Below are 57,671 nucleotides of genomic sequence, written 5' to 3'. Positions count from 1 at the left end.
TCAGAGGCTAACTCATTGTTAGCCATATTTTTTAAGCTAGTAATTCAAACACTCCGGCAGCTCCCATACCGCCACCGATACACATTGTGACAACACCAAACTGTACATTACGACGTTTCATCTCATGCATCAATGTAAGCGTTAATTTTGCTCCTGAACATCCAAGTGGATGACCGAGTGCGATTGCTCCACCATTTACATTTACTTTTTCTTCATCAAGTCCTAATTCACGAATAACCTGAAGAGACTGAGAAGCAAATGCTTCATTCAACTCAAATAACCCGATATCTGATAGCTCAAGGCCTGCCATTTTAAGTGCCTTTGGAATCGCTGCAACTGGACCAATCCCCATAACTTCTGGTGGAACTCCAGCAACGGCAAACGATCTAAACTTCACGAATGGAGTCAAACCGAGGCTTGTTGCTTTTTCACGATCCATCACCATTACAGCTGCTGCACCATCACTTGTTTGTGAAGCATTTCCTGCTGTAACTGATCCAGTCACTGAGAATGCTGGTCTTAATTTTGCAAGCACTTCAAGATTTGTATCTTCTCGGACACCTTCATCCTGAGAGAAAAGGACATGTTTTTCTACTAATTTATTATTTGCATCCACATGACGAAGGGTTACGTCTACTGGGACGATCTCATCCACAAACTTACCCGCTTTAATCGCTGCTGCTGCCCTTTGATGACTTCTTACAGCAAAAGCGTCTTGATCTACACGACTTACACCGTATTTTACCGCTACCTGTTCTGCTGTATGGCCCATTCCCATATAGTATTCAGGTGCTGTTTCTGCAAGCCTTGCATTTGGACGGACCACATGGCCCATCATTGGTACTAGACTCATAGATTCTGCTCCACCTGCAATTGCTGTATCAGAATGTCCGATCATAATTTTTTCTGCTGCATAGGCAATTGATTGAAGACCAGATGAACAATAACGATTGATCGTAATTGCCGGAACTGTATGCGACAATCCTGCTAAAGCCCCAATATTTCTTGCCATATTTAAGCCCTGCTCTGCCTCAGGCATTGCACATCCGATGATTAAATCATCAATATTCCCTTCGTAATTACCTGCTCGTTTTAATGTTTCTTTAACAACTAGTGCTCCTAAATCATCTGGTCTAACATTTGCAAGTGTACCTTTTTTCGCTTTACCAACAGGGGTTCTCGCACCCGCTACGATGACTGCTTCTCTCAACACATTCCCTCCTAACTTTTTTAGGAAGGTAAAAGTACGGATAAAAATCTCTGTCGAATCTCTTCGTCACTCTGCTCCTACGGTCCTCACGTATTACTACATACGCTCCGGTCCTCGGCGCTATCGTTCCTCGACCTTTCGACGCACAGGATGTGCTAGTGTCGGCAATGCCACAGGACGTGGCGCTTTTGCCGACGCGGATCTTTTCATCCTCCCTTTTACCTTTTATCTATGCTTATTAGTTACGTAATGGTTTTCCTTTTACAAGCATGTGTTGCATTCTGGCTTGCGTCTTTGGCTCACCAACAAGGCTAAGGAATGCTTCACGTTCAAGGTCTAATAAGTATTGTTCATCTACCTCAGTACCATATGGAACATTTCCACCTGCAAGTACCCAAGCAAGCTTTTTCGCGATCTTAAGGTCATGATCTGAAATGTAACCAGAGTATTTCATTGCTTGTGCACCCAATAACAAGGTTGCGTATCCTGACTCACCAACAACAGGTACCTTCTTACGTACTGGAGCTTTATACCCTTGTGCGGACAATGCTAGCACTGATTGTTTCGCATCATGGATGAGGTGATCACCATTGAAGCTTATACCGTCTTCTTTTGTTAAAAAGTTATTCGTACGTGCTTCATCAGCTGATGTTGAAACCTTCGCCATGGCTATTGTTTCGAATACTTTGTTTGCGACATTTTGAAGATTTACCTCTACTCCTGCTGGCATTCCTTGAAGATGGTTAATGTAAAGCTCTTTATTTCCACCACCGCCAGGGATTACACCTACACCAACTTCTACTAGCCCCATATAGGTTTCACTTGAAGCTTGAACCTTAGCAGCAGGTAAACAGATTTCTGCTCCTCCACCAAGCGTCATGCCAAATGGTGCTACGACCACTGGTTTTTCACTGTATTTGATATTCATCATCGCTTGTTGGAACTGACGAACAACAAGTTCGATATCATAAAAATTGTCATCCTGTGCTTCCATTAAAATCATCGCAAGGTTAGCACCGACACAGAAATTTTTCGCCTGGTTACCAATCACTAACCCTTTATAGTTTTTTGCTACTTCATCTATTGAGTAATTAATCATCTGAATAATATCGAAACCGATTGCATTATTAGGTGATGTGAATTCTAAAAGGGCAACATCATCGCCTAAATCTATTAAACTAGCACCACTATTTTTCTTAATGACGCCATTTGTTTCTTTTAATGTATTGATATTTATATTCTTTGGGTTTACCTTAACTGCTTTGTATTCGCCGTTTTGATAATAAGAAACAGAACCATTCTCTTTTTTATAAAACGAAGTATGTCCGTTTGCTAGCATTTCTTTAATCCACGCTGGTACTTCGGCACCTTCTGCTTCCATCTTCTTCACAGATTTTTCAAGGCCGATTGCATCCCATGTTTCAAATGGACCTAATTGCCAGCCGAAGCCCCACTTCATTGCCTCATCAATAGCAACGATGTCATCTGCGATTTCATCTAAAAGAGTAGCTGAATAGATAAGTGCTGGGCTTGTAATATTCCATAAAAGCTTTCCTGCACGATCCTCCGCGAATAATAGAGTCTTTAACTTATTCGCTGTTCCTTTCACTTGTTTTATGGAAGCTGTAACTGGAGTTTGTAGCTTCTTTCTCTCTTGATATTGGAGATTTTCAGGGTTTAATTCCAAAATCTCCTTACCCTTTTTCAGGAAGAAGCCTTGCCCTGATTTACTCCCCAACCATCCTTTTTCCAGCATGGCTTTCATAAAGTCAGGAACATCGAAAACTTCTTTTTCTGCTCCCTCAACTTGTTCATAAACATTATTGGCCACGTGTATAAATGTATCTAGCCCAACAACATCGAGAGTACGGAATGTTGCGCTCTTCGGACGTCCAATCATTGGGCCTGTAACTGAGTCTACTTCCCCTATGCTATATCCGCCTTTTAGCATTTCACGAACGGTAACAAGCAACCCATATGTTCCAATCCGGTTTGCGATGAAGTTCGGTGTATCCTTCGCTTCAACGACTCCTTTTCCAAGTACATCCTCACCAAATGTTTTCATAAAAGAAAGTACTTCTGGGCTTGTGTTTTTTGTCGGAATCACTTCAAGCAATTTTAAATAACGAGGTGGGTTGAAGAAGTGCGTTCCTAAAAAGTGCTTCTGAAAATCCTCTGAACGTCCTTCAGCCATAGCCTCAACCGAAATACCAGATGTATTAGAACTCACAATGCTTCCTGGCTTTCTCACGTTATCGATTTGGCTAAAAACCTTTTTCTTAATTTCAAGGTTTTCAACAACCACTTCAATAATCCAGTCAACCTCTGAAAGCTTTGCCATATCATCTTCAAAGTTCCCAGTTGTGATTAGAGCGATGTTTTCCTTAGAAGTAAGTGGTGCTGGCTTTTGTTTCAACAACTTTTGGACTGCTGAATCACTTAGACGATTTCGAACTTGTTTATCCTCTAATGTAAACCCTTTCTTTTTTTCTACTTCTAAAAGTTCACGAGGAACAATATCTAATAGTAATGTGGGTATTCCGATATTAGCTAAGTGTGCAGCAATACCTGATCCCATAACTCCCGAACCAAGAACAGCAGCTCTTTTAATGCTTTGGATCATTCACAGTTTCCTCCTTTTATGCTTTTTGAACATTTGAATGAACACTCATTCATTTTTACTTCAAAAAAATATCCCCTATTTAATTCGCTAATGGGTTTTTGAGCATCCAAAGAATGAGTTCCTTTATATCTAAATATAAAGCAATGTTTTAATTTTCGCAATATATTCAACAAACAATTTTTGTATTTCTTTCGAATTCGCATTGAAAGTTGAGATTCAGGTGATTCTAATAACTGGAGGTGAATCAAATGGCTAAAGTTGATAAAAATCCATCAAAACGCGCAGTTGGTGCAGCAAGTGTAAAGGGAAATGCAGGTCCTGATACAAGAGCGAGAAGCGGAAAAACACAATCCACAAACCAACAATACGGAGCTCATAATACGGGCGGAGAAGGTTAATAAGTAGAGGTTTTTAGGGGGCTGGGTCTGGGGGATGAAGGACTTTACGAAGCAATTGCTGGTGTGGAAGTGCCTTCATCGCCTTGATGAAAGACTTTACGACGGCTCTTGCGTTGCGCGCGGGACTTCATCAGACCGATGAAGGACTTTACGACGGCTCTTGCGAGTCAAGTCCTTAATTTTGTGTAAAATTTGTCTACAGTGTTTCAACCATATTTAGTCGTTTATATATTTGTGGTATTTGGAAGGGGTACCCCTTCCAAATACCACAAATTTTCGCTCCGCGTGATTATCCTTGGTTAATGTATCTTTTTTTGTTCAGTTGTAGCTGTTCGTTTTCCATCAATAAAGCCCCAATAAGACGGAAGGCTGACTGTGTGTTAGGGAAAATTCGAATAACTCTCTCTCGTCTTCTAATTTCTTGGTTTAATCTTTCAAGCGAATTAGTACTAGAGATATGTAATTGAAACTTTTCCGGCTCATTTAAATATTGGATCGAATCTTCAAAGCCTTCTTCAAGTATAGAAATCGCATTTTTAATCTTGGGGTTCTCAATATGTCGTGAAACAAATTCATTTTTAAATACCCTAGCCTCGTCTGGCGAAATCGTTTGATAAATACGTCGAAGTTCATTTTTTAAGTTACTTACTCCTTTTTTAGGAAGTTTATCAATAATATTGCGTTTAAAATGAACCGTGCATCGTTGCCAAGAAGTCCCGATAAACTCTCGTTCTATGGCTTTCTTTAATCCAGCGTGTGCATCAGAAATAACGAGCTTAGGAGATTGAAGTCCCCGTGACTTTAGATCTTGGAAGAAGCCTTTCCAGGCTTCAAAACTTTCTACATGGTCTACCTTTAATCCAATAACTTCACGCTTTTTTTTCTCATTCATTCCCGTCATAAGATAAACTGCTTTTGAAACAACTTTATCGTGTTCACGGACCTTAATATACATCGCATCAGCATATAGGTATGGAAAATATTGAACATTAAGAGGTCGATTAGCCCACTTCTTAACAATTGGATCTAGTTTTACCGTTAAGGAGGAGACAAAAGACTTAGACACACTTTCCCCACACAGCTGTTCTACTATATTTGTAACTTTCCGTGTAGATACACCATTTACCACCATTTCAACCATAGAGAGTACAAAAGCCTGATCAACTCTAGAGAACTTCTCAAAAATCGAAGGAGAGAAGTGTCCTTCTCTTGTACGAGGAACCCGTAGTTTGATTCTTCCTATACTAAGTATCAGTTCTCGTTCATAATATCCATTACGATAATCAAGACGTTCTGAAGAACGTTCATAGGCAGCTGCACGTAAATAATTATCACGTTCCTTTTCCATGAATTCATTTAGCACCAATACAATGGATGACTTTACAACTGCATCAATATTAGAATTCATCACTGATTCTTTTAAAACATCAACATCTAGGTTAAACTGTATTTGAGTCATTTTAATTCCTCTTCTCTTTGTTTTTCTTGGTCGTTAAACATTGTAGACAAAAAGGAATAAAATGACTCTTTTCTTTTTACACAATTATATGGACTTAATCCTCTTGCGTTGCGTTCGGGACTTCATAAGACCGATGAAGGACTTTATGATGCGACCACTTGGGCTTAAGTGCCTTCATCACCTTGATGAAGGACTTTACGACGGCTCTTGCATTGCGTTCGGGACTTCATCAGACCGATGAAGGACTTTACGAGGCGAACTCTGGGGTTTAAGTGCCTTCATCGCCTCGATGAAGGACTTTACGATGCGAACTCTTGGGCTTAAGTGCCTTCATCACCTCGATGAAAGACTTTACGGCGGCTCTTGGCGTTGCGTTCGGGACTTCATAAGACCGATGAAGAACTTTACGAGGCAAACTCTTGGGCTTAAGTGACTTCATCACCTCGATGAAGGACTTTACGATGGCTCTTGTGTTGCGTTCGGGACTTCATAAGACCGATGAAGAACTTTACGAGGCGAACTCTTGAGCTTAAGTGACTTCATCACCTTGATGAAAGACTTTACGGCGGCTTTTGCGTTGCGTTCGGGACTTCATAAGACCGATGAAGGACTTTACGAGGCGATCACTTGGGCTTAAGTGACTTCATCACCTTGATGAAAGACTTTACGATGCGAACTCTTGAGCTTAAGTGCCTTCATCTCCTCAATGAAGAGGAATTCTTAGCAAAAACCTTAACCCAATCCCCTTCACCACCCTCAATGAAGAGGAATTCACAGCAAAAACCTCATCCCAATCCCCTTCATCGCCTCGATGAAGAGGAATTCACAACAAAGACTTCATCCCAATCCCCTTCATCGCCTCCATGAAGAGGAATTCACAGCAAAAACCTCATCCCAATCCCCTTCATCACCTCAATGAAGAGGAATTCGAAGCAAATACTTAAGCCCAATCCCCTTCATCACCTCAATGAAGAGGAATTCCTAGCAAAAACCTCATTCCAATCCCCTTCATCGCCTCGATGAAGAGGAATTCACAGCTAAAACCTCATCCCAATCCCCTTCATCACCCCAATGAAGAGGAATCCGCAGCAAATACTCAAGCCCAATCCACTTCATTGCCTCGATGAAGAGGAATTCGCAGCAAATTTATAAACCCAATCCCCTTCATCACCTCGATGAAGAGGAATTCACAGCAAAAACCTCATCCCAATCCCCTTCATCGCCTCCATGAAGAGGAATTCACAGCAAAAACCTTAACCCAATCCCCTTCATCACCTCAATGAAAAGGAATTCGCAGCAAATACTCATGCCCAATCCCCTTCATCACCTCGATGAAAAACAATTCACAGCAAATACTCCGCCCCAATCCCCTTCATCCCCTCTAACCCTGTCGCATCCTCATAATCTCGAAGCAAACAAAAAAGCAGCGCTAGAAAACTCATCTTGTTTTCCTCGCACTGCTTTATTATTTACCTACTTCCCAAAAACCCCTTTTAAAACAAATGCTACATTTGCTGGTCGTTCTGCAAGACGTCTCATGAAATAGCCGTACCAGTCCGTTCCATACGGTACATACACGCGCATTGTATATCCTTCTTTTACAAGCTCCTCATGGCGTTCTGATCGAATCCCGTAGAGCATTTGGAACTCAAATTGGTCATGACTGATATTATGTTCCTTTACTAATTCCTTCGTATATTGGATCATGGCCTCGTCATGTGAAGCAACTGCTGTATAGTTTCCATTCAGCAAATGCATTTTAATGATTTTCTTAAAGTTCTCATCGACGTCCTTCTTGTCAGGAAATGCTACTTCTGGTGATTCTTTATAAGCACCTTTTACAAGACGGAGATTTGGATGATATTCATTTAAGTCTTCTATATCTTGGACAGTACGATAAAGATAAGCTTGGATTACTGTTCCTACATTATCGTAGTCTTTTCGAAGTTCTTTAAAAATTTCAATTGTCTTTGCGCATCGTGAATAGTCTTCCATGTCAATCGTCACGAAGACATCGTTTTCTTTTGCGGCATCAAGGATACGTCGCATATTACGCATAACTACTTCATCTGAAATATCCAATCCCATTGAGGTCATTTTTAAGGATAGTTGTGCATCTAGCTTTTCTCTGCCAATTGCTTTAATTGCCTCAATTGAACCGTCAGCCATAAGATTTGCCTCTTCTATACTGTCAACGAATTCACCTAGATAATCGATAGTGACCGCGAGGCCTTTTGCATTTAGCTCTTTGATTTTTTTTACAGCTAAATTTATCGTTTCTCCTGCGACAAATCTAGCCGCACCAAAGCGCAAGCCATATTTTCTCGCTAATTTTGTAAACGCTTTATTTTTCGATAAAAATAAAAAGAAATTACGTAAAATTTGTTCCATTTCAATTTCCCCCTCGAAATGCAATCATAGCTGTAATCTAGCAATCTACCTAAATTCTCATTTATTTTATCACGATTAATTTGCTTTGGATATATACCCGGAAAAATTTTGTCGAACGCTTACATTTTGGAATACTTCCATATTTCATTGTATGCATTGCATACAAAAACGTTTTGTTGGAAACCTAATAATGAAAAATAGGATAAGGAGGGTTTTTATATGCAACAACAGCAATCACAACAGCAACAGCAACCTTTTTATACTCCAAAGAGTGGGCAAATGTCAGAAACTCCTGCAGTTATTACATCAAAGGACCTCTTATACTTAACAGATATGATGTCCTGGAACCTTTTAGCATTAAAAAAGGCACATTTCTTTGCAGGCCAATGTCAAATGCCTGAAATCTCTCAAGCGCTCGAAAAAGCATGTCAAATGCATGAGCGCCATTATCGACAAATTTTAGATCATATGCAAAAGCATACGGGGCAAGCACCACAGCAACCGAGCCAAAATCAACAAAGCCAGCAAATGCAATAGAAGGAGGACTACATAATGAATCAGCAAATGAACCAAAATCCAAATCAGGTAAGTAATCCAAAAACGAGCGTTCCAAAAACACCTGCAATGAATGATCGTGATTTTATCAATGACATGCTTGCAACGGAAAAATATATGACCGCTGCATACAGCACTGCCTTGAATGAGATGAGTCATGATGGGCTTTATGAAGATATCCGTTCCATTTTTAATGAAACACAGGATTGTCAAAGAGAGTTATACAATCTTATGTTCAAGAATGGCTGGTATAAGCTTGAGGAAGAAGAATCTCAAAAGGTGCAACAAAAGCTGCAACAATTTTATAACTATACAACAACGCAATTCCCAAACCATAATACAATGCAATAGAAAAAAAGAGATGAAGCCCCTTGTTGGTGCCTCATCTCTATTTATTTTTTGAACGATGTTCCTCATTTAATTTTTTAATTTCTGCAATGATTTCCTTGATGCCTTCCTTTGCATCTGGGTAGGTTTCGTTCCAGTGCTTTGCAAGAGGTGGCATTGATTTTGATATATGCATATACAAGGACCATAGCTTTACTTTTTCCTTTAATTCCGGGGAACTTTCGCCAAGTAAAAGCTCTGTATATTTTTCTAGTAATCCATCAACTTGTTCTTCTATTTTTTGATTCATTTTTATTAACTCCTATTTTGCAGTTTAGCGGACATGTTTTGCAACGGTCTCCGGTACTTTTGGTTTTATAGTAAAGACAACATGTTGTCCTTGTACGAATGTTTTGTTCATATTCTGGGCGATACACCTTTATACCGTAATAACGTGATAAAGGGTTAAAATCTATCGGACCAAAAAGTTCCCCTTCCGCGTTCTTTACAAGATACGTAAAATCATCCTGGATCATCTCGCGTTTTTCATCAAACTTCGGTTTTGCCAGTACAGATTCATAGAGCCAATACACATAAATTGCGATATTTTCCAAAAGGACTTTCTTCGAGAGGCCGGAATGCTCAGATAGAGCCATTAAGACTTTATGGATATTCTCATGAAAAATAGCCCGAATTGTTTCGTTTCGCCATTGCTCTCTCGATTCAGAAGAACAGGATACCGTATGAAGGTTGAAAAAGTAGAACTTCGGATTCCAATACCAGATTTCCTCTTCATCACTTGTTTCTAATGAAATATTAGTCAATGAAACATCTAATCGCTTATTTAAAACTGTCATTGCATACAAATTCAGGACAGCAAAAAATCCATAACGTTTCATGAACATAGATGCCGCTACTCGTTTATCTGGCGCAGATATCTTCTGTTGGATATCCTCCAAATATAGTTTAATCTTCTCTTCCTCTAAAAGCTCTATCACAGGACTTGATAGGTTTGATTGGAATTGTTGATTACTAAAACGAAATTCCTTTAATTGTTCGATTTCTGTTTCCAAAAGGAGGTTTGACATATTAAACTCCTACCTTATTTAGTATACGTCTTCCTTTGCCGTGAGGAATGCATAGAGGCGTTCCAAACAAGGGGTCAGTGGCAACGTCACAATCCATGCCAAACACATCTTTGACAAGACTCTTATTGACAACAAATTCAGGCTTGCCCTGTCCGTAAATTTGTTTGTTTTTAATGGCGACAATATGATGGGCATAGCGGCATGCTAAATTTAAATCATGCAGTACCATGATGATGGTTCGTTGTTCTGTTTCATTAAGTTCAAATAACAGGTCTAAAATTTCGATTTGGTGGGTCATATCAAGATATGTTGTTGGTTCATCAAGCAAGATAATATCGGTTTGCTGTGCAAGTGTCATTGCAATCCAAGCTCGCTGACGTTGACCACCGGAGAGGGAGTCCACGGTGCGTTCTGCGAAATCCTTCATATTGGTAGCTTCTAATGCGTGATTAACCATTTTTTCGTCTTCTTCTGTCCATTGCTTCAGCCAATTTTGGTATGGGTAACGCCCTTGTTTCACTAATTGGAGGACGGTTAACCCTTCTGGTGCCGTTGGTCCTTGGGGAAGGATGGCAAGCTTTCTTGCTATTTCTTTTGTCGGAAGTTTAGCGATTTTCTCCCCTTCAAGGAGAACAGCACCTTGTTTTGGCTTTAATAATCTTGCTAAAGAACGTAGCAAAGTTGATTTCCCACATCCATTTCCACCGATGAAGACGGTGATCTCCCCTTTTGGAATTTCAAGATGCAAGTCTTCAATGATGATGGAGTCTCCATACGATAATGTTAAGCTTTCGGTTTCCAATGCATTCATCCAATTCGCCCCCTTTTAACTTTTTCTAGCTGTTTCTAGTCTTATAAAGCAAGTAGATAAAATAAGGTGCTCCGATGGCAGCGGTGAACACGCCTGCTGGTACTTCAGTTGGAGAGAAAGCGGTTCTCCCTATTAAATCCGCCAGCATGACAAGGATTCCCCCTAAAAGGGCAGCTGTTGGGAGCAATGCTCCAAAGGCTGAACCGACTAATCTCCGTGCCATATGTGGTGCCATTAACCCAACGAAACCAATCCCGCCGGCAAATGCAACTGCACTACCTGTTAATGCAGTACTTACTAACAATAAAAGAAATCTATGTTTTTGTACGGCACTCCCTACTCCGGTTGCTAGCTCTTCTCCTAGTTCTTGAATGTTTAGATGTCGCGCTAGCACGAAGCAAACGATCAATAAAATAATGACAACAGGACTAAGTATTTGTACATTTGCCCAGGTAGACCCATTAACTGTACCTGTAATCCAAATATTTGCCTGACTAGCTTGATAAATCGGTCCCATTACCATAAATGTTGTTGTCAATGCTTGTGTGAGGGCTGAAACACCAATTCCGATGAGAACAAGGCGAATGGGCGAAACGCCATTTTTCCAAGCCAACACATAGACCAAAAAGGCGACAACAGTCGCACCAATAAATGCAGCGACAGGCATCCATTTTATACTTACAGTTAAAGCATTGCTAGAATTTGAAAAAGTGGCTAAAAAGGCAACAACAGCGACAGACGCACCACCCGTAATTCCTAGAATATCTGGCGAGGCTAGTGGGTTTCGAATAATACCTTGTAGAATACTCCCAGCAGCTGCAAGCGCCATTCCCACTAAAAATGCAATGATAATTCTTGGTAAACGAAATGATGTGACAACCAATTGTTCCATTCTTGAGCCATATCCAAACAATGTTTTTACAACAGTAACAGGGTCTATCTTCATTTCACCTAACCCTGTACTGATTAAAAATAAAATGATTGTTACTACTATTAGAACGAGAACCGTTATAAATGATTTATGATCAATTAAAAAAGAGATGTTTCCCTTTTTTCCAAATCGAATAGATCGATATTTATTCATGCTTTACGAAACCCCTTTCTTGCCACATAAATAAAGAAAGGTGTTCCAATTATAGCTGTCATAACACCGACTGGCACCTCTTCTGGCATGACAATATATCTGGCAGCTATGTCAGCTAATAGAAGTAATACGCCACCAAGAATCCCACAGAATGGCAGGATCCATCGATGATCAATTCCTACTAAGCTCCTCGCAAGGTGTGGAATGACGATCCCAATAAATCCAATTGGTCCGGCAACTGCCACTGCACCACCAGCTAGTAGAATAATCGTAAAGGCTGTTAATAGCTTAACCGTTCCAGTTCGCTGTCCTAAGCCTTTTGCCACATCCTCACCCATGGTAAGAACATTGATTTTATTGGCTAATAGAAGGGATGCAACCCATGCCACTGCTAAATAAGGAAGAACACTCGTAAGCATTTCAAGCTTTCGTCCTTGAATAGAGCCGGCAAGCCAAAATAATACTTGGTCTAATGCCATTTCATCAATAACTAGTAATCCTTGTGTAAAGGAAGAGAACATCGCGGCCATCGCCGCACCCGCTAATGTTAACTTCATCGGAGTAAGACCTTCTCGACCTAGTGAACCTATAAAATAAACGATAAACGCGGCAATCGCTGCTCCTAAAAAAGCAACCCAAGTAAAGGCTTGTAAGGAGTTGATCGAGAATATCGAGACACCTGCTACAATAAAAAATCCCGCTCCCGCATTTACGCCGAAGATACCTGGTGATGCCAATGGATTTTTCGTTAAAGCCTGCATAAGTGCTCCTGCAATTCCTAAACTTGCTCCTACAGCTGCAGCAATAAGTGCGCGAGGTAAACGAATTGTTTCAATAATAATATGTTCATTTGAACCATCAAAAGCCGTGAATGTTTGATAGGCCATTTTCCAAGATGTATCGGTATACCCATACACAATACTTGCACACATTGAAAAAAGTAATAATAAAATTCCGATAATAAGTCCAGCAAATTTAGCTTGATTTGATTTCAAAACCATTATAGTAAGACTCCTTGAATTATAAGAAAGACATGTATGACTTTAGTTAAACATGTTTATGTTATATATTAGGTCGTTTTTTGTTAGGCTTTACTATTCATATGCCTTCTTATTCATCTGAACAAGAAAGCGAAATTAGTAATTTAGTTCTCTTTTAGTCTATTGGAAGTGAGAATGATTGTCAACGGGATGAAAATCATTCTCAATTTTGTATTGACTAATGTTTCAATTCATTTTATCATCATAAGTAATTGAAAATCATTATCAATTAATAGGAGGATACATAATGAACGTTAGAAAGAAAGCTTATCTAGGATTCCTAACATTGGCTGTATTATCACTTCTTTTAGCTGCTTGTGGTGCAGCAGATAACACAGACAAAGGCAACAATGACACTGAAGGAGCTAATACATACACGGTTGAACATGCTATGGGTAAGACTCCAATCAGCAAAAATCCAGAAAGAATTGTCATTTTAACAAATGAAGGAACAGAAGCCTTATTAGCAATGGGAGTTAAACCAGTTGGCGCTGTTCGTTCTTGGATTGGCGACCCATGGTACGAACATATCGAGGATCAAATGGAAGGTGTCGAAGTTGTCGGTGAGGAAAGCAATGTAAATATCGAAGCCATTGCGGCACTTGAGCCAGATTTAATTATCGGTAATAAAATGCGCCAGGAAAATATTTATGAGCAACTAAAAGCGATTGCCCCAACTGTTTTTGCTGAGGATTTACGTGGTGATTGGCAAAAGAACTTTACCCTATATTCAAAAGCCATCAATAAAGAAGAAGAAGGGAAGAAAGTCCTTGCTGAATTTGAAGACCATTTAAATCAGGTTAAGGAAAAGATCAATACCGACGCTGAAGTGTCAGTCGTGCGCTTTATGGAAGGAAGAACTCGAATTTATTATACTGATTCGTTCTCTGGCGTGATTTTTGAACAATTGGGCTTGAAACGTCCACAGCATCAGGTTGATTTATTTGCTGAGAATCCTGAAGATCAGTTTACAAGAGAAGTGGACCAAGAAAAAATCCCATTAATGGATGCTGATGAAATTTTCTATTTCACATATGAAACCGGGAATGGAGAAGCTACAAAGGTCGAGGAAGACTGGATTAACAATCCGTTGTGGCAAGGTTTAAATGCCGTGAAAGCAGGAAAGGTGCACAAAGTAAGTGACCCTATTTGGAATACTGCAGGCGGCGTTCTAGCAGCAAACCTCATGCTAGATGACGTTGAAAAATACTTAGCGAAGTAAAAGTGAGCTCCCACCTTTTGGCGGGAGCTTTTCATTTAGTTATCTCTAAGCTTTTCTAAAATAACTTGTGCCTCATATCCATCCTTAAAGGTAAAGAGTCGGTTTTCTTTACCTGCAATAGCAGAAACGAGATTGTCAATGAGTGTGGCTGTTTCAGTCGTCTCTATCTCAATCGGTTGAATTTCTTCTCCTAGCTTGCCACCTTCAAGCTTCCCCCAATCGCCAAGCGATAGTGTTCCTTCTGTACCATATGCCGTATAAGCGATTCGTTCAGCTCCAGCAATTTGACTGATTCCATTTATTAAAAATGGGGTACCATCTTCTAGTTCTAATGAAGCAATGATTCCAGTTTCACACTTTGTCTCATCTTCTGGAAGCTCTAATGTGCTATTTTGAAAAGTAATTGAACCAAAGATTCGTTGGGTTAATTGAATAAAATGAACCCCTACTTCCAGCACAAATCCGCCTTGTTCTCGTCCCGCAACCCAATCATTCTGTTGCCATAAACGAGGCCAGTTTGGGAAATTCATTGAAAGTTCAAGCTTTCTTAATTTACCTATGTATCCTTCCTTAATCAACGAATCAAAGCTATTAGCAGGGTTACTATAATTTAGAGGGAAATTCATAGCATGAATGATTCCTGCTTGCTCTACTTTTTCTAACATTTCCTTTGCCTCTTCAACTGAATTCGCTAAAGGCTTCTCACATAAGATATGTACTCCTTTATCGATTACATCCATCGTTACAGCATGGTGATATTTTGGCGGGACCGCTACATAAACTAGGTCTAACTCCTCATTAGCTAGCATATCCTTGTGGTTATCATACCAATTGATACCGCCTAATTTTTCAGCCATATCTACAGCTCTTTCTTTTTCCTTATCAACGACTGCAGTTACTGTTGTATGATTGTTCGCATTAAAACCTTGGATTAACCTTTCTCCAATTGCACCAAGGCCAATTACTCCTACTCTTACATGTTTCATCTTCTCTCTCCTCCCCATTCCCCATTATAATTCCAGCTCGCAAAATCGTCTATCACGACAAAAAAATCCCCCCTGAAAATTCACTCAGGTAGGGAGGCTTTTATACGAATGATTTTATATCATAGATATGACCATTGATTAATTCTTTGTTAAAGATGAGGTCCAGGATAACACCCGCAACGAATTCTGGTGATCGTAGTATCCCTTTTTCATTGTATTCAATGAATTGCTCGACTTCAGTGAAATCCTCTTTATTTGTCTTTCTGATTATCTCTTGCATCTCTGTATCCATAACGCCTGGTGAAAAGGAAATCATGGTTACTGGGTTTTCAACTGTTTCCTGCTCAAAACCAACTGATTTTGTAAACATATCGATTCCTGCTTTAGACGAAGAGTATGCCGTCCATCCATGTCGAGCACGTTTTGCAGCACCTGATGATACATTGACAATCACCTTTTTAGTTGCAAACGTTCCCGTATGGCGAATGAAATATGAGCTTAACAACATTGGTGCCAATAAATTAACATGAATATTTTCAGCTAATTCTTTTGGACTCGCCTTTCCAATCGGCTTAATTGGATCAATTATTCCTGCATTATTTACTAAATAAATTCCTTCAGCATTTGAGAAATCGATGGATGAAAAAATTCGTTCCATCACTTTTTCGATTTCTTCACTCTTTTGGAGGTCACAAGAAAAATAATATAGATTGATTCCCTTTTCAAACGCTAATTCTTTTAATTCATTATTTTGCTTTCTAGAGATACAAAATAAGGTGTGATCCTTGTCCAAAATTTGCTTAACAATGGATTCTCCTAATCCCCTAGATGTCCCAGTAATAATAAAATATTTCAAATAAGACACTCCTACCAACTTTTATCTTTTTCCATTGAAATAAGTATATCATACCCTATTGAAAACTGACTTATAGTTTGGTCACAACTTATTGCGTTATTCCCGTCTCGGTTATCGTTACCTCTGAATGAACCTCTATTTTTATATTCGGATAATTAAGTTCCCATTTCTTAAAATCTAAACCACGGGTTGAGTGTCTAGCCATATACCCAATCCCAACTGGGTCAATATTTTTCTCTTGAAAATCCTTTAACATTGCTTCGGATTTCTCTTTTATTGTGTTCTCGAGTTCTTCATCGATCGTTTGAATAGTTTTGGGATTTGTTGTTTGCCCAGAAAATTCACTTAATACTCCTTCAAATTTAATCGTGATGTTTACTTTTGGCTCCCCATCTACTTCCTCGACCTTTATTTTTCTCTTTGATTTGATACGCCGGATAGAAGCGTACTCATCTGTCCCCTTTAATCGAATTGTATAGGACCCTTCCCCATAATCTTCGACCATTGCCTTAAAAAAGAACAAATCAGGCTCATCGATTTTAGCCACCATTTTCCCATGCTTAAACATTCCAAGCCCGGTGATTTCCATCTTATTAGAAAGCAGCTTCATCGTTGGGAGAAAGGGATCCATACCATCCATATAATGTCTATACATAAAAGTATGAAGATCAGACCTAGGCAAATCTCGTTTCTCGATATTATGTTGTAACATGATTGATAAGTATTCCCCAGTGCCCCTGTTACCTAAACTCTTTTCTAATACCTCATTTGTCTTTCCTTCTATAATGGCTAGATTAATTTTCGATCCGATGCTTGCATCACGTTGAAGGGCGTCAATATACCGAAGTATCCCGTTTTTTGCAAGCTCATCCTCATACAAAACAACACGGACAGCACCTGTCACTAATGGGTCCGCTGATTTTTTTTGCAAAACATTAATGATTTCCTTAGCTAACACGGATTCCCCAGTGAAGCTAGCATTGTCGATGCTTTTGTCTGCCTTAAAAACGGGGATAACAGCAGTACCTTTAATTTTTTGACCCTCAGCTCTATCAAACCCAACCGCTGCCACCATATTAATTTCATCTATTATTTCTTCAGAAATTCTTCCATATAGGATTGTTATTAATGTAATAGTACAGAGCGCAATTCCTGTTAGTACTTTTTTCATTTTTTCTCCCTCATTTTACGAACGACTAGTGTAATTATGAAGAGGATTGGAATATAACCAAAGATATAATAAAGTCCAAAATTTGACATATATCCACTGATCATGTCTATATGCTGCCGTGATTTAATGAGACTGCTTGCAACTAATACGGCTGGTAAAATCCAAAGTAACGATTTTCGTTGTTGCACTGAAAACACTTTTTTGATTCCTCTGCCTGCTCCCCATAGTGCAATACAAATATTGGGAAGGATAACAAGATACCATGATGCGATTCCAACATACTCAAATCTTTCTACAAACGGCATGTTGATACTTTTAAACATGGTAAGGGTTGCCCAAATTATTTTATCAAGTTGGTCAGCGCTAAAATACATGATTGCAGTAACACTAGCAATTAGGTACAAAATCGTTGTTGCCAAGACTCCTAGGTGAGCCCATTTTTGGGACTTTGGTGGATTTTTAATAAATGGATAAAATAGCAAAAGCGTTTCAAATCCTATGATACTTAGGGACATATCCTTTGTAGATTTTGCAATTTCCGTTACTGAATGATTCATAATTGGTAACAAATTGCGTACATGGCCGTAATCCAAAGGAAAGAAAACTAATAGAAGTATATATAACGGGAGCACAATACTAAAAAAACTAATACCCGTTACCGTTCTGAAACCACCTAAAATAATATAGTATGCTAGTACAATTGTGAAAAAACCAAAAACCCAACTATTGAATTCTGGGAACATCCATACCTGAATTACCTCGATATAAGAACGTAAAACGGTTACCGCTAATGCCAAAAGGTAGAGAACAAATAATAGGCTCAGAAAACCTCCTATCCACTTTCCAAAAATCTCTTTATGAACATCAACAATGTCCCCCCCTGAAGGATCTAAGATTTTATAGATGATCCATACAATGATGTGTACAGCTACTCCGGCTAGTATGACGGAAATCCAACTGTCATACCCTGCTGATTTGGCAATGATTCGTTGGAAACCAAGCATTCCTACCCCTACTTGCATGGAATGAATTAAGAAAAATACAAAAATAGGAGAAACTAAAAATGATTCTTTGATCCTTTCCATCGTTGCAACTCCTTGGAATCAAATACGCATGAATACTGTGACGCTATTCATCAATATCTTTTTTTGCTTCTGCTTTATTTTGATTAAAACGATTTTTATCTTCAGGACGTAAATAACCCGGACGTTTTGAAAGTTGTGAATAGGGTAGCCGAATAAATGCATCCTTTAAATCTCCTACACGTAGTGGGTAAATTGGTTCTAAGAATGGCCGACCTAAAGATGTTAATCGAATTAAATGCGCTAATAGAAAACAAAAACATACAACAATTCCGATTAATCCCCACAGCTGAGAAAAGATAAGAAATGGAAAACGAATGATACGGATTGTATTACCCATCGTATAAACGGGTGTTGTAAAAGACGCTAATGCAGCCAGTGCGACCATAATTAACAATACATTACTCGTAAGACCCGCTTCAACAGACGCTGTTCCAATAACGATACCACCCACGATACCGATTGTTTGACCAACTTTTGCAGGCAACCTTGCTCCTGCCTCACGAAGGAGTTCAATAACGATTTCTAAAAACAATGCCTCTAGTATCGGTGGCAATGGGACCTCACGCCTTGAGATAACTAAAGTTGCCAGCAGATCCCTCGGAATTAATTCATGATGATATGTTAGAACTGCAACATAGATCGGTGTGATTAATATTGAAAAGATGACCGAAAAAAGGCGAAGCAACCGAACAAAGGAAGCAATATACCAGTTCAAGAAATAGTCTTCAAATGATGAGAAAAACTCAACAAGTGTAGTTGGAGTAATAATGGCTTGCGGTGATCCTTCCGAAAACACCACTACCTTCCCTTCAACTAATACAGACGCAACCCTGTCAGGCCGTTCCGTTTCAAGCATTTGTGGGAAGGGTGAATTCGTATTATCAACAATCATTTGTGAAATATAAGAGCTATCACTTATTTGATCAAAGTCAATATCGCTAATCCGTTGTAATACAGTTTGTACATTTTCCTTCTCAACAATATCTTCAATATAAACCACTGCTACCTTAGTTTTTGATAATTTTCCGATGGTCAGTTCCTTCACCCGTAATTCAGGTACAGGAAGTCGCTTTCGGATTAGGTTTAAATTGGTATCAAGTGACTCAACAAATGCCTCTTTTGGACCAGTTACACTAAATTCTACTTCAGGAGAGTTAACTGATCTTTTTTCAAATTTCACAGCATCTACAAGCGCACAATAACCGTCATGCTTGTGAAATTGAATCATAATACTGCCTTGTAAAATCTTATCTTCAATTTCCCGAGGATTTTTTGAAATCACAATCTCCTTATTTGGAATAATTGCTTTTAGGTCCCGAATTGAATAGACCTTCGCATAAAGTAAATAAGGTAGTATTTGTTCGTTTAAGGTTTTTGTATCAATAATATTTCGTTGATAGCAAATCCAATACGGGCGAATTGCTTGTCTATTGAATTGGCAAATGAAATCTTCAGATTTGCGAAAGGTTTGATATGTTTCCTCCGTTAACCTAGGTTTCTTATCTTCCTTTTTGAACCAATTTGCCATTGCGATCACCCTTTTGCTTTTAACATGTTTCCTTAATTTCTACTTTTTTCCCTCCTGTTAGTTATTCCATGAAATGTATGGAAATTATGCATACTATTTCTTCTTACTTTCAATTTATTGGAATGAAAGTAAGGCATGAAAGAAGGTTGTAAACAAGATACTAAAAGAAAAGTGTGGTTGAGGTGATATGAATGTGGAATAAGAAGAGACTTGCTATAGTAGCATTAATAATTGCGGTTGGGTTATCGATTTTCGTTTCGTTTAGATTATTTGATAATAATGGGGGTCAAGCTAATTCAAAAACATCTTCTACTCGTAGCGCTCCCCTCCAACTGAAAAACGAATCGATTGATACTTCTCCTCAAGTAATGAATGTAGACTCGATTCAACTATACAACAATGTGCAAAGACAATTAGATAATCATGAAGAAATAGACGTAATTGACCATAATGGAAAAGACAAAAGTCATTACCATCATCACCAAGTTATTGTTGATTTTAAACACCACTTAAAGCCCGATGAAATTAAACAAATTGAAAAGGACATTGAAGGTAAGCTACTACGCAAACTAGATTCATCATACATTTTTGAATCAAATAACATGAAGACACCTGCGATGATTTCTTATTTCGATAAAAGGAAGGACGTCGAGTTTGCTGAACCTAACTATATTTTAATGCAAAATCAGCAATCACCAAATGACCTCCTCTATAACGATTTCCAATGGAATTTACGAATGATTGATTCCGAAAATGGCTGGGGTATAACACAGGGCTCAGATAAAGTTAAAATAGCCATAATTGATACGGGAGTAGATTTGGATCATCCTGACTTAGTGAACCGAATTACGGACGGCTATAACATCCTAAAGGACAATAATGTTCCAGATGATGACAATGGGCATGGTACACATGTTGCCGGAATCATTGCCTCACAAACAAATAATCATGAAGGGACTGCAGGAGTCACGTGGTTTAACCCAATTATGCCAATAAAAGTAATGGGCTCAGATGGATATGGGTCAACTTTTGATATTGCACGTGGAATCATTTGGGCAACTGATCATGGAGCTGATGTCATTAATCTTAGTCTTGGTAATTACCAAGGATCAAAGTTGCTGAAACAAGCAGTTGATTATGCATATAGACATGATGTTGTGATGGTGGCTGCTTCTGGTAACGATAATTCCAGCCAACCTAGCTTCCCATCTGCGTACCCGCAAGTATTAAGTGTCGCAGCCGTTGATTTAAACGGCGATAAAGCAGAATTTTCCAATTATGGAGATTATATCGATGTATCAGCACCAGGTGTGACAATACCGAGCACCTATATTGATGAGCAGTATGCTGCATTGTCTGGAACTTCAATGGCAGCACCACATGTTGCTGCGCTTGCTGCCTTAATGCGCTCAATTAATCCAAACCTATCTAATAAAGAAATCATGGAGATTATCAAGGGAACAAGCTTAGACCTCGGAAAAGCGGGGAAAGATATCTATTTTGGCGAGGGATTAATTGATATTGTCCAAGCCCTTGAAAAAGCAAAAGGAGGAACCGACTAATCGTTGAACAGCGGTCGGTACTCGTGTAAAACCATTCATAAAAGTGGGGTTTCCCCACTTTTTTCTTTTCACATTCATATTACATACGATTATGGATACGATAAAAAATGGAAATCCAATAATGGAAATTTTATTAATGGAGGGAGGACATTGTCGCAAACTAGGACTCAACAACGAGGTGAGTTTCGTCTCATCATAGCTGCCCTCCTACTCATCGTCATTTTTGTATCTCCTTATTTTATCCTTGGTGAGAATGCTCATCTACGAGTTCACGACAACTTAGATTCGAATCTTGCATGGTATAAGGTTCTTGCAGAAAGCAATCAAATGCTCGGTCCAGTTGATGCCTCAATCCCTCAAATTATTAACGGTCATCTTCAAAGAGGTGCATTTGGAACCGAACTTAGTGGGATTGTATGGCTACATACCGTTTTTCCGCCGATGATTGCCTATGGACTAAGCCAATTTATCACGAGAATCTTTGCGTTTTTAGGCATGTATTTATTATTAAAAAAACATATTCTCACCCGTAATGAATGGGCTTGGATTCGAGTTGGGGTTTCATTAGCCTTTGCCCTGACACCTTTTTGGCCTTCTGGAATGTTGAGTACACTCGGGATGCCACTTGCTTTATGGGCACTACTAAATATCCGCGATGGGGAGAAGTCATGGGTAAACTGGTTGACACTAACCTTACTTCCCTTCTATTCAAGCATAGTTCTTGGATTTTTCTTTTTTATAAGCGCGATGGGGATTTTTTGGTTGATCGATTGTTTCCGTGGCAAAGGTCTGAACCTTCGCTTTTTATGGGCACTCATTTATTTCACATTAATTTTTATGGTAGTTGAATATCGACTTGTTTACTCCTTTTTATTTATGGATGAACCAAATAGTCGGGATGAATATTTTCATGCACGATTATCATTTTTACGTGCTCTCCGTCTATCTTTAAAAAATTATGTACTTGGTCACACCCATGTAATGAGTGTTCATGGCTTGGTCATTTTGCCAGTTACCATACTGGCCTTGAATGTTGTTCTCATGAAGAAAAAGTGGAAACAAGAGAAAGTTTTTCTTTTCTTACATGTCCTAAACGCTGTTTTGTCCATTTGGTATGCCTTTTGGTTTTATAAAGGGTGGGTTCCCTTAACGGAACGATTTCATTTCTTAAACACCTTTAATTTTGCAAGATACCATTTTCTAAGGCCCATGGTTATTTATGTTTTGTTTGCTATATCGTTAAAAATCTTATGGGAATACCGGGTTGGATGGAAGCGTGCAAGTTTGTTATTCCTAGCAGCACAGCTAGTAATTGTGGCTTCTTTTAATGAAGAACTTGTTTATAAAAACAAGCCATCTTTTCAGCAATTTTTTGCGGAAAAACAATTCGAGGATATTAAGGACTACATTGGCTTGCCACAGGAGGATTATCGTGTAGCTAGCATCGGTCTTCATCCTGCCATCGCTCAGTTTAACGGGTTTTATACACTCGATACATACAATAATTTTTATCCCCTTTCTTATAAGCATCAGTTTCGAGAAATTATCGCCAAGGAATTGGAAAAGGACAAGAAACTGCGACAATATTTTGATGAATGGGGTGGCCGGTGCTACATCTTTTTAGATGAACTCGGCAAGCATTATATGTTTAAAAAAACGTCAAAAAAAGAAATTAAAAAAATGGAACTGAACATGCAAGCTTTTTACGACATGGGTGGCCGGTTTATCATTTCATCTCTGCCTATTCAAAATGCAGCCCAAAATCATTTAGTTCTTGAGGAGACTTTCGATTCTGCAGAATCTGCATGGAGGATTTATTTATATCGAGTTTCGATTGATTAAGGTATGGAAAGACTTATGGCCAATAGAATAGGTTGGGCATTTCAAGGAAAGCATTGGGACACCGTGTTATGGAGATAGAAGTTTGTGTCGGAATTATGGGCTTATTTGGACTTATTTTGACCGGCTGGCTATTGTCTGTGTCGCAATCAGGGGTTCATTCCGACACATTGGGGACTGAATGGCATGTTCTGTGTCGCAATCAGAGGGTTTTTCCGACACATTGGAACGGTGTGATTTACCCTGTGTCGCAATCAGGGGTTCATTCCGACACATTGGGGACGGAATGGCATGTTCTGTGTCGCAATCAAGGGCTTTTTCCGACACATTGGAACGGCGTGAGGTGCTCTGTGTCGCAATCAGGGGCTTTTTCCGACACAAAGGGAACGGCGTGAGGTGCTCTGTGTCGCAATCAGGGGCTTTTTCCGACACATTGGAACGGCGTGATATGCCCTGTGTCGCAATCTTGGGTTCATTCAGACACAGAGGGGGCGGCGTGACATGCTCTGTGTCGCAATCAGAGGGTTTTTCTGACCATTGGAACAGAGTAACGTGCTTTGTGTTGCAAACTGGGGTTCATTCGGACACGTTTCGCCTATCAATTTAGAGTTGTGTCAATAACAAGATTTCAATAAAAGACTTTAACCAAACTTTTCCTTAGGGGGGATTCATCATGAATATACCTTTACTTACAATTGTTGTCCCTTGCTATAACGAAGAGGAAGTTCTTCCTGAATCAATGAAACAACTTAGGTCCCTTCTGGACGACCTTATCGCGGACAAGTTAATTTCCGAAAAAAGTAGACTCTTATTTGTTGATGACGGAAGCAAGGATCAAACCTGGTCAATCATTTATAAACAAGGACTTGAAGACAATAAAATAAAAGGGTTAAAGTTAGCCAGAAATGTTGGACACCAAAATGCCCTACTTGCAGGTTTGTTTTCCGCAAAACGACAGTCAGATTGTCTCGTCTCCATAGATGCCGATTTACAGGATGATATTGAAGTCATACGTGAATTTCTACTTCGCTTCTCTGAAGGTTATGAAGTCGTATATGGTGTGCGTAAAGAACGAAAGACTGATACCTTCTTTAAGAAGCACTCCGCACAAGGATTTTACAAGTTAATGAATTTCATGGGTGTTAACCTCGTTTATAATCATGCGGATTTCCGCTTAATGAGCAGGCGTGCTGTAGAAGCACTTGAACATTTTGATGAAAGTAATCTCTTTTTACGAGGAGTGGTTCCACTAATTGGCTTTCAATCTACCTCTGTCTTTTATGATCGTAAAGAACGAATGGCTGGCGAAACAAAGTATCCCTTACGAAAAATGCTTTCGTTTGCTCTTGATGGGATTACGTCATTTAGTGTTACGCCGATTCGCTTGATTTCATTAATGGGCCTGCTTTCATTCTTTGTAAGCTTATTTTTTGGAGGATACTTTTTTTATTTGAAATTTAGTGGACAAACCCAGACAGGCTGGACTTCCCTGATTACCTCGATTTGGTTAATTGGTGGATTGCAGTTGATTGCTTTAGGATTTATCGGAGAATATATCGGAAAAATTTATAAGGAAACAAAGCGCCGCCCAAAGTTCGTTGTCGATATCGATACATTCAATCTTGCTATACCCGAGGAAGAGCCTGAAGCTCCTGAAGAGGGTGGATACCTAATTGATTACAACCCATTATCTGAAACCAACTAACACATTCATCCGCTTTCTGCTTGTTGGACTCATGAATACATTTGTTGGACTATCGAGTATTTTCTTGCTCTTGCATGTGGTAGGTCTCTCTTACTGGCTTTCAACGTTTCTAGGAAATTCAGTTGGCGCGGTCGTCAGTTACCTCTTAAACCGACGCTTTACGTTTAACAGTAAGGCCACATTTGGAAGAAGCATCCCTTTATTTATCTTGGTCATTCTGAGCTGCTACTTTCTTTCATATTCAGTAAGTAAACTCGTAGCAGGTTTCATTTTACTGCCATACACAAACGAAATAGCTGTTTTGCTTGGAACAGGACTATACACAATATCAAACTACTTTGGCCAAAAATATATCGTATTTGCGGGACAGAAGGCCCCCGGTGGGACAGAGGGACAGGTCCCTCGTCCCACGAAAAAAAGCACTTGATTAAGTGCTCTTTTTTATGTTTTTTATTGTTTTTCGAAGATAGACAAGGCTTACGCCAAAAAACAGGACCATTAGGATGGCTGGTACTGGAACCTTAGGATTAATATTGGCTGGATTGATTTCTGCACGGGTATTCAACGCTTCCTTTGGGATGTCCATTTTCATCTGTTTCGTTGCAAGTAGTCGGCCATCGTCCCCAAGTACCTGCAATACACCTTGGTCGTTCATTGCAATTTGCACTTCTTCATTTTTCATTTGTGTATATTTGAGTGGTTTGCTTAAATGGTAGCTTTCTTTTTTGTCACCAATAAAGGATGTATCCCTTGCTACCTCTTTTACCTCAAAATTTTCAAAGCCGTAATCTAAAAGCTCAACTGTATCTTCATAAGCAATTTCATTTCGATCTGCTTTTAATACGATCGCAATTAAAGACATTTCACCTTTTTCAGCAGAAGTTGAAAGGGTGAATCGTGATTCCTGGACAAAACCTGTTTTTCCACCAGTAATTCCTTCATATGGAATTTCACCTCTAAGCAATAAATGGTGGCTATAAAGGGTTGTATCCCAGCTTTCACCATTCCAGGCTAATTCCTTTGTTCCAAAAATCTCACGGAAAACTGGATTTTCCAATGCATATTTCGTTATTAAAGCAAGGTCATATGCAGTGGTGTAGTGATTTTCATCAAATAGACCATGTGGGTTAGAAAAATGGGTTTGTTTGACACCCACTTCCTTTTGTAGAAACGAATTTAAGGACTTAGCAAAGTCCTCTACATTCCCATCAAGATGCTCCGCAATCGCAACCCCGGCATCGTTACCGGAATTAATCAGCAAGCCTTGAATAAGATGTTTTAACGTAACCTTTTCCCCTTCTTCCAGGTAAACACGAGTTCCCCCCGTTTCATAGGCATTGGCACTAACTGTGACAATATCGTCTAAATTTCCTGTTTCAATGGCATAAATAGCAGTTGCCATTTTCGTTAAACTGGCAGGATATAATTTCGTATCACTATTTTTTTGATATAGAATTGAACCTGTATTGGCATCTAGTAAAATGACTGCATCACTCTTTATCGTTGGTGCATCAATTGGCTGAGAATTTTGAGCAAAAGCTTGAAAAGGCGCAACAAAAGCCATCACAACTACTAGAACCAAAATCATATAAAGTTGCTTCATTTCACTTCTCCCTTTTGGACTTAATGGATATATCTTGTTGCCCCAATATTATTTTATCTATTGAGTGGGACAAGAAGTGAGTCACCTCGTCCCACGATTTTACAATTACAGGTATTCGAAAGTCAAATTGGTTTTTTGGCGGCATCTAAAAAAGACGCTCCGCGTGTTCTACGCAAAACGTCTTCTAAATCCTTATTTATGATAGGTGTAAATGGAACTCCATTCATGAATCAATTGGGTTGCCAATAAGTTTTCTTTGGCGTACTTTTCCGCTTTTATCATGAGTTCCTTTTGGTCCATTTTCCCTTCGAAGTCGGGATTTACTTTGCAGTATATATATGTGCCTTCTTCATTTTGGCGAAATCGAACAAATGCCACAAAATCTTTCTCTTTATATACGGAATAAAAGTAATCACTAGCCACCCCAAACAACTCAAAATCCGTCCAGTTGGTCACCTTAAACCGTTCTGCCTCTGTCATTGGGACAAGGTGGAAATCTATCTTAACATCTATAAAAATGTCCTTAAGCTTAAAATGTTCTACGACTATCACGGTATCTTCATTCAGTTCGTAACCATCGATTTGTAGCGGCTTCTCCCAGCTAAAAATATGATCTTCTATAAACTCATCAAGCGTGGAATTTTCGCCCTTCGCGATTCTCTTACCAACTTCACCTTGAATTTCACCAAATCGTATTTCATAAAAATCGGTAATTTGGATGTTTGCCACATGTTCATTCCGCTTCGTAAAAGCCTGTATGATATCGCCTTTTTCGCTTTTTTCCTCGTCTGGCAATTGATCATACCAAACCTTTGGAGTACAAGTGACTGTCTTCACACCACGTAGTACTTCTTCAAGAAGTCTTTCATCATATTCATCTCGACCCCAAAAATCGATTCGTTTCATTCAAATCACCTCTTCCACTACTTGAATTATATAATGGATGGTTTGAAATGAACAACAAAAAACTCGGTAACCCTTTTATATACACTGAAAAATGTCACTTGATTAACATTCTTTTCAATACATTAAAAGGGGCTGTGCTACACAAATTAAGAAAGGATTTTTGAAAGGGCAGGCCTTTGAGAATCCACAAAAATTCGTCTGGGAGGGTTCCGAATGCAAAACAACAACAATCAACAAATTCCAGCACAGGCTCAAGCTGCACTTAACCAAATCAAACAAACAGCCAAGCAGTTGGCGCAAACAGAGCAAATGAACGCACAGCAGTTCCAACAAAGCTCACCTCAAGTGCAACAATCTGCGTCTGGATTTGCAGGACGTGAATTGAATGCTGCTCAGCAGTTAAACCAGATAGAGCAGTCCGCACAGCAGCTCCAACAATCTGTTGGGCAACAACAATTCACTTCAACCGGATCCTCTTTCAGCACTGAATTTGCTAGCGAAACGGATGTTGCTGAAGTTCGTAAACAGAACCAGCAATCTCAGGCTAATAAAAATCGCTAGACACCTACCATTAGTTATACCCTCACACCTGTGAGGGTATTTTTAGCAAGTAAAATGTCTAAATGGTCTTACATTAATGGGTACAAACTGCTCATACTACAAAGTGAAATGTTAAGAATGGAGTTGAACGTAATGGGACGAACGAAGCGTGGAAATGCGAATGCACAACGAAATAATAATGCGAAAAAAGGAAATAGAATTAGTGAAGAGCTTGTTGAATTCGCATCTTATACAGAAGTAGAAGCAGAAAAACAAAACGTTCAAAAGAAGAAAAAGAAATAGTCTGCTCAGGCCAAGGGTTCCCTTGGCCTTTCCTATATTATCTATTCTGTGGTATAATTATCTTGAATTCAAGATAATTTATTTTATTGGGGGACTGAGCATGCAATTACTAGGCTTACATCATGTTTCGTTACTCACTGGCAAAGCGGAGCGAAACTTTGAATTTTATACAAAAGTTTTAGGAATGCGCCTAATTAAGAAAACAGTGAATCAAGATAATACGCAATCCTACCATCTTTTCTATGGAGATGCAAAAGGGAATCCGGGGACCGAAATTACATTCTTTGATATACCTGGACTCGGACGAACACACCCTGGAGTATCAAGTATTTCTTCCACTTCACTACGTGTGAAATCAACTGATTCCTTGCATTTTTGGAAGAAGCGATTAGCGGAATACCGCATTTCAACAGAAGAAATCACTAAGCGAGCTGGGCGCGATACTTTGGCTTTTCAGGATTATGAAGGCTCAAGAATCATACTTGTTGCGGATAATGGTGAAGTGGGAGTTTCTGCAGGTGAACCTTGGGAAGTTAATGGTATCCCAGCTGAACATGCGATAATTGGGCTTGGACCAGTCACATTAACCGTTGCCAACGCTGAACCAACAGTGAAAATTTTGACAGATGTCATGGGTTTCCGAAAGGTTGGAAGCTACCAGTCACTTGCAGGTGATTATCCAGAAATCCTAGTCTATGCGACAGGTGAAGGTGGATCTGGAGCCGAACTTCATATTGAAACACGACCAGATCTACCAAAAGAACGTTTGGGACGTGGTGGTGTGCACCATGTGGCCTTCCGCATTCCGAACGAAGAGGAATATGAAGAATGGTTTACAAAAATAAAACAAACACGCCTTCCCAACTCTGGCAAGGTAGACCGCTATTACTTTAAAGCATTATACTTTAGAGAACCAAATGGTATTTTATTTGAGCTTTCAACTGACACTCCTGGGTTTGATGTAGATGAACCACTAGAAACATTAGGTAAAAGACTTGCACTTCCAGCATTTTTAGAACCAAAGCGAAGTGAAATTGAAGCAAATTTACGACCATTGGAAATTTAAATAAAGATAGCCCCTAGAATATTCGAATTTCTAGGGGCTTGTTTTAATTTTCACCAGAAAATATGCTGATACGCCCAATTTACTAAAAAGGCAAGTACCCCGGCTGTTATATTAAACCATCCTAGAAACGTGCTAACCTTCCTTTCTTTTTGCATGTTCTTCGTTTTATACCCCTTCACATCAAACATGAGAATAAAGACCCCTGTCATGACACTTAGTACAACTACGTAATTTAAATAACCAATAAAAACCATGTAAACTCCTTCGGTACGATAAGGCTATTTTGCCTTTGTACCCACTCTTCGAATTTTTGATGTACATTGAATATCATAGGTCATATCCTTGTATACTTCACGCCACTTCTCTTTTGTTTGAATCTCCTTATTCCAGTAATCAGGTTGTTTCGCTCGAAAATATTCACCAAAACCAAAAATATCAGATTGTTCATCCTGCATTTTTTTGATTAATTTACTTGTTCCTTCTTTAACACCCTTTGTGGCCTCTATTTCAATTTTCCGAACAATTTCCGGATTATTTAAATCTACTCCAACTGCTCCTTCGCCAATTGTACTTTCATAATGAATTTTTATGTCCATGTGAGGCTTTCCGTTTCGCAGTGTTGGTTTTATAGATGACCTGCGATGTTCTGCCCTCACTATTACCTTATCATCAGAATCGGGTACCTCGACAAATACCTCATAACCCCCTATCTTCTCTCCTGTTACAGCCATGAATAAGCCAATTTCAACGGGTTCCGTTCTACCTATCATTCGATCATCTTTAAAATACGCTAAACCAGAAATTTGTATATTATCCTCTTTTTTTAATTCTAGATATGGAAGGAACGTATCTTGACCTTTGCTTTGTAGCTTTGTCCAAAACAAGCCGATAAAGTCTTCCGGAAATGTACCTAATCCAACAGCATTTTCGACCATTGCAGACAAATATAGAGTAGGGACCCGCTCTAGTTTAGGTGCAACCTCCATAAATTTTTTCGCTTCACCTTTTGATACGACCATCCAAGCAGTCCTCCTAATCTCAGGGTTTCTTCGGAGATAATCGTTAAATCTTTTTACCCCATCCTTCGCAACGTCTTCACTTATGACAATGGTCCTTAGATGACCAAAAAAAAGCCGGTCAGCCACTTCTTGCTGAAGGACTGCTATCGCGTCATCTAATGTATATCCCACTACACTTATTACCCAAAGTGGGTTTTGTTCTACACCAGCCCCACCCGTTTGCGGTCCAAGTGGAATTCTTCCTGGAACAGCGATTTGAGCACTTAATTTAATTAATCCATCTTTTGGCTTTGGAAATTGATTTCCTAAACCGGTTATTTGAGCAAGGTCTTCACCGTCTACTTCATCAACCTTATCAATTGATATACCCAATATCGTCGCCCGTTGTTCAATATCATCACTATCCCAGCAACCTGTTAAGAATAGCCCAGGCACTAAAGCGATAAGTATAATTTTTAAACAAGTCTTCCAACTATGCTTTGATACTCCCACTTTTTTTCACCTTTTTCTTTACAAGGTCTACACTAACTAATAACATAGGATAACCGATTGTTAGAATTAGGCCCAATCTACCAAAGATTTCAATAACATCATATAAATGCAAAATATTTTGCGGAATCATCGCGATAATGAAAACAATCGGCAAAATAAAAAAGGAAAGCATTTTATGATCACGTAATCCAGCCATTTGGCTAATGGAATGAACCGTGAACATATAACTGGAAAACAATGTAGTGAATACAGCAATTACCCACACAGATAAAAAAACAATATCTAATCTCTGAAGAAGATTACCAGGTATTGAGGTCGTACGAGCTAATTCAAGGGTCGGCCATAGAAGGTTCGTTATTTCACCTGGCCCAAACACCGCAACCGTTGCAATGACAATTAACAGGTATAAACCACCGGCAATTACCATTCCCCAAATACTAGCTTTAACCGCTTTTCGTGGATGCCTCATAAAGGGAATAATCATTGTAAAAATAAAAGAACCCTGAAATAATGCTGCAATGGTTAAGCCTCCAATTAAGTAACTTCCAGGTTCATTTCCTAGTATTGGAAGTAAATATAAGCTATTTGCGTTCTTTAAAGATAAAGCAACGATGATCAAAGCAGGTGCCAAAATAAACGGTACATAAAAATTATGGATATAGGCAAAGACATTCATGTCATTCCTTGTAGACAATGCCGCGAGTATCAACATCACAATGACAGTCACTTCTAGTGGCGTTTGCTTCAAAATAGCAGTAATAACTACCGCTCCAAACTCCCGTGAAGTTAGTCCCGTTAATATTGCAAAAAAGAGAATGATTACTAGATTTGGCACCCTACTTAACCACTTCCCCAAAATATCTTCTCCATACAAAATGATAGATTTTCTCGGGTGACGGATTCCAAGAAATGTAATTAATCCAAGTCCAGTGGATGCTATCCCTATACCGAATAAAGTGAGTAAAGGAGCACCCGTATCTGCGGACCGAACTGCAAAGAGAGGAAGTGCCAATAATCCCACTCCGATAATGGTACTAATCAGGATCGTTGTTGCTTGAATGACCGTTATCTCGCGTGGATATTCCACTAGACTTGTCCTCCTTCCATTTTTCATTTCCAACCATTACTGGATCCAACGTGTTACTTTGAACCTTTGCAGATTTTCCATTCATTTTTCCTAAACGGTCAGAGTTTTGAGAATGCAGCATTTCAGGCCTTTTTGGCATCCACCAAAAAGGTGCTCTAATAATCACATCCTTTAAACCTTGAAAATTACCAGGAGTTACTGGACTCATATAAGGGACTCCGAAGGATTTTAACGAAAGCATATGATTAAAAATGAAAATAACGCCAATGACGACACCATAGAGTCCAAAAAAGCCAGCCATTATGACAATTGGAAATCTTAGCATGCGGAGAGCAAACGCTGCATCATATGCCGGAGTTGCAAAAGAACCAATCGTTGTCATCGCAATTACAACAACCGTTATTGGACTTGCAATACCCGCCTCAACCGCTGCTTGTCCGATAACGAGTACCCCTACAATGGAAAGAGCTCCACCTACCTGCTTAGGTAGTCGAACAGTCGCTTCACGTAGGATCTCCATCGCAACTTCAATCATTAACACTTCTACCACTGCAGGAAAAGGGACTCCTGAACGTCCACCCGCAACAGCAACAGCAAATTCAGTCGGAAGTAACTCCGGGTTAAACGATATAAAGGAGACATATAGTGATGGAAAGATTAAAGAGAAAACTAATGCCACCATCCGTGCGAGTCGCACAAAACTACCCATTAAAAATCGAGAAGAGTAATCCTCGAAAGTTTGATAAAATTGATTAAATACCACTGGAGCAATAAGCGAGAATGGTGATCCATCAACTAGAATAGCCACTCTTCCTTCTAGAATACTTCCTACTGTCTTATCAGGGCGTTCTGTACTCTGAATCTGTGGAAAAGGAGACATATGGTTATCTTCAATAAATTGTTCGATATAGCCTACATCCAAGATGGCATCTATATCAATTTTCCCTAAACGATCCTTCACTTCTTTTACTAAGTCATCGGTTGCAATCCCTTCAAGATAGCAAATAGCTGTCGTCGATTTTGACACGCGGCCAATTTCCATAATTTCAACACGAAAATCTGCTGTTTTTAATCGATTTCGTAATAATGCTATGTTCGTTTGTAAGGATTCAATAAAACCTTCTCGAGGTCCTAAAATAACCTGTTCTGTTTCTGGCTGGGAGATTGAACGTTTATCGATATTCTTTACAGCAAATTGAATACCAGAATTAACCCCATCAATAAAAATAAAGGTTTCTCCACGTAATAACGCATTTATGATATTTTCAATATTACTTTCTTTTTTTATTTCAGTATGAAACATGGCCTCATTCAAAATGAAATCCAACACATTTGTTTTTGTAAGTTTTTCAAGGTCGGTTTGAACTGGAACATACATTAAAGGCTTCATAATGCCACTGTTAATTGTACTTTTATCAACAATGCTAGAGAAGTAAATAATCGCAGCACTAAATTTACCGTACATTTGAAACTTGCGACAAAAGAAATCAGCGTTCTTGCCCAATAGATTTTTCAATAAATCAATCGTGCCATCAAGGTTTTCCCCCAGCTGATCGGTTGGCAACTCTTCAACCAATTTATGTGGGATGTTATTTTCATTCGCTGTCGCAGCTGGTTGTTGTGAAGATTTAGTACCTCTTCGTTTCGGACTTCTCTTTATGGTAGACCAAGACATTTCGATACCTCTTTCTTAAAAGAGACATTTTTATATATATTCCTCCATAAATGGTATTTTATTCTTTTTGAGGTAATTGGTATGAGGTACGGAATTTGGGGGTCGTGCGGACGAGCGTTGCTATTGCGTAATTATCTGGATTAAAACGCAAATAACCCAAGATTGTATTTTTACAACACAATCTTGGGTTATTGTTTTGATGTATAAAACTATTATAACGCAATTCCACTAGATTAACACGCAGTGAGACTGAAACCACCCGATTTTAGAAGTGTTTCTTATACCACTTCGCTGCTGCAGCAACCTCTGTGCCAGTTAGCATATGTCCATTATTTTCCCAATGTACCTCGACATCTGCATTTACTTTCTGCAGAAGGTCTTGCAGGTCAATGGTTTCCTGTGCTGGACAAATTGGATCATTTTTACCTGCTGTTATGAAGACAGGTGTACCCGTAAGATCGGGTAATTCTATACCTCTTCTTGGTACCATTGGATGGTGCAGAATGGCTCCTTTTAAGGCATCTTTGTAATGGAACAGTAGGCTTCCTGCAATATTTGCTCCATTTGAGTACCCAATTGCAACAATATTATTTCGATCGAATGAGTAAGTTGTGGCAGCCTCGTCGAGGAACTCATTTAATTCTTTTGTACGGAAAAAAAGATCTTCCATATCAAAAATCCCTTCGGCTAAGCGACGGAAAAAGCGTGGCATGCCATTTTCAGATACATTTCCACGCACGCTTAATACGGATGCATCTTCATCTATATGTGGTGCTAATGGCAATAAATCCGACTCAGTTCCTCCTGTACCATGTAATAACAGAAGAGTTGGTTTTGTTTTATCTTTACCTTCACGGAAAATATGCTTCATCGTATTCCCTCCTAAAAGAAATGCTATTTCTAGTATCTCCTAACGAGACCTTAATAATAGTTAATGATAAATTATCTTTAATTGAAGATAATATACTAGAATCTATTTGTCAAACCCCAAGCATATAACAAGGACAAGTCTCATATCCTTTTATATACGTTACTAGGGAGGGTCAATATGATTCGAAAAATCATTCTACTATTCATCTTTATCGCGTTATTAATAGGATGCTCCTCACCTTCTATGACCGCTTCAGATTTATACAATGCCCTTGACCAGAATCTTTCAAAAAAGGATCAGGTTATATTAGATAGCCTTCAAAGCCATGTACAAAAATTTAATCAACTTAATAGGGAATTAAATATGCTTTTGGAAGAAATGAAAAAAGAGGATGAATTAGAGGCAGCAATTGAAACAATGCAAATCGCTAATGAGGAAGCGATGTACATTTATAATCTAATTGAGCTAGATGGTAAACCGAGTAATAAAAGTTTGAAAAAGTTACGAATTCACATTCAAGCGTCAATTGAAAGATATATGGAAGGCATGAATACACTGCTCCAGGGGATTACAAATGGGGATACAAACAAAACGGACGATGGCTACGAGCAGATTAAATCCATTAACGAAGAGTTTGAACAATTATTATCTTACATGGAAGGTTGAATTGTTAAAGAATAGAAATTTTCATTTAACCAATACTACCCATATATGAAGTATTGGGGAGGGTGCCTTATGAAGAAACATAATATTCGTTTATCCAGTGCTGAAATCAGTGGATTATGGACGACGTTTATACAGGCTAGTATGACGATTTGTTTGATTAAATATTTCCTTCACCACTTAAAAGATGAGGAAATTAAACCACTATTAAAAGAATCTTTTCAAATATATAGTGGGCAAATGAAAGAAATAAAGCGAATATTTTCAGAAGAAAAAATTCCAATACCGGATGAGTTTTCCGATGAGGATATAAACCTATCGGCACCGCCATTGTTTTATGACCCTTTTTCTTTAACTTTTGTTTATGCAATGAGTCGAATGAATATGATCAATTTTAGCTTTATCGCTTCAAATGTGGCTAGAGAGGATATTCGATCATTATTTTCTAAATGCTTATCAGATGCTTTAACTCAGTATAATGAAGCAACCCAGCTAATGCTTGAAAAAGGAATATATGACCGTCCCCCAATGGTTGTCTATCCTACTGAAAATAAGTATATAGAAAAAAAGACATATTTAACAAAGTTAATCGGGGATAAGAGGCCATTAAATGTTTTGGAAATCACGGATATGTTTTTTAATTTGGAACGAAACTTTTTTGCAATTGTTCTTTGCACGGGTTTCCTTCAAGTCGTAAAGGACAAGGAAATCTTTGACTTTATTAGTGAAGGAAAAAAAATATCAGAAAAACAAATTACTTTTATTAATGACCTTCTGAAACAGGAAAATCTTATGGGAACAACATCCATTCCAATGGAGGTAACGGGTTCAACGGTATCTCCATTTTCAGATAAGCTCATTGTTTCACTTTTTCATGCTCTCAACGGAATCGACATTACTTTAATTGGGCATGCACAGGGAATATCTATGAGGGCAGATTTGGTTGCTTTTTACTCAAAAACGATCGGTGAGATTTTACTTTACGCTGCTAAAGGATTCGATATAATGGTCAACCGCAGGTGGATTCAAGAGCCACCAGGTACGGTTGATCGGATTAAACTACAAAAACATTCAAAGTAAACGACGTGCCCTTCGCACGTCGTTTCGATTTACCCATAAAAAATTTGAAACCTCTCCCACACTTCCTCTAAATCGGTAAGATGCCTTTCAATTTCTTTCCGCTTCTTTCGACCAACTGCTGTTAATAAAGCATTTAGTAAACTTAACGGAGCAACAAATGAATCAATATATGACGGCATCTCACTTGGCGAGCAAAGAACAATATTAGCATAAGGAATCAAGGGAGAAAGCCGCGTATCTGTGATAGCAATTACATTTGCACCGCGGTCTTTGGCAAATGAGACTGCCTCAATTGTATTTTTTGTATATCTAGCGAAACTCAGTCCGATTACAATATCCTCTTCAGTTATTCGGAATAACTTTTCAGAAATACCATTCGGGTTCCTAATTAACTCTGTATTTTCGAATAATAAATCTAAGTAAAATTCTAAAAAAGAGCCTAGAGAAACTGCACTTCGATTTGCGACTATATAGATTCGTTTTGCATTAATTATAGCCTCGACTGCTTGATGGAATGCCGTTATATCAAATTGGTCTGCCATCTTTTGAATTCGGTTTATTTCTTCCTGAAACATTTCGTAAACGGCTTTGTCCTCTGAATCATAAATATCCTCAGTAATCTTTAGACGTTCTACTGTGGTAAGCTGCCTTTTTACAGAATCCTGCATGTCTTTTTGCCATTCTGGATACCCACTATATCCAAGAAACGTGGAAAAACGAACAACAGTTGCCTCACTAACATCTGCCATTTTTGCTAGCTGTCCTACAGTAAAAAATGGTACAGATTCCGTGTTTCCCAATACGTACTTTGCAATTTTCCGTTGTGATTTACTCATTTCAGGTAATTTATTCGTTATATTTTGGTACACCTCTTGCATCTTATGAATCGATTCCTTTCACTATCTTAATTGCCATTTCATGCTTTCTGACAGTTTCTTTAATGTCTTCATCTGTATGCACAATAGACATTGAATAACGATTTAATGGCTTTGTATAGATCCCCAATTTTAAAAGCTCATAATCTATGTTTTCACGAAGTTTCATATCTGCTTTTAGTAAGTCTCGATAATTCTTTATTGATTGATTTGTATGAACAATATTAAAAATACTTCCCATCCCAACAGTCTGCATTTCCATTCCATATGATTGATAAAGTTTTTCGAGGCTTGAACGAAGGTTTTCCGTTTTTTGAATTAATCCTGGGTACACATTATCTTTCTCAAGAACTTTAATCGTCGCTAATCCAGCTGCCAATACAATTGGATGACCATTATAGGTTCCACTATGAAATAGCACATGATCTTTCTTTATAGCCTTTCCGCCTGCAGATAATATATCTCCACCTTTAGAAGGGGCCATTAACTCCATAATCTCTTGGAGACCACCAACGGCTCCAACAGGAAAGCCACCCCCCAATACCTTTCCAAGTGCTGTAAGGTCTGGCTTAATTCCATAAATAGATTGTGCCCCTCCTAAAGTTAAGCGAAAACCAGTTTTTACTTCATCAAAAATTAAAAGTATACCCAACTCCCTTGTAAGTTTTCGAAGTCCATCCATAAAACTCTCTTCAGCTGGAATAAATCCACCTTGAACAGGTTCAATAATAACAGCTGCAATTTTATCCTTGTATTGTCGCAATATTTGCTCCGTTGCATTTAAGTTGTTAAAAGGTAGAATAATTGTATTTTCGGCGTTATGTGTTGATATCCCTTTCGATTCTGGCACAGAGTTCGGCTTCTTCTCATTACCCGCTTCATCAATGGTTGGATTCACACTTACCAAAACCTCATTATAGCCTCCATGATAATGTCCTTCAAATTTTGCTATGTTTGTTTTTCCTGTATAAGCTTGTGCCAATCGAATCGCTAATAATGTAGCCTCTAATCCAGAATTCGTATAGCGGACCATTTCAATACCCGGAAAATGCTCAATTAATTTATTTGCCATTTCAACTTCTAATACATGTGGAGCCCCAAAAACTGCTGTTCCTGCTGTGGCCAATTGATTATATACAGCAGCCGTAACCTCTGGGTGACCGTGGCCAAGTAGAAGGGCTCCATAGCACAATAAATAATCAATATATTCATGCCCATCTACATCAATTAATCGACTCCCATTCCCTTTGTCCATAAAAATGGGATGTGGTGCGAAGTATTTTATGTTTGCTGAAACTCCTCCAGGAATTACAGATTTTGCATACTTAAATAAATTTTCAGACCCCATCATTTTTTCAGAAATATGACCTTGGTTGGATTGAAACAATGTCAATTGAACAGCCCCCTCTTTTGAAATTTATATTTCATAATATAAATTTAAGAAATATTTATTTCATTATAATGTAGGACAAACTCTGAAGTAAATAGGTTATTTAGAGAGAACTCATTTTCACCTCAACATTTAGCAGTAAAAAACCACCCTTTTCAAAAAGGGTGGTAATAAACTAATTGAATGACATCGTTGGTGCTTGAATATTTTCTTTTGGACGGCGAGATTGAATAAATAAAATAGCTAATAATCCAATCACACCTGCAGCTCCAAAATAAATACTTGGTGATACAAGGCTTAGGCCTGCGGCGAATAGAATGATTCGCTCCCATACAAATGCCCTACGTATGAAGAATCCGATCATTGCTGTACTAATACCAATCATACCAATAATCGCCGTTATGACAGATATGACCAAGAATGGAACCTTGAAGTCGATTAAAAGCATTTGCGGATTGATGACAAAGATAAATGGAATTATATATGCGGCTGTCGCAAGTTTTGTTGCTGTTACTCCCGTTGTAAATGGATTTGCCCTTGCTAAGCCAGCCCCAGCATAGGCGGCTAAGCAAACCGGCGGAGTAATGTCTGCTACGATTCCAAAATAGAAGACAAACATATGAGCCGCGAGTACTGGTACATCTAACCCAAGGATTAATGCGGGAGCAGCCATTGTAGCTGTAACAACATAGTTTGCTGTTGTTGGCAAACCCATTCCAAGGATTAAGCAAGCAATCATGGTAAAGAACAAAGTAAGGATTAAGCTTCCTCCACCCAACGCAATAATACCATCAGCAATACGTCCACCAAGACCTGTTTGAACAACTACTCCAACAATAATCCCCGCAGACGCACACGCTGCGATAACCGGCAAAGCAACTCTTGCACCTTCCTCAAGTGTTTTAATAACACTTTTTAACGACATTCTTGTATCTTTACGAACAAGACTCACTAAAAATGAGACTAGAATCGCAAGCAATGCAGCACGCATTGGCGTCTTTCCTGTCAGTAATGTGTAAAAAATAACGATAAGAGGCAGCAATAGGTAGCCACGTTCAAGCATTAACTTCTTTGCTTTAGGCAAAGTCTCCTTGGGAACCCCCACAATTCCAATCTTTTTTGATTCGAAGTGAACACCAAAGAATACGCCTAGAAAATAAAGGGCAGCCGGGATAATTGCAACCAACATAATTTGGCTATATGGGATATTTGTATAGGAAGCCATGATAAATGCGGCTGCTCCCATGATTGGAGGCATAATTTGACCACCCGTTGATGCTGAGGCTTCAGCTGCTGCCGCGAACTCTGGTTTATAGCCTGCTTTTTTCATCATTGGAATCGTAAACGAACCGGAACCAACTGTATTTGCTACAGAACTACCAGAAACCATCCCCTGCATGGCACTTGCTACGACTGCTGCTTTTGCTTGACCACCCGTAAACCGACCAGTGATCGCAAACGCAATATCATTAAAGAATTGTCCGACACCAGTTCGAATTAACATGACACCAAATAATAAAAATAGAAAAATAAATGTCGAGGAAACTTGGATTGGTGTACTATAGATACCTTTTGTCGTTAAATACAAATCAGTAACCAATGTATTCCAAGAGAAACCTCGGTGAGCAAATAGTTTCGTAGGAATCAAGTTTCCATACAATGCATAAAGAATGGCCACACTCGATACAATGACAATCGGAAGGCCAACACATCTTCTCGCCGCTTCAAGAACAAGTAATACTCCTAGTGTTCCAACAATAAAGTCTGGAGTTGTATATCCGAATACAATCCGTTCTGACACCAATTCCTCATAGAAAATAACATTATAATAGCCAACACCTAGTGAAATAATGGCTAGGATCACATCGTACCAAGGAATTCCTTTTTGCTTACGATGAAGTCCCTTTTTAATTGGATATAACAGAAAGATTAATCCCAATGCTGTCCCTAAATGTATTGGACCCTGAATTCGAGCTTCAAAGGCACCGCGATACCCTGTATAAAGATGAAATACCGTCAGGCCAACAGCCAAGATGAGAACAATCCATTTCCATTTCCCAAGATTCCTTCGATAGGTACTTTCCCGGTCGTATTTTTCTAGAATCTCTTCTGCCGATACACTTTCTTTATTTTGAGTAGGTTCGTTCGAATCCCTCATCTCCTTTTTCTTCCACCATTTCATTCTTACCACCACCTGTGAAATCTATTTTATTTAACACGATTAATTGGATTGGATTAACAAAAGTAATCCTTGTGAAAAAAAGGGCTAGAACACATAGTGTTAAGCCCTTCTTCTTTTAAGCTATTAATCTAGTATTCCAATTTCTTTATAGTACTTTTCTGCACCAGGATGAATTGGTAAATCTCCTAATCCACTAAGTGCGTTTTCTTTTGTCATGTGGGCTGCTTGAGCATGTGTATTTTCACTTGCCTTTTCAAGCATGACTTTTGCAAGTTGGTAAGCTAATTCATCATTCACTGTGTCTGTATTTGCAACAAGAACAGCGTATGCGGATACAACATTCGCATCCTCTTTTAACCATTCGTAAGAACCTGCTTTAATTGTATAGCCAGTGTATCCACTTGTTTCTTCTACCGTTGTTAATTCATCACCTGTTACCTCTAAGAACTTCACATCGCCAACTGAGGCTTGAAGCTCGTCAATACCTGCATCTGGCAGGCCAAGTAGTCCGAATGAAGCATCAATAGTACCGTCTTGTAGTTTCGATTTTGCATCACCGAATCCTTCTTGGTATGCCTCATAATCGCCATCGTTGATCCCATAAGCTGCTAAGACCGCTTTTGTTGCAGTTTGCGTTCCACTTCCTGGAGGTCCAATCGCAATTCTCTTTCCTTTTAAATCTGCAATTGTCTCAACACCAGTGCTTTCACGTGTAATGATTTGAAGAACTTCTGGATAAATATGTCCAATAAATGCGAAGTTTTCAACTTTCTTACCTTCAAAATCACCAGTTCCATTAAGCGCATTATAAGCAGGTAAATTAACTGTCATTCCAAGGTCAAATTCACCATTTGAAATTTTTGCAAGGTTCTCTACAGAAGCACCTGATTCAGTTGATGTTACGTTCACGTTGTCAATATTCTTGTTCCAAACATTCGCCATTTCGGCACCAAGTGGAAAATAGGTCCCTCCTTGGCTACCTGTACCCATGAGAAGATCGATTGTCCCAGATTCAGCACTGCTATCGCCTCCTTCATCCTTGTCGTCACCATTCGTGTTATCACTGCTACATGCAGCAATGAGTAAAACCAATGCTAGCAGCAAAGTTAGAAATGAGTACTTCTTCAGCATTTGCATTCCCCCTAAATATTTATTTTTTATGTAGACCCTCTTAGAACGAGGTTTACTACCAAACTACTACCTGGATTAATTTGGTATATTTACCATTTAAACACCTATAATTCTAGGTTAACATAAATTGTCTACAGTTTGCAAAATTTTTTTAATATTCCTTTAACATGATTGTAATAATACGTATTAAAGGAATATTTTTATATGCATATTTCACCTGAAAAATTAATTACACCATTTTTGAAACCTTTTTTCTCTTTTTTCGTAAATAAACTAATTCCACTTTTGGAGAGGATTAGGAAGAAAATCGGATTGCATACTATATACTGTATAGTACAATCAAAAGGAAACATTTTTTAAGGGGGAACCATGAATGAAACGTACTGGTGAATTTGTTTTAACGATTATTGGAGCTTGTTTCTTTGTATTTTTAACTTTATTTGGATTTATGTTTGTAGGTCTTGGTGACAATAATGAGTTCACACAAGAAATGGAGAGCATCGCTGCTGAAGATCCAACTCTTGAAGGAGTCGATATGGGCATCATTACAGATATGGTAACATCCGGTGGCTGGTATTTCATTATCGTTAGTATTTTAGCCATCATACTCGGAGTTGTATCGTTATTTCTTCTTAAAGGGAATAAGCATCCAAAAGCAGCAGGAATTCTGTTAATTGTAGTAGCTGTACTTACCACACTTGCAACATTCTTAATCTCCATTATTGCAAGTATTCTATACCTCATTGCAGGAATCCTTTGCTTAGTACGTAAGGAAAAGGAAACATTTAATCCTGAATACTAAACACGAAAAGCTTGAAGGTTTTTAATGGCCTTCAAGCTTTTTTCTTTACCTATACTTAACTGCTCGGCTAAATCGTTTCAAGCCTTCTTCTAATAAAGCTCTTGGGCAAGCGATGTTGATTCTGGTGAAGCCTTCTCCTTCTTTTCCAAAAATATAGCCTTCGTCAAATGCGACTTTACCTTGTTTTTGAATGACATGCTCTAGTTCTTTGGCTTCTAGGCCAAGCTGTCGACAATCCAGCCACACGAGATAAGTTGCTTCAGGTTCAATTACTTTTACCTCTGGAATATGGGTATGAATATATTCTTTAAGGAAATCTAGGTTTCCTTGTAAGTATTCCATGAGTTGATCAAGCCATTCGTCCCCTTCTTCATAGGCAGCAATAAGGGCGGTTACTCCAAATGTATTGGTCATACTAATGAAGGCGTCCTCGACGGCTTTCGTAAATTTCTCGCGGTACTCTTTGTTCGGAATGATGATATTTGATGTTTTTAACCCCGCAAGATTAAAAGTCTTACTAGGTGCCGTACATGTAATAGAATGCTCAGCAAATTCAGCAGAAATCGCAGCAAATGGTGTATGCACATTCCCTTTATAAACGAGGTCAAAATGAATTTCATCCGAAACCACAAGGATATTGTGCTTCAAACAAATTTCTCCTAACTTTGTCAATTCATCCTTTGTCCACACACGTCCAACCGGATTATGTGGATTTGAAAGAATAATCATTTTTACATTTGAATCAATTTTTTTCTCAAGGTCATCAAAATCCATGGTATAACGACCATTTTCAAATTGTAGCGGATTATTGACGATTTCCCGTCCATTCTTTTCAATTACGCTCATGAACGGATAATAAACAGGTGGCTGTATTAAGACTTTATCGCCAGGGCTTGTAAAGTTTTGAACAATAATATGTAATGCTGGGACTACACCAGGGCAAAAAGTAACCCAATCCTTATCAATCGTCCAATTATGACGACGTTTCATCCAGCCAACTGTTGCATCATAATAGGCGTCAGGTCTTGTAGTATAGCCATAAATTCCATGCTCAGCGCGATTTATTAAGGCATCGATGACCGGCTGTGGCGATTTAAAATCCATATCTGCTACCCACATCGGAAGCATCTCTTTATCCCCAAATAAATTTTCTACCTCATCCCACTTTATTGAGTTCGTCTGCAATCGATTGATTGATTCATCAAAATTATATTTCATGCCTATCCCTCCAAAATTCTTTGGAATTACCAATTGTATTAATAGAGGCTCTTGATTTCTACGTTTTCTGGAAGCTTAAATGGATTCTGTTTGTTGATATGATCGTAAAACATGATTCCGTTTAGATGGTCAATTTCATGTTGAAAGACGATAGAGGCATAGCCTTTTAAACGAAGAGTAAATTCCTGACCATTGATATCATATGCTTTCACTTTAATTTTTTCATACCTAGGAACATAGCCTTCTACCGGTCGATCGACCGATAGACATCCTTCTCCTTCTGGCAAATAAGTCATGGATACCGAATGACTCACAATTTTCGGGTTCACTACATGGTATTCATGCAATTTGTCATCAAAGTCTGTAAAATAGGCGACAAACATCCGCTTATTGAGACCAACTTGGTTTGCAGATAAGCCAACCCCAGGTCGTAAACCGTACTTTTTTGCAAGCGCAGGGTCCTGGCTGTTTTTTATATAATTCATCATGCTAATAAGTGATTCCTTGTCCTCTTCTGCAATCGGCACTGGAACCTCTTTTGTTTTCTCAGCTAAAATCGGATGTCCCTCACGAACAATATCCTTCATCGTAAGTATGTAATCAGATTTATAATAGTTCATTTGTTTTCATCTACCTTTACTCATTCTCATGTTTTTATCTTAGCTTTCCTATTTGCTTATGTCCATTGATATACAGTTTTTCACATTACTCTTGTTGTATTCCATTTTGAATAGAAAAATGCCACCTATTATACAAGTGGCATATTCCTTTTATTTTGTTTTTACTAAAGAAGAGAAAATGGCACTACTCATTGTTTTGTACCCTTCACCTGTCAAATGAATCCCATCATCACTAATAAAATCATTCAGGTTCCCAGCATGTTTCATGGCTGTACGCACATCAATTTTCAAGACATTTAATTGCTCAGCTAAGCTATTCAAGCTGTGATTATAGAGACCGTGCCAGTGCTCGATGCCTCCTTGAAGACTAATCCAATGACTGATTGAGCTGCCATACGTTTGAGCAAGTAGCTTGTAATACCGAACAGGGTCAAGTGGTGGTAAGGTCATCAAAATTGGAGTACTATTCGTTTCTTGGATTCGTTGAATTAATTTTTTCAGGTTATCCATATAGCGTTCAATTGGCACAATTGGCTGATGCTCATCTTCAGGATTCTTCGCCACTTCGTCCCATTTAAAATTGCAGTCATTGCCACCAATATTAATGATTACGTAATCAGGGTGTTCGTCAATCACATCTTTTTCAACTCGGGACAACAATAAATCGGAATTATCATTAAAGACACCTTTATTTATAACAGTGATGTGATCAGAAGCAAATTGCTGTAAAAACGCAGGATAATTTTCTTTTAAGATTCGCATGCGACCTTTCACAAAAGAAACACCTCTAGTTAAACTATCACCAAAACATACAATTTTCATATTTATCACCGCTCATCTATTTTAATTGAATTCATTAAAGATACCATTACATGTAGTTATCGATACTACTTATAATCATATACACATTTCATCATGTAGTCAACATTTACTTTCTGATAGTTATAGAGTAAACTAGGTAACAAATAATATCGTTATAAATGAGGTCATAACCATGAATATAGATGTTGATAAAAATATTTTTTTAGAGGACATTCCACAAATTGATTTATACATGGACCAGGTCATCCAACTCTTTGAAAATACGTTTAGCCCCACAAAAAGAAATGAGGATGAAAAGGTCCTTACGAAAACCATGATCAACAATTACGCAAAAGGTAAATTGCTGATTCCGATTAAAAACAAAAAATATTCGAGAGAGCATTTACTTTTATTAAGTTTGATTTACCAACTAAAAGGTGGGCTATCCATCAATGATATCAAGGCAACACTTGATGGTGTAAATCAAAGAATCATGAATGATGAGAAGTTCGAGCTCGAAGAATTTTATAAGAGCTATCTTGCTCTCTATAAAAAAAATGCAACTGAATTCAAAGAAGATGTCGATACAAAGATGAAGGATGTGTCAGAAGAAATTGGCGCTTCCGAGGATGAACAGCTGAAAAAGGTGCTTTTGATTCTATCCTTTATTACAGCTAGCCAATTTTATCGTCGTGCTGCTGAAAACTTGGTGGACGAACTCATTCAAAATCAGGGCGAAAAAAAAGAAAAGTGACGAGACTCACTTTTCTTTTTTTAATTCACACTATTGATTAACTCTGTCATCATTTCCTTATCCATCGGCCCGACAATTTTTTTCCGGACGATGCCCCTGGAATCAATTAAATAACTTGTCGGAATCGCGTAAGCTTGATAGATTTGTCCAATATTTCCTTCCTCATCAAGTAGGACTGGAAAGGTGAGCCCATATTCATCCACAAATTTCGCAACGTCCGAGCTCTTTTTCTCTGCAGTTGTTAGATTTACCGATAACAGCGCAGCATTGGATTCCTTATTTTCCACATAAAACTCTTCCATATGTGGCATTTCCGCTTTACATGGTGGGCACCAGCTTGCCCAAAAGTTTAAAATAACTTTCTTCCCTCTAAACTCTGAAAGCTTCATTTCTTCTCCACTTGTTGTTTTTAAGGTGAAATCAGGTGCCAATTGCCCTTCAGAAATTCCAACTTCAACCTCAGTTGCTTTTACATCTTCTGTCGGGGTAGCGAAAGAAATATTGCTATTGACCGTCCACACAATAAGGCCTGTTAAACCAACGATTAACGCTGCTTTTTTCATCTCATGAAGCACTTCCTTTTTTTGTTGTCCTTTATTATAGAGTGTCAACAATAAAAGAAAGAATGCACCCATTGATTTTATAAAATGCAAAACACTGTCATCGTGAAGGAAAAATAGCGCTAGTAAATCATGGAGCATAGCGGTTGTGAAGCTCACAATAAGCACTGAGCGAATGAGATGCGATTTTGTTACTGTTCTCTTTTTTATGTGATATAGAAAATAAAGTAATATAATAACAAATGCAATCGCTAATCCTTTTGTTCCTCCGGTGAAATAGAGTAAGGACATCGGACTTTTTATGACGAGTGCTGGCTCTAAAAGGAATAAACTTCCCTTCCACGCTAAAAAGCCAATGAAAATGCCGTTAGTGAGTAGATTGATAATGCTTTTGGTATTGTCAGTTGATGTTGTTTTGGCTAACCAAACCCTTGCTATGATAAGGCCTGCGATTATGCCAACTCCAAGGATGATCCATTTTGTCATGATGGCTAGAGAGCCAATTTGTATGAAATGCATCTTGTACCTCCACTGTGCTATTGTATATCATTATACCACATAGGGTATAATGTGCGCGAAGAAATTAAAGTATGTGCAAAACAACGTTTTTATATATTCATACAATTAATGCTCTGAATGAGTTTAAAAGCATAAAGGCTTACGCACCTTATTAATATCATATTTTTGTTTGGAGGCCCAAAATGAGAGAATTTATTGAATTAACATCTGTTGATAATATCCAACATTTTATAGAGAAACATCCACTTTCTTTTATCTACATCTCAAGAACCGATTGCAGTGTTTGCCATTCATTATTGCCTCAGGTTAGGGAAGTAATGGGTGATTTCCCCGAAATACAACTTGGCTTTGTGAATGCCGACGATGTTGAAGATGTTGCAGGTTATTTTTCCATTTTCACAGTTCCGGTCCTACTTTTATTTGTGGAAGGTAAGGAGTATGTTAGAGAAGCACGTTTTGTCCCGATGGAACCCTTTAAGGAAAAAATTGAAAAGATATATCGGAGTTATTTTGAGTGAACAACTTAGCCTAAAAAAACAAGGCCCCCGCGACAGGGAGCCTGGTTTTATGATTAATTGGTTGGTCGTTTAAATGGCCACCAGTTGGCGATGCCAAAGTTTTTGACCATAACTGGGATAAATAATGGCAGAATCACAAATGCGTACAGCATGAGACCGACGAGTGTGATTGATGCAATCTGGAGCAATGAGAGCATTCCAGATGGCATCATGGCTGCAAATGTTCCTCCAAGAATGATAGCTGCTGAGATAATAACAGTCCCCATCTTCTTCATAGAAAGAAGCATCGCTTCTGCTACTGGAATATCACGGTATTCGTTGAAGCGATCCATTAGGAAAATACTATAGTCGACACCGAGTGCAACTAAGATGACAAATCCAAAAAATGGCACCGCCCAGCTGATTCCGGAATATCCGAGAATATTGACGAAAATAACTTCATTAATGGCCATCGATGTGTAATAGGTTAAAATTAATGAACCTATGAGATAGAGTGGCATGATTAACGAACGGAACAAGAAAATTAAGATGAGCGCAATACCAATAAACATTAGCACGATTGTACGTGAGTAATCTTGTTCAGACATTTTACTTAAATCGGTATTGGTACTTGTAATACCACCAAGGGCGACATCTGCATTTTCAAGCTTGGTATCTTTTGTTGCTCTTGCAACAGCTGCTTCGATTTCCTCGATTTGTGCCATTGCTTCGTTAGAATATGGGTTCGCTTCAAATATGACATCTAATGTCATGACTTTACGATCTTTTGACATGTATACATCAAGGACTTGTGCGAAATCATCACTCTCAAGTACTTCTTCTGGCATATAGAAAGCATTTAATTCTTCAGAGTTTGATAGATTTGATAAATATTCTTGAGCGGATCCTAATCCAGCTGAAACCTGCTCTAGACCATCAGCACTTTGAGTTAGTCCATCTGTTAATTGTGTTAATTGACCACCTAGACTTCCGAATCCATCAAGGAGCTGCTGTTGGCCATCATTAATTCCTGTAAGGCCATTTGTAATTTGTGGCATACCTTGAACGATTTGTCCTTGGCCATTTGCCGCTTGGACAAGCCCACCTTTTAGTTCTTCTAAACCTGCAATTAGCTGTTCAAGACCAGCTGGAAGTGCTGCTTGTTCTTTGAGCAATTGTTCAAATCCTGCATTAGCTTGAGTCATTCCGGTATTTACTTCCGAAAGATGACCATTTAGTTCTTGAATCCCCGCTGATAATTGTGGGATCCCTTGCAAGGATTGCTTCATTCCTTTATATACATCATCATCAGCAATACTTTGGCCACTCTCTGCATGAATATAGTAGCCTTCTAGATAAGCAAATCCACCTTCATTTAGTTGATTCACACCAGTAGTTAATTGTTTGAGCGCATTTGCTATTTCAGTGTAGCCAGTTTGCAAACCAGCAATTCCACTTTGGGCATCTTTATAACCGACTAATAGTTTCGTATTATAATAGTTTAATAATTCTTCTGATCCAGCCTTTGCTTTGTCAACCTCAGCAATCATCGTATCGATTCCAGCTGTTCCGCTACGGATCCCTGACTCAATTTTTGAAAGGTTTGTTTGGATCTCTGTTAGGACAGATTTCACCTGATTAGTTCCAGTAATTAATTCACCGATTCCATCAGTGGCGGTTTTAAGCTCTGGCTCTGATTTTGCAAGTTCACTACCTGCCTCTTCAAGCCCATCTTTAATTTGAGTGAGTCCGTCTTTGCCTTCACCAATACCTTCTTCAAGTGTTTTTGCTTGGTTCGCAACGAATAAATCCTCAATTGGTTCACCAGTTGGTCTTGTGACAGAGCGAATAGAGTCAACAAGATCCACTTTTTCCACTTCACGGCTGATTTTTTCAGCTAATTCGATATACTCTGTGGAGTCCATTGCCTCATCATTTTTCAAGACGATTTGAGTTGGCATGGATTCACCAGGTCTGAAGCTGTCCGAAATCGCATTGAATGCTTTAATCGAGTTTACATCTCCACTTAATTCTTCTAATGAGTTATAAGATAACTCTCCATCATACACAAATAAGAATGGAGCAATGATTGCAGCAACAATTATTAGAGATAAGAGTGGGCGACTTAATGAAAATCTTCCAGCAACTGCCCAAATTTTACTGTCTCCATGTTCTAATTTCTGCTTAGATGGCCAGAATAATTTTTTTCCTAAAACGGCCATAAAGAATGGAACGACCGTGAATAATGCAACTAGTAAAATAGCAACACCTACCGCTACAGCCACAGCTGATTGGTATAATATGAACTGAGAAAAACCGATGGCAGCAAAGCCAATCATGACGGCAACGCCACTGAAAAATACTGTACGACCAGCATTTTTATACGTTTCAACAATGGCTTCTGTTAAGCTTTCTCGTTGTGATAGTTCTTCTTTAAATCGACTTAAAAGCAAAATACAGTAGTCTGTTCCAATTCCAAATAAAATAGCCACTAAGAAAATCTGTGTATAGGTTGAAATTGGAAAATCAAATTTATCAACCAGCATCGCAACAATCGATTGTGACGCAAGATAAGTAAATCCAACTGTCACAAGTGGAATAATCGGTGCTACGAGAGATCTAAACACAAGTAAAAGAACCACAAGGATAAAGACAACCGTAATACCTTCAGTCTTTTTCAAACCTTCTTGTGAACTGGTTACGAGATCTTCACTAATGAGCCATTCACTCGTATAATAATGGTCAACCTTTACATCTTCAATGGCTTGATACAAAGCATCGCTGACCTCTTTTGGCTCCCGGTCATTCCAGCTAATTGTTACAGAGGCAAGGATTGCTTTTCCCTCCTCTGATACAAGCTGTTCCTTTAGTGTTTCCTCATTAAAATGAGTAAGAATTTCGGTAATCCCGATTTCCTCTTTCTTCTCTTCAAGAAGTTGGATTGCTTTTTCCGCTTCTTTGATCTCGTCATCTGTTAACTTCTTTTTATCATGAAACACAAGGGCCACCTGTGTTTCATCTCCTCCACCCTCTTGGGACTGTGCATCATTTAAAATTTGACCTGCAATGGAGGATGAGTATTCATCGGGTACAGTTATCTGGCCTTTTTCACGCACAAGATCTCCCATATTCGGAGCTGCCAAGAATAATCCTGCTACGACAACAACCCATGCGATAAGGACAAACCATTTCCGTTTTATAATAAATTTCATACTTATTCCACCACCTTGTTCTGTTTTATCTTTTGAAGAATTCCATTAAGCTTTTCATACGTTTTTAAGAATTGAACGATTTCCTCTTCAGAAAATTCACCAATAATAGACTCGACAAGGTTATTAACCCGCTCCTCTGTCTTTAAAAACAGTTTCTCCCCTCTAGTTGACAAAGTTAGATAGACAAGTCGTCGATCATTCTCGTCACGTGTTCTATCAATTAACCCTTTCTCAAAAAGGCGATTTATGATGGCAGTAATTGCACTTTTTTTCACTTCAAAAACCTCTGCAAGTTCGGTTGATGTACACGAACCCACTTTATTTATGTAGCGAAGTGTATAATGCTGTTCATTGGTAAGTTCGGTTCCGAGCTGTTCCTTCACAAGCGAATCCGCAATGGTATTCACTGAAAACGAAACATCAACATATAAATCAACCAATTCCTTGATATTTGTTTTAGCCATATTTCAATGTCACCTCACAAAATAAGATTCAATCATTTAATAGTTAAACACTTTAACTATTAACATCATTAACTATAATTCCGGCTATCCAAAAAGTCAATAAAAAAACAGCCCTCTAACCTAGAGAGATGTCCCTTATTCTTTCCACTATTCTTGAAATCAAAAATAACACTATTAAATAAGTAACAAATTGTTTAGCAAGTTTGTCCGATTTTTGCATATGAATATAATACTTGCTCCTAGGCGCATCAATAAGAAAAGTTGAGGTAATGTGAATGATTATCGGATTGTCAGTAATTCTTATTTTTGTTCTATTTTTGCCATTTTCGGTCAGGATTGTTGAGAAAAATCTAGAGTTATTCCTATTTGTTATGGGGCTTCTTGCTGCGGTTGTCGGCGGTGTATTTAGCAGTCAGCTATTCATACGGGCAGCAGTTGATCCCATCAAAATCACGTTAGCTGTTTTTATAGCTGGCTTGCTTTTCAAATGGTTTCATACACCATTACAAAGATCCATCGTTGGACTGAGCCGAAGAATCCCATTCCGCTTATTTATTGGATTAGTTGTCATTATCCTAGGGCTCATTTCAAGTATCATAACGGCCATCATCGCAGCACTTGTACTTGTTTTGGTTGCCTCTTCACTTAAACTAGAACGTGCATCTATGATTCGTTTCGTGATAATCGCCTGTTTTTCAATTGGAATGGGAGCAGCATTAACACCCATAGGGGAGCCCTTATCCACGATTGCGATCAGTAAGCTTAATGAAGAGTTTTTCTTTTTAATAAGCTTAATCGGGCCTCAAATTTTCGCATCTCTCCTTCTTTTCGGTTTATTGGCCACCCTTGTTGTCGAGCCGCCAAATCGGAAAAAAGCAACGGTTGGAAAGGAATCAAATCTTGAAACATATGAGGAAATTCTTGTACGAGCGTTAAAGATTTATTTTTTCGTCATGGGGTTAACCTTACTAGGTGCAGGCTTTGAACCAATGATCAATCGTTATTTCATCGGGCTTGACCCGCAACTTCTTTACTGGCTAAATATGATTTCAGCCATTCTTGATAACGCCACTCTAGCAGCCGCCGAAATCAGCCCTGCGATGGACCATTTTACAATTCAATCAATACTATTAGGACTATTGATTAGTGGTGGAATGCTTATTCCTGGGAATATCCCTAATATTATTGCAGCCGGGAAATTAGAAATTACAAGTAAGGAGTGGGCAAAGTTCGGAGTACCAATGGGACTTTGCGTGATGATGGGATATTTTATCATTATTTACTTAATCTAAAAAATGCCTTGTTCAGGCATTTTTTTATTGCTTTATTTTACTTCTCGTAGTCCTTTACCTTCAATCATTTCCTGTACCCCTTCCTCACAGACGCCATAGGAGCGCCATGAGCAAGATTCACACACCGTTTGAATGTCTGCAGGAATGATATGCTTTTGGATTCTAGCTTCAATGTCTTCCCATCTTAAAATTTGTCCGATTCGAAGTCCCATTTTTTCTAGAATCATAGCATCCCTTTCGTAGATGGACGCAATTTGACAATGGTATTCACCATTGTTCGGGTATTTTTCACATAGATGATCTGGACCTTTTACAATCTGAACAAGCGTCCTTGGGTAGTTTCTAAGAGTCTGGTGAACGATCGTCATGTTTTCCACGTACTCTCTGGAATAGCCCATTCCCCTATAACCTAAAAGGCAAAAAAGATGGTGACCCCGCAGCTTATACATCAACATCCCCCCTATTTTGAAGTAATGAGTCTAATTGTCAACTTCTGTATTAATTTAGTTTACATATTTTTTATCTAATAATCTATACATTTTTAATAAAAAAACACCGCATTACACGGTGAATTTTAACCTCTTAAAATGATAAATACCATATAGGCGATGTATGCAACGGCAAGAATACCACCTTCAGATTTGGCAATTTTGAATTCTGTTCGAGAGAATACAAATAGGACGATTGTTAAAATAAGCATTAATATGACATCGATAAGAATTTTTCCGTCGACCGGTAATGGGGAAATAACTGAAGAAGCACCAAGTACAAAGAAAATGTTAAAGATATTGCTTCCAACGATGTTTCCTAATGCTATTTCACTTTGTTTCTTAATGGCTGCGGTAACAGATGTCACAAGTTCTGGCAAGGAAGTTCCAACCGCTACAATAGTTAAGCCCACTAATGTTTCACTCATTCCAAAGGAGTAGGCAATTTTAATGCTGTTATCTACCACCAAATCCCCGCCAAAAATGATTGCTGCTAAGCCACCGAGTGTGAAAGCAATATTTTTGCCCCATTTTTTATCTGTCGTTTCAGTCACTACAGAATTACGATTATTTCTTGCCACTTCAATAATATAATACAAAAACACACTAAAAAAGAGGAGGAGGAGGATCCCTTCAGTCCGAGAAATGGTATTAACAGTTGCATTTTGTAAAGCCAGGTCACCCATCATTACAAATAGGGCAATGCTAGCCAAAAATGTAAATGGAATTTCTTTTCGAATCGTAGCATTCTCTACTTTCAGCGGGTTTATCATGGCAGTTATCCCAACGACGAATGTAATATTGAAGATATTACTTCCGACTACATTTCCAACTGCCACATCGGCATTGCCTTCGATAGCCGCAATAATACTTACCGTTGCTTCTGGTGAACTCGTACCGAATGCAACAATGGTAAGCCCGACGAGGATTGGAGGAACGTTAAGAAGTCCAGCAATTTTAGAGGAACCTTCAACAAAATAGTCCGCACCTTTTATTAATAACGCAAAGCCAACTAATAGCAATAGATAGGTCATGTATTCTCCTCCTTATACTTATCCTCACTTACTATATTTTACTTCGAGGTATAAATATTACTCATCTAAAAAAATAATGATGCCCTGTCTTTTTGAATATTCTTTCGACATATAACTAGAAAATTATGGTAATATTTAATAGAGTCCCTGAATTTAATTGTTGTTTGTCGCAAAAGCCAATTGGAATATGACTAAGGAGTTAAATGAATGCATACATTAAATTCAACTTTAAACAGTAAAATAAATGATTTTTGTAACCAAAGTCAGTTTTCCGGAGTTGTTCTTGCCAAACATCCTGATGAAGTAATGCTCCAATCAGCTTACGGCTTTTCCAATAGAGCTGAAGAACTAGATAACAAGATCAATACAAGGTTTGGAATCGCATCTGGCTGCAAACTTTTTACCGCCATTGCAGTGTGCCAGCTTGTTGAAGAAGGTTTAGTAACATTTGATACAAGATTAAAAGATTGCTTGAACTTGGAGTTTCCTAATTTTCATGAGAATGTTACCATCCACCATTTATTAACTCATACTTCCGGTGTCCCTGATTATTTTGATGAAGCCGTTATGGATGATTTTGAGGAGCTTTGGAAAGACAATCCGATGTACCTAATCCGTGGATTGAAGGACTTTCTTCCATTGTTCCAGAATAGCAATATGATGTTTGAACCAGGTGAAAGATTTCATTATAACAATGCCGGTTATATTTTATTAGGGTTAATCATTGAGGACAAAACGGGGAAATCATTTACGGATTATGTGATTGAGAAAGTTTTTAATCCATGTGGAATGGTAGACTCAGGATATTTTTCTCTCGATAACCTACCGAAAAACACGGCAATTGGGTATATCGATAACGAGGAAGATGGAACATGGCGAACAAATATGTACTCGATTCCAATTCAAGGAGGAGCAGATGGTGGAGCGTTTGTCACTGCACCCGACATGATGAAATTATGGGATGCTCTCTTGAGCCATAAATTAGTAAGCAAGGAAACGACTAACTTGCTTTTAACACCTCACGTACATGCTGAGGATGATGAATACTACGGCTATGGGGTATGGATTTCTAAAAGAGAATCTGAGATTTATAAATATCATGTGATGGGGTATGATCCTGGATTGAGCTTTGCTTCTTCTTATTATCCTGCTACAGGCATCACGTTAGTCATCCCATCGAATCAATCATATGGTCCACACGATGTAACGGATGTTTTTGAGGAAAATATGTAATGAAAAATGAGGTCAGGATCGTCCTGGCCTCATTTGTTTTTAATATTAGTTTTTGTCATCGTCATCGTCATCGTCATCATCGTTGTCGTCGTCATTGTCGTCAAGGTCATCTATTTCCTTTTTTAAAATCGTTCCGTCTACTGCAGAAATTTCCATTTCGACTTCTTTTCCTTCATATATCATTTCAATTTCATAATGATTATCATCATCTAACTCAATCTCTACAATTTTACCTGGAGTATCCTTAGTTGCAATTGAAATGGCTTGTTCTTTTGAAACCTTTGGTGATGAAACAGCAGCTTTTTGAGAAGTAACTCGGTCGTCATCATGGTCATCTACTTTAACAACTGTTCCAGACGCTACGTTGTTTGCCTTTGCATCGTCATCATCATCGCGATCATCATCAACTCTTACAACTTTACCTGTAGTTGCATTGACTTCTACCTCAATATCGTCATCATGTGTACCTTCAAGCTCAACTTCGTAAATAAGCTCTCCATTCTCGCGCTCAAGCTCAATTTCCTTCACATGTGCACCTTTTACCTCTTGCATTGCAATTTCTTCAGCTTTTTTAGATGGAACTTCAGCTTCTTTCGCGAAAGCACCAACTCCAACTGCTCCTCCTAATACAACTGTTCCAACAATTCCTAGTACCACAAGTTTTTTCTTCATGTTTGTTTCCTCCTTTACTTGAACTATCTTCATCATAGTCAATGAAAATGAGGAAACTCAGATAATAAAATGAGAAATTGATGAGAAATATGTGAGAGTTTCTATGAATTAATCTTCTGACACAATCGCTTTAACTTCACCGGAGATTGCATGAACCTGTACGGTGAATTCTTCTTCCCCGGCATCTTCAATTTCAATAAAATAGTAGGGCTGGCCCGCTTCTTCTTCAAGTTCAACATCATCCACAACACCATTTACAACTTTAAGAGCAAGCTCAATTGCCTGTTGCTCAGAGATACGTTGTGCTGTCTTTGTAGGAGGCTCTTGTGTATTTGGTGTTGTTTCTGGAGGAGTCTGTGTTTGCTGCTTATTTTCTACAACATCAACAATCTTACCTGTTGTTGTTTCTAATTTATAAGTTGCTTCTGTTTCGCCTTTTGTGACAGTTGCATAATAATAGGCTTTATCTTGTTCATTCTTCTTTTCAATTGTTTTAATTTCTCCGGCCTTCTCTTTGGCTAATATATCCCGGACCTCAGCCTCTGTTTTTTCCTGAGGTTCCTGTGAAATCTGAGTGAGGTTAGTAACGTCCCCCGTTTTCCGATTAACATCTATTTCATAAATGCCGGATTCTATTTCAAATTTAATTTTGTAAACGTCATCTTCTCGGCTCACCTCTGTGTTTTCACCGCTATACATCTTTTCCACAAGGCGGGTGGCATCCTTTTCAGATAAAGGTTCTGCAGATGTAAAGGTCTTTGTTAGCTGCCAGATCACAACAGTTGCGACTATAATACCTGCTACAGCGAGTAGACTTTTCGGAAGTGTTCCTTTTTTCATTGCACTCACTCCATTGATTTCTTTTTATCTACTATAATACCCGCATTTTATGAGAAATTAATGAGAATCCTCATTGGATAGCAGAATATTGGCCGTTGTTCCTTCTCCTTCAACACTTTCGAGAACGAGTTTCGCCCCGATTGCATCTGCCAATTCCTTTGCTAGTGAAAGTCCTAGTCCATAGCCCCCTGTTTTTCTCGCTCTCGCTTTATCAACACGGTAAAAACGATCAAATACTTTTCCAACATCCTGTGACGGAATCCCAATCCCTTGGTCTATAATTTTAATGTTTGATTGATTCCGTTCCTTACCAATCACTACAATCACAGATTTTTCGCTATATTTTAGAGCATTCTCCATTAAAATATAAAAAACTTGTTTAAGTTTTTGCTTATCAGTTTTCACACTGGATTCTTCTTCCACAATGATTGAAATGTCGCGTTTGTAGCCCTCGCGGAAAGAAGTAACCGACTCGTCCACTAACTGCAGTAGAGGAATGCTTTCCATCTGAAGTTTCCATTGCTCATCATGTTTTGCCATTAATAATAGCTGCTGCGTTAATTCCCTCATATGAATGGCTTCGGACTGTATCGCATCCACTGCTTCTTGAAAAAGCTTTGGGTCTGTCTGTCCCCTTCTCTTTAATAGGCTTGAGTAAGAGTCTATAACCGTTAAAGGTGTTTTTAACTCATGAGACGCATTTGAGACAAAAATCTCCTGTTTTTCATAGTTTACTTCTAATAAATCCATCATTTCGTTAAAGGTTTGGCCCATTTCATGCAATTCATCGTTCGATTCATTTGTTAATTCAATCCGTTTATATTGACCGCTTTTTCGAATTT

54 protein-coding genes (1 of these 54 only partly in view) are annotated in these 57,671 nt (G+C 38.5%); 18 read left to right on the top strand and 36 right to left on the bottom strand.

Features of this window, described 5'->3' with window-relative positions:
- Nucleotides 1-31: 31 nt before the first annotated feature.
- Complete coding sequence (locus tag ACFSFW_RS08695; protein WP_388037256.1) at nt 32-1,210, bottom strand: acetyl-CoA C-acetyltransferase; 1,179 nt, start codon at nt 1,208-1,210, stop codon at nt 32-34.
- 238 nt (nt 1,211-1,448) lie between these two features.
- Nucleotides 1,449-3,833, bottom strand: a complete 2,385-nt coding sequence (locus ACFSFW_RS08690) for a 3-hydroxyacyl-CoA dehydrogenase NAD-binding domain-containing protein (protein WP_388037253.1) — start codon at nt 3,831-3,833, stop codon at nt 1,449-1,451.
- 248 nt (nt 3,834-4,081) lie between these two features.
- On the opposite strand from ACFSFW_RS08690, the gene ACFSFW_RS08685 reads away from it, so the two are divergent.
- Nucleotides 4,082-4,231: a YuzL family protein gene (locus tag ACFSFW_RS08685; RefSeq protein ID WP_099361698.1), complete on the top strand. Its 150-nt coding sequence runs from the start codon at nt 4,082-4,084 to the stop codon at nt 4,229-4,231.
- 289 nt (nt 4,232-4,520) lie between these two features.
- On the opposite strand, the gene ACFSFW_RS08680 is transcribed toward ACFSFW_RS08685, so the two are convergent.
- Both ACFSFW_RS08680 and ACFSFW_RS08675 read right to left on the bottom strand, forming a co-directional pair.
- Entirely contained in the window at nt 4,521-5,690 is a 1,170-nt protein-coding gene (locus tag ACFSFW_RS08680) for an IS256 family transposase (protein ID WP_388037249.1), read from the bottom strand.
- Between the two features lie 1,473 nt (nt 5,691-7,163).
- Complete coding sequence (locus ACFSFW_RS08675) at nt 7,164-8,081, bottom strand: proline dehydrogenase family protein (RefSeq protein WP_388037247.1); 918 nt, start codon at nt 8,079-8,081, stop codon at nt 7,164-7,166.
- Nucleotides 8,082-8,300: 219 nt separating this feature from the next.
- Between ACFSFW_RS08675 and ACFSFW_RS08670 the strand changes: the two genes are divergently transcribed.
- Entirely contained in the window at nt 8,301-8,618 is a 318-nt protein-coding gene (locus ACFSFW_RS08670) for a hypothetical protein (RefSeq protein ID WP_388037244.1), read from the top strand.
- 15 nt (nt 8,619-8,633) lie between these two features.
- Complete coding sequence (locus ACFSFW_RS08665) at nt 8,634-8,987, top strand: spore coat protein (RefSeq protein ID WP_388037241.1); 354 nt, start codon at nt 8,634-8,636, stop codon at nt 8,985-8,987.
- A 37-nt stretch (nt 8,988-9,024) separates the two neighbouring features.
- On the opposite strand, the gene ACFSFW_RS08660 is transcribed toward ACFSFW_RS08665, so the two are convergent.
- From ACFSFW_RS08660 to ACFSFW_RS08640, 5 genes are read right to left on the bottom strand one after another with little or no spacing between them, the layout of a single operon-like run.
- Nucleotides 9,025-9,273 carry a YusU family protein gene (locus tag ACFSFW_RS08660; protein ID WP_099361696.1) on the bottom strand — a complete coding sequence of 83 codons (249 nt, stop codon included), beginning with the start codon at nt 9,271-9,273 and terminating at the stop codon, nt 9,025-9,027.
- The gene (locus ACFSFW_RS08655; protein ID WP_388037238.1) at nt 9,245-10,051 is read right to left on the bottom strand and encodes a (2Fe-2S)-binding protein; all 807 of its coding nucleotides are present in this window, start codon (nt 10,049-10,051) and stop codon (nt 9,245-9,247) included. The genes ACFSFW_RS08660 and ACFSFW_RS08655 overlap by 29 nt, the downstream gene beginning before the upstream one ends.
- 1 nt (nt 10,052) lies before the next feature.
- A complete protein-coding gene (locus ACFSFW_RS08650; RefSeq protein ID WP_388037235.1) occupies nt 10,053-10,862 on the bottom strand; it encodes an ABC transporter ATP-binding protein in 810 nt (269 codons plus the stop codon).
- Between the two features lie 25 nt (nt 10,863-10,887).
- Complete coding sequence (locus ACFSFW_RS08645) at nt 10,888-11,946, bottom strand: FecCD family ABC transporter permease (RefSeq protein WP_388037232.1); 1,059 nt, start codon at nt 11,944-11,946, stop codon at nt 10,888-10,890.
- Nucleotides 11,943-12,947 (bottom strand): FecCD family ABC transporter permease, encoded by a 1,005-nt coding sequence (locus ACFSFW_RS08640; RefSeq protein WP_388037231.1) that lies wholly within the window; start codon nt 12,945-12,947, stop codon nt 11,943-11,945. Before ACFSFW_RS08640 ends, ACFSFW_RS08645 begins: the two co-directional genes overlap by 4 nt.
- A 286-nt stretch (nt 12,948-13,233) precedes the next feature.
- Between ACFSFW_RS08640 and ACFSFW_RS08635 the strand changes: the two genes are divergently transcribed.
- Nucleotides 13,234-14,208, top strand: coding sequence for an ABC transporter substrate-binding protein (locus ACFSFW_RS08635; protein ID WP_388037228.1), 975 nt, complete (start codon nt 13,234-13,236; stop codon nt 14,206-14,208).
- A 35-nt stretch (nt 14,209-14,243) separates the two neighbouring features.
- Here the strand turns inward: ACFSFW_RS08635 and ACFSFW_RS08630 are convergent, their stop codons facing one another.
- The 5 genes from ACFSFW_RS08630 to ACFSFW_RS08610 form a co-directional block, all read right to left on the bottom strand.
- The gene (locus ACFSFW_RS08630) at nt 14,244-15,194 is read right to left on the bottom strand and encodes a Gfo/Idh/MocA family protein (protein ID WP_388037225.1); all 951 of its coding nucleotides are present in this window, start codon (nt 15,192-15,194) and stop codon (nt 14,244-14,246) included.
- A gap of 100 nt (nt 15,195-15,294) precedes the next feature.
- Nucleotides 15,295-16,059 carry a (S)-benzoin forming benzil reductase gene (locus ACFSFW_RS08625; RefSeq protein WP_388037222.1) on the bottom strand — a complete coding sequence of 255 codons (765 nt, stop codon included), beginning with the start codon at nt 16,057-16,059 and terminating at the stop codon, nt 15,295-15,297.
- A gap of 79 nt (nt 16,060-16,138) precedes the next feature.
- Entirely contained in the window at nt 16,139-17,221 is a 1,083-nt protein-coding gene (locus ACFSFW_RS08620; RefSeq protein ID WP_388037219.1) for a Ger(x)C family spore germination protein, read from the bottom strand.
- The gene (locus ACFSFW_RS08615) at nt 17,218-18,306 is read right to left on the bottom strand and encodes a GerAB/ArcD/ProY family transporter (protein WP_304216040.1); all 1,089 of its coding nucleotides are present in this window, start codon (nt 18,304-18,306) and stop codon (nt 17,218-17,220) included. Before ACFSFW_RS08615 ends, ACFSFW_RS08620 begins: the two co-directional genes overlap by 4 nt.
- 43 nt (nt 18,307-18,349) lie before the next feature.
- Complete coding sequence (locus tag ACFSFW_RS08610) at nt 18,350-19,834, bottom strand: spore germination protein (protein ID WP_304216041.1); 1,485 nt, start codon at nt 19,832-19,834, stop codon at nt 18,350-18,352.
- 191 nt (nt 19,835-20,025) lie between these two features.
- On the opposite strand from ACFSFW_RS08610, the gene ACFSFW_RS08605 reads away from it, so the two are divergent.
- The 4 genes from ACFSFW_RS08605 to ACFSFW_RS08590 all read left to right on the top strand — a co-directional run bounded on the left by ACFSFW_RS08605 (nt 20,026) and on the right by ACFSFW_RS08590 (nt 25,367).
- A complete protein-coding gene (locus ACFSFW_RS08605) occupies nt 20,026-21,396 on the top strand; it encodes a S8 family peptidase (protein WP_388037215.1) in 1,371 nt (456 codons plus the stop codon).
- 150 nt (nt 21,397-21,546) lie between these two features.
- The gene (locus tag ACFSFW_RS08600) at nt 21,547-23,238 is read left to right on the top strand and encodes a DUF6044 family protein (RefSeq protein WP_388037212.1); all 1,692 of its coding nucleotides are present in this window, start codon (nt 21,547-21,549) and stop codon (nt 23,236-23,238) included.
- A 670-nt stretch (nt 23,239-23,908) separates the two neighbouring features.
- A complete protein-coding gene (locus tag ACFSFW_RS08595; RefSeq protein ID WP_388037209.1) occupies nt 23,909-24,940 on the top strand; it encodes a glycosyltransferase family 2 protein in 1,032 nt (343 codons plus the stop codon).
- Nucleotides 24,909-25,367 carry a GtrA family protein gene (locus ACFSFW_RS08590; RefSeq protein WP_388037207.1) on the top strand — a complete coding sequence of 153 codons (459 nt, stop codon included), beginning with the start codon at nt 24,909-24,911 and terminating at the stop codon, nt 25,365-25,367. The genes ACFSFW_RS08595 and ACFSFW_RS08590 overlap by 32 nt, the downstream gene beginning before the upstream one ends.
- On the opposite strand, the gene ACFSFW_RS08585 is transcribed toward ACFSFW_RS08590, so the two are convergent.
- A complete protein-coding gene (locus ACFSFW_RS08585; protein ID WP_388037205.1) occupies nt 25,368-26,543 on the bottom strand; it encodes a D-alanyl-D-alanine carboxypeptidase family protein in 1,176 nt (391 codons plus the stop codon).
- A gap of 192 nt (nt 26,544-26,735) precedes the next feature.
- Nucleotides 26,736-27,449, bottom strand: a complete 714-nt coding sequence (locus ACFSFW_RS08580; RefSeq protein WP_388037203.1) for an ASCH domain-containing protein — start codon at nt 27,447-27,449, stop codon at nt 26,736-26,738.
- A 213-nt stretch (nt 27,450-27,662) separates the two neighbouring features.
- Between ACFSFW_RS08580 and ACFSFW_RS08575 the strand changes: the two genes are divergently transcribed.
- The 3 genes from ACFSFW_RS08575 (at nt 27,663) to ACFSFW_RS08565 (ending at nt 29,358) form a co-directional block, all read left to right on the top strand.
- Nucleotides 27,663-28,010: a gamma-type small acid-soluble spore protein gene (locus tag ACFSFW_RS08575; protein WP_304216048.1), complete on the top strand. Its 348-nt coding sequence runs from the start codon at nt 27,663-27,665 to the stop codon at nt 28,008-28,010.
- A gap of 132 nt (nt 28,011-28,142) precedes the next feature.
- Nucleotides 28,143-28,292, top strand: a complete 150-nt coding sequence (gene ypzF, locus ACFSFW_RS08570; protein WP_165918145.1) for a protein YpzF — start codon at nt 28,143-28,145, stop codon at nt 28,290-28,292.
- A gap of 100 nt (nt 28,293-28,392) precedes the next feature.
- On the top strand, nt 28,393-29,358 hold the full coding sequence (locus ACFSFW_RS08565; RefSeq protein WP_388037198.1) for a ring-cleaving dioxygenase: 966 nt from the start codon (nt 28,393-28,395) through the stop codon (nt 29,356-29,358).
- 50 nt (nt 29,359-29,408) lie between these two features.
- On the opposite strand, the gene ACFSFW_RS08560 is transcribed toward ACFSFW_RS08565, so the two are convergent.
- The 5 genes from ACFSFW_RS08560 to ACFSFW_RS08540 form a co-directional block, all read right to left on the bottom strand.
- Nucleotides 29,409-29,612, bottom strand: coding sequence for a CLC_0170 family protein (locus tag ACFSFW_RS08560; RefSeq protein WP_388037195.1), 204 nt, complete (start codon nt 29,610-29,612; stop codon nt 29,409-29,411).
- Between the two features lie 24 nt (nt 29,613-29,636).
- Nucleotides 29,637-30,869, bottom strand: a complete 1,233-nt coding sequence (locus ACFSFW_RS08555) for a Ger(x)C family spore germination protein (RefSeq protein WP_388037192.1) — start codon at nt 30,867-30,869, stop codon at nt 29,637-29,639.
- Nucleotides 30,850-31,956 (bottom strand): GerAB/ArcD/ProY family transporter, encoded by a 1,107-nt coding sequence (locus ACFSFW_RS08550; RefSeq protein WP_304216053.1) that lies wholly within the window; start codon nt 31,954-31,956, stop codon nt 30,850-30,852. Before ACFSFW_RS08550 ends, ACFSFW_RS08555 begins: the two co-directional genes overlap by 20 nt.
- Nucleotides 31,904-33,631 carry a spore germination protein gene (locus ACFSFW_RS08545; RefSeq protein WP_388037188.1) on the bottom strand — a complete coding sequence of 576 codons (1,728 nt, stop codon included), beginning with the start codon at nt 33,629-33,631 and terminating at the stop codon, nt 31,904-31,906. Before ACFSFW_RS08545 ends, ACFSFW_RS08550 begins: the two co-directional genes overlap by 53 nt.
- A 265-nt stretch (nt 33,632-33,896) precedes the next feature.
- A complete protein-coding gene (locus ACFSFW_RS08540) occupies nt 33,897-34,502 on the bottom strand; it encodes an alpha/beta hydrolase (RefSeq protein WP_388037185.1) in 606 nt (201 codons plus the stop codon).
- Between the two features lie 177 nt (nt 34,503-34,679).
- Here ACFSFW_RS08540 and ACFSFW_RS08535 point away from each other — a divergent pair, with 177 nt between their 5' ends.
- Both ACFSFW_RS08535 and ACFSFW_RS08530 read left to right on the top strand, forming a co-directional pair.
- Entirely contained in the window at nt 34,680-35,168 is a 489-nt protein-coding gene (locus ACFSFW_RS08535; protein WP_388037182.1) for a hypothetical protein, read from the top strand.
- 69 nt (nt 35,169-35,237) lie between these two features.
- Nucleotides 35,238-36,245, top strand: coding sequence for a DUF3231 family protein (locus ACFSFW_RS08530; protein ID WP_388037180.1), 1,008 nt, complete (start codon nt 35,238-35,240; stop codon nt 36,243-36,245).
- Nucleotides 36,246-36,274: 29 nt separating this feature from the next.
- On the opposite strand, the gene ACFSFW_RS08525 is transcribed toward ACFSFW_RS08530, so the two are convergent.
- From ACFSFW_RS08525 to ACFSFW_RS08510, 4 genes are all read right to left on the bottom strand, one after another.
- Complete coding sequence (locus ACFSFW_RS08525) at nt 36,275-37,123, bottom strand: MurR/RpiR family transcriptional regulator (RefSeq protein WP_099352616.1); 849 nt, start codon at nt 37,121-37,123, stop codon at nt 36,275-36,277.
- A gap of 1 nt (nt 37,124) precedes the next feature.
- Nucleotides 37,125-38,513, bottom strand: a complete 1,389-nt coding sequence (locus ACFSFW_RS08520) for an aspartate aminotransferase family protein (RefSeq protein ID WP_388037178.1) — start codon at nt 38,511-38,513, stop codon at nt 37,125-37,127.
- 172 nt (nt 38,514-38,685) lie between these two features.
- On the bottom strand, nt 38,686-40,692 hold the full coding sequence (locus ACFSFW_RS08515) for a TRAP transporter permease (protein WP_388037175.1): 2,007 nt from the start codon (nt 40,690-40,692) through the stop codon (nt 38,686-38,688).
- Nucleotides 40,693-40,815: 123 nt separating this feature from the next.
- The gene (locus ACFSFW_RS08510; protein ID WP_388037172.1) at nt 40,816-41,823 is read right to left on the bottom strand and encodes a TAXI family TRAP transporter solute-binding subunit; all 1,008 of its coding nucleotides are present in this window, start codon (nt 41,821-41,823) and stop codon (nt 40,816-40,818) included.
- A 373-nt stretch (nt 41,824-42,196) separates the two neighbouring features.
- On the opposite strand from ACFSFW_RS08510, the gene ACFSFW_RS08505 reads away from it, so the two are divergent.
- On the top strand, nt 42,197-42,625 hold the full coding sequence (locus ACFSFW_RS08505; RefSeq protein WP_099352613.1) for a DUF4064 domain-containing protein: 429 nt from the start codon (nt 42,197-42,199) through the stop codon (nt 42,623-42,625).
- A 45-nt stretch (nt 42,626-42,670) separates the two neighbouring features.
- On the opposite strand, the gene ACFSFW_RS08500 is transcribed toward ACFSFW_RS08505, so the two are convergent.
- The 3 genes from ACFSFW_RS08500 to ACFSFW_RS08490 all read right to left on the bottom strand — a co-directional run bounded on the left by ACFSFW_RS08500 (nt 42,671) and on the right by ACFSFW_RS08490 (nt 45,285).
- Nucleotides 42,671-43,843: a MalY/PatB family protein gene (locus ACFSFW_RS08500; RefSeq protein WP_388037169.1), complete on the bottom strand. Its 1,173-nt coding sequence runs from the start codon at nt 43,841-43,843 to the stop codon at nt 42,671-42,673.
- Between the two features lie 38 nt (nt 43,844-43,881).
- Nucleotides 43,882-44,463: a peptide deformylase gene (gene def, locus ACFSFW_RS08495; protein ID WP_388037167.1), complete on the bottom strand. Its 582-nt coding sequence runs from the start codon at nt 44,461-44,463 to the stop codon at nt 43,882-43,884.
- A gap of 150 nt (nt 44,464-44,613) precedes the next feature.
- Nucleotides 44,614-45,285 (bottom strand): SGNH/GDSL hydrolase family protein, encoded by a 672-nt coding sequence (locus tag ACFSFW_RS08490; protein WP_388037164.1) that lies wholly within the window; start codon nt 45,283-45,285, stop codon nt 44,614-44,616.
- 172 nt (nt 45,286-45,457) lie between these two features.
- Here ACFSFW_RS08490 and ACFSFW_RS08485 point away from each other — a divergent pair, with 172 nt between their 5' ends.
- The gene (locus ACFSFW_RS08485) at nt 45,458-46,018 is read left to right on the top strand and encodes a DUF1836 domain-containing protein (RefSeq protein WP_388037161.1); all 561 of its coding nucleotides are present in this window, start codon (nt 45,458-45,460) and stop codon (nt 46,016-46,018) included.
- A gap of 20 nt (nt 46,019-46,038) precedes the next feature.
- Here the strand turns inward: ACFSFW_RS08485 and ACFSFW_RS08480 are convergent, their stop codons facing one another.
- Complete coding sequence (locus ACFSFW_RS08480; protein WP_388037158.1) at nt 46,039-47,097, bottom strand: peroxiredoxin family protein; 1,059 nt, start codon at nt 47,095-47,097, stop codon at nt 46,039-46,041.
- A gap of 182 nt (nt 47,098-47,279) precedes the next feature.
- Between ACFSFW_RS08480 and ACFSFW_RS08475 the strand changes: the two genes are divergently transcribed.
- A complete protein-coding gene (locus ACFSFW_RS08475) occupies nt 47,280-47,615 on the top strand; it encodes a thioredoxin family protein (protein ID WP_388037155.1) in 336 nt (111 codons plus the stop codon).
- Nucleotides 47,616-47,668: 53 nt separating this feature from the next.
- On the opposite strand, the gene ACFSFW_RS08470 is transcribed toward ACFSFW_RS08475, so the two are convergent.
- Nucleotides 47,669-50,806, bottom strand: coding sequence for an MMPL family transporter (locus tag ACFSFW_RS08470; protein ID WP_388037152.1), 3,138 nt, complete (start codon nt 50,804-50,806; stop codon nt 47,669-47,671).
- Between the two features lie 2 nt (nt 50,807-50,808).
- Entirely contained in the window at nt 50,809-51,270 is a 462-nt protein-coding gene (locus ACFSFW_RS08465) for a MarR family winged helix-turn-helix transcriptional regulator (RefSeq protein ID WP_099361662.1), read from the bottom strand.
- 275 nt (nt 51,271-51,545) lie between these two features.
- Here ACFSFW_RS08465 and ACFSFW_RS08460 point away from each other — a divergent pair, with 275 nt between their 5' ends.
- Entirely contained in the window at nt 51,546-52,562 is a 1,017-nt protein-coding gene (locus ACFSFW_RS08460) for a DUF1646 family protein (RefSeq protein ID WP_388037148.1), read from the top strand.
- 32 nt (nt 52,563-52,594) lie between these two features.
- Here the strand turns inward: ACFSFW_RS08460 and ACFSFW_RS08455 are convergent, their stop codons facing one another.
- Both ACFSFW_RS08455 and ACFSFW_RS08450 read right to left on the bottom strand, forming a co-directional pair.
- Nucleotides 52,595-53,011, bottom strand: coding sequence for a DUF1284 domain-containing protein (locus ACFSFW_RS08455; RefSeq protein WP_388037145.1), 417 nt, complete (start codon nt 53,009-53,011; stop codon nt 52,595-52,597).
- A 125-nt stretch (nt 53,012-53,136) separates the two neighbouring features.
- Nucleotides 53,137-54,084 (bottom strand): calcium/sodium antiporter, encoded by a 948-nt coding sequence (locus ACFSFW_RS08450; RefSeq protein WP_388037142.1) that lies wholly within the window; start codon nt 54,082-54,084, stop codon nt 53,137-53,139.
- Nucleotides 54,085-54,291: 207 nt separating this feature from the next.
- Here ACFSFW_RS08450 and ACFSFW_RS08445 point away from each other — a divergent pair, with 207 nt between their 5' ends.
- Nucleotides 54,292-55,317, top strand: coding sequence for a serine hydrolase domain-containing protein (locus ACFSFW_RS08445; protein WP_388037139.1), 1,026 nt, complete (start codon nt 54,292-54,294; stop codon nt 55,315-55,317).
- A gap of 45 nt (nt 55,318-55,362) precedes the next feature.
- Here ACFSFW_RS08445 and ACFSFW_RS08440 read toward each other — a convergent pair whose 3' ends face one another.
- The 3 genes from ACFSFW_RS08440 to ACFSFW_RS08430 all read right to left on the bottom strand — a co-directional run.
- Nucleotides 55,363-55,989: a PepSY domain-containing protein gene (locus ACFSFW_RS08440; RefSeq protein WP_388037136.1), complete on the bottom strand. Its 627-nt coding sequence runs from the start codon at nt 55,987-55,989 to the stop codon at nt 55,363-55,365.
- Between the two features lie 108 nt (nt 55,990-56,097).
- The gene (locus ACFSFW_RS08435; protein ID WP_388037134.1) at nt 56,098-56,829 is read right to left on the bottom strand and encodes a PepSY domain-containing protein; all 732 of its coding nucleotides are present in this window, start codon (nt 56,827-56,829) and stop codon (nt 56,098-56,100) included.
- A gap of 57 nt (nt 56,830-56,886) precedes the next feature.
- Nucleotides 56,887-57,671, bottom strand: partial view of a sensor histidine kinase gene (locus ACFSFW_RS08430; RefSeq protein WP_388037131.1) — the 3' portion only. The gene runs 574 nt beyond the window's last position; 785 of the gene's 1,359 nt are visible here — the last part of the coding sequence; its start codon lies off the right edge, out of view; its stop codon occupies nt 56,887-56,889.

The organism is Ferdinandcohnia salidurans, assembly GCF_042680725.1.
Lineage (GTDB): Bacteria > Bacillota > Bacilli > Bacillales > Bacillaceae_L > Ferdinandcohnia > Ferdinandcohnia salidurans.
Note: the sequence above shows the minus strand (reverse complement) of the source record. Positions and strands in the feature narration are given on the sequence as shown.

What these genes read in the sequence shown, in the direction of transcription:
- ACFSFW_RS08640 (WP_388037231.1), bottom strand. Translation starts at nt 12,947, where the DNA reads ATGGTTTTGAAATCAAATCAAGCTAAATTTGCTGGACTTATTATCGGA.
- ACFSFW_RS08685 (WP_099361698.1), top strand. Translation starts at nt 4,082, where the DNA reads ATGGCTAAAGTTGATAAAAATCCATCAAAACGCGCAGTTGGTGCAGCA.
- ACFSFW_RS08665 (WP_388037241.1), top strand. Translation starts at nt 8,634, where the DNA reads ATGAATCAGCAAATGAACCAAAATCCAAATCAGGTAAGTAATCCAAAA.
- ACFSFW_RS08490 (WP_388037164.1), bottom strand. Translation starts at nt 45,285, where the DNA reads ATGAAAATTGTATGTTTTGGTGATAGTTTAACTAGAGGTGTTTCTTTT.
- ACFSFW_RS08560 (WP_388037195.1), bottom strand. Translation starts at nt 29,612, where the DNA reads ATGGTTTTTATTGGTTATTTAAATTACGTAGTTGTACTAAGTGTCATG.
- ACFSFW_RS08515 (WP_388037175.1), bottom strand. Translation starts at nt 40,692, where the DNA reads ATGAAATGGTGGAAGAAAAAGGAGATGAGGGATTCGAACGAACCTACT.
- ACFSFW_RS08610 (WP_304216041.1), bottom strand. Translation starts at nt 19,834, where the DNA reads ATGGCAAATTGGTTCAAAAAGGAAGATAAGAAACCTAGGTTAACGGAG.
- ACFSFW_RS08580 (WP_388037203.1), bottom strand. Translation starts at nt 27,449, where the DNA reads ATGAAACGAATCGATTTTTGGGGTCGAGATGAATATGATGAAAGACTT.
- ACFSFW_RS08480 (WP_388037158.1), bottom strand. Translation starts at nt 47,097, where the DNA reads ATGCATTTCATACAAATTGGCTCTCTAGCCATCATGACAAAATGGATC.
- ACFSFW_RS08635 (WP_388037228.1), top strand. Translation starts at nt 13,234, where the DNA reads ATGAACGTTAGAAAGAAAGCTTATCTAGGATTCCTAACATTGGCTGTA.
- ACFSFW_RS08525 (WP_099352616.1), bottom strand. Translation starts at nt 37,123, where the DNA reads ATGCAAGAGGTGTACCAAAATATAACGAATAAATTACCTGAAATGAGT.
- ACFSFW_RS08440 (WP_388037136.1), bottom strand. Translation starts at nt 55,989, where the DNA reads ATGAAGAAAAAACTTGTGGTACTAGGAATTGTTGGAACAGTTGTATTA.
- ACFSFW_RS08565 (WP_388037198.1), top strand. Translation starts at nt 28,393, where the DNA reads ATGCAATTACTAGGCTTACATCATGTTTCGTTACTCACTGGCAAAGCG.
- ACFSFW_RS08620 (WP_388037219.1), bottom strand. Translation starts at nt 17,221, where the DNA reads ATGAAAAAAGTACTAACAGGAATTGCGCTCTGTACTATTACATTAATA.
- ACFSFW_RS08660 (WP_099361696.1), bottom strand. Translation starts at nt 9,273, where the DNA reads ATGAATCAAAAAATAGAAGAACAAGTTGATGGATTACTAGAAAAATAT.
- ACFSFW_RS08540 (WP_388037185.1), bottom strand. Translation starts at nt 34,502, where the DNA reads ATGAAGCATATTTTCCGTGAAGGTAAAGATAAAACAAAACCAACTCTT.
- ACFSFW_RS08675 (WP_388037247.1), bottom strand. Translation starts at nt 8,081, where the DNA reads ATGGAACAAATTTTACGTAATTTCTTTTTATTTTTATCGAAAAATAAA.
- ACFSFW_RS08465 (WP_099361662.1), bottom strand. Translation starts at nt 51,270, where the DNA reads ATGGCTAAAACAAATATCAAGGAATTGGTTGATTTATATGTTGATGTT.
- ACFSFW_RS08435 (WP_388037134.1), bottom strand. Translation starts at nt 56,829, where the DNA reads ATGAAAAAAGGAACACTTCCGAAAAGTCTACTCGCTGTAGCAGGTATT.
- ACFSFW_RS08485 (WP_388037161.1), top strand. Translation starts at nt 45,458, where the DNA reads ATGAATATAGATGTTGATAAAAATATTTTTTTAGAGGACATTCCACAA.
- ACFSFW_RS08585 (WP_388037205.1), bottom strand. Translation starts at nt 26,543, where the DNA reads ATGAAGCAACTTTATATGATTTTGGTTCTAGTAGTTGTGATGGCTTTT.
- ACFSFW_RS08460 (WP_388037148.1), top strand. Translation starts at nt 51,546, where the DNA reads ATGATTATCGGATTGTCAGTAATTCTTATTTTTGTTCTATTTTTGCCA.
- ACFSFW_RS08605 (WP_388037215.1), top strand. Translation starts at nt 20,026, where the DNA reads ATGTGGAATAAGAAGAGACTTGCTATAGTAGCATTAATAATTGCGGTT.
- def (WP_388037167.1), bottom strand. Translation starts at nt 44,463, where the DNA reads ATGAACTATTATAAATCTGATTACATACTTACGATGAAGGATATTGTT.
- ACFSFW_RS08655 (WP_388037238.1), bottom strand. Translation starts at nt 10,051, where the DNA reads ATGTCAAACCTCCTTTTGGAAACAGAAATCGAACAATTAAAGGAATTT.
- ACFSFW_RS08645 (WP_388037232.1), bottom strand. Translation starts at nt 11,946, where the DNA reads ATGAATAAATATCGATCTATTCGATTTGGAAAAAAGGGAAACATCTCT.
- ACFSFW_RS08530 (WP_388037180.1), top strand. Translation starts at nt 35,238, where the DNA reads ATGAAGAAACATAATATTCGTTTATCCAGTGCTGAAATCAGTGGATTA.
- ACFSFW_RS08505 (WP_099352613.1), top strand. Translation starts at nt 42,197, where the DNA reads ATGAAACGTACTGGTGAATTTGTTTTAACGATTATTGGAGCTTGTTTC.
- ACFSFW_RS08545 (WP_388037188.1), bottom strand. Translation starts at nt 33,631, where the DNA reads ATGTCTTGGTCTACCATAAAGAGAAGTCCGAAACGAAGAGGTACTAAA.
- ACFSFW_RS08535 (WP_388037182.1), top strand. Translation starts at nt 34,680, where the DNA reads ATGATTCGAAAAATCATTCTACTATTCATCTTTATCGCGTTATTAATA.
- ACFSFW_RS08470 (WP_388037152.1), bottom strand. Translation starts at nt 50,806, where the DNA reads ATGAAATTTATTATAAAACGGAAATGGTTTGTCCTTATCGCATGGGTT.
- ACFSFW_RS08595 (WP_388037209.1), top strand. Translation starts at nt 23,909, where the DNA reads ATGAATATACCTTTACTTACAATTGTTGTCCCTTGCTATAACGAAGAG.
- ACFSFW_RS08680 (WP_388037249.1), bottom strand. Translation starts at nt 5,690, where the DNA reads ATGACTCAAATACAGTTTAACCTAGATGTTGATGTTTTAAAAGAATCA.
- ACFSFW_RS08475 (WP_388037155.1), top strand. Translation starts at nt 47,280, where the DNA reads ATGAGAGAATTTATTGAATTAACATCTGTTGATAATATCCAACATTTT.
- ACFSFW_RS08615 (WP_304216040.1), bottom strand. Translation starts at nt 18,306, where the DNA reads ATGGAAAGGATCAAAGAATCATTTTTAGTTTCTCCTATTTTTGTATTT.
- ACFSFW_RS08455 (WP_388037145.1), bottom strand. Translation starts at nt 53,011, where the DNA reads ATGTATAAGCTGCGGGGTCACCATCTTTTTTGCCTTTTAGGTTATAGG.
- ACFSFW_RS08510 (WP_388037172.1), bottom strand. Translation starts at nt 41,823, where the DNA reads ATGCTGAAGAAGTACTCATTTCTAACTTTGCTGCTAGCATTGGTTTTA.
- ACFSFW_RS08650 (WP_388037235.1), bottom strand. Translation starts at nt 10,862, where the DNA reads ATGAATGCATTGGAAACCGAAAGCTTAACATTATCGTATGGAGACTCC.
- ACFSFW_RS08500 (WP_388037169.1), bottom strand. Translation starts at nt 43,843, where the DNA reads ATGAAATATAATTTTGATGAATCAATCAATCGATTGCAGACGAACTCA.
- ACFSFW_RS08670 (WP_388037244.1), top strand. Translation starts at nt 8,301, where the DNA reads ATGCAACAACAGCAATCACAACAGCAACAGCAACCTTTTTATACTCCA.
- ypzF (WP_165918145.1), top strand. Translation starts at nt 28,143, where the DNA reads ATGGGACGAACGAAGCGTGGAAATGCGAATGCACAACGAAATAATAAT.
- ACFSFW_RS08445 (WP_388037139.1), top strand. Translation starts at nt 54,292, where the DNA reads ATGCATACATTAAATTCAACTTTAAACAGTAAAATAAATGATTTTTGT.
- ACFSFW_RS08575 (WP_304216048.1), top strand. Translation starts at nt 27,663, where the DNA reads ATGCAAAACAACAACAATCAACAAATTCCAGCACAGGCTCAAGCTGCA.
- ACFSFW_RS08630 (WP_388037225.1), bottom strand. Translation starts at nt 15,194, where the DNA reads ATGAAACATGTAAGAGTAGGAGTAATTGGCCTTGGTGCAATTGGAGAA.
- ACFSFW_RS08450 (WP_388037142.1), bottom strand. Translation starts at nt 54,084, where the DNA reads ATGACCTATCTATTGCTATTAGTTGGCTTTGCGTTATTAATAAAAGGT.
- ACFSFW_RS08690 (WP_388037253.1), bottom strand. Translation starts at nt 3,833, where the DNA reads ATGATCCAAAGCATTAAAAGAGCTGCTGTTCTTGGTTCGGGAGTTATG.